Below are 56,467 nucleotides of genomic sequence, written 5' to 3' on the forward strand. Positions count from 1 at the left end.
CTCCCGCACCCCCGGACCCCCTCCCCGGGGAACGGGTTCGCGAGCACTCCTCAACGTCTTGTATTGTTTGCCGCGGAGGATTCGCCTAGTGGCCTAGGGCGCACGCTTGGAAAGCGTGTTGGGGGCAACCCCTCACGAGTTCGAATCTCGTATCCTCCGCCATTGCTCTCACCGGGCAATACGTCGAAGGCCCCCGCAGCTTGCTGCGGGGGCCTTCGACGTATGTGGTTGCAGTTCCAGCTGTCGCCCGTTGAGGACGGACCGGCACACGTTGCAGTACATGGCGGCGTTCAGCCCGTAGCGCCGCATCATCTGGCCGCAGCCGGCGCACAGCCCGAGCTCCCACGGCGGGCATCCCAGAGCGGCGGAGGCGGCGTGTTCCACGGTGATGCCGCACCAGCCGCACACTCGTGGCATTTCAAGGGCGCATGCCCGGCAGGGCTCACGCCGGCAGGGCGGCGTCGAGGTAGCGCTGCACCGGCTCGAACAGCCCGTACGGCACGTACTGAGGAATCTCACCGAGTGTGGCCCAGACCGTGTCGGCCACTTCACCAGCGCTCGCAATGGCCGCCTCGCCCCCGACGGGCCGACATGCGATGTAGTGAATCTCCCGACCCGTCAGAGGGTGCACTCTGCACCCCAGTGACTCTTGTGGGGCCACCCGTAGTCCGGTCTCTTCTTGGGTCTCACGTACGGCGGCTTCTTCGGGTGTTTCGCCGGGTTCGATCTTTCCTGCCGGGAACTGCCATGAGAGGGCGCCTTCCGTCACGCGTCGTTGTACGAGCAGAACGCGCGCGTCCCGAGCGACTATGGCAGCAGCGACCGCCACTTCTGCCCTACTGGTCACAAGGGTTCCCCCTCCAAGAGCCATCCCCTGACGCGCAACACCGTGGCCTCACCCCTTGATGGGCAGGTGCCGGGCCGCGTAGTACGCGTGCAGCGCCGCCTCGCTACCGGAGCCCAGGGCGGTCATGATCCGTTGGAAGCGGGTGGAGCGGAGGTCGCCGGCCACGAGGAGACGGGGCTGCTGGTCGGTGGGCGGGCAGTATCCGTCCGGGCCGCGGGTCAGGTCTCCGGGTGGGGCTGCGGGGGCGCTTCCCAGGCTGAGGAAGGCCGCGTCCGCCGTGATCGTCCGGTGAATACCGTCCTGTCCCACTGCCTCGGCCGACAGCTGGGCGCCTTCCCCGCCGTGCAGCGCCAGGTGATCGACGGGGAGGAGCGTGACCCGGGAGTCCTCACGGATCTCGTCGATCTTGTACGCGTCGGCCGCCGGGTACGCCACGAGGAGGCGCGTGTCCGTGGTCGGGTGTGCGCGCAGGAAAGTGCCAATCGGGCGGTCGCCGCCGAGGACGAGGAGGGTCCGGCCTTGGGCGTCGACGGCGTCGGCCTGCCAGAGCGCAGGCAGGGACAGGCCGGCGGGGGCGGTGATCCAGGGCGCGTCGCTGGGTTGGAGAGGGCCGACACCCGTGGCGACGACGGCGTGCGGGGCGGTGAGAGAAGCGCCCGTGTCCAATGTGGCGGTCACCTGGTCGTCGTCGGCGCGGAGCTCGGTGACGTACCGACCGAGTTCGAGGCGACACAGCTCCGTGCCCTTCAGCTCGGCGACGATGGAGTCCGCCAGCTCGGGGCCGCTGGTGTAGCCGCCGAGGACGTTGTTCAGGGCTGGGATCCGGTACAGGTTCCGGCACAGCCGGTCCGGCTCGACCAGAATCGAGCCCATGCCGACGCTGGCGGCCATACGTGCGGCAGCGCACCCGGCGGGTCCGCCGCCGATGATGATCAGGTCGGTGTCGTACAGCGTGTCGCCCATGCAGCTATTCCAGCACCGGGGCCCCGGCACACGCGGTGAGTTGGCCGACCACGTGGTCCGTGGTGACAAGCTGGCCGGTTCCGATCAGACGGCGGGCGACGACGAGTCCGGCGTCGTGTACGTCAGGACCGGCGTCGCTGGCGCAGGCGTCGGTGACGATCCAGGGTGCGTAGCCATGTTCGAAGGCGTCGGCCGCGGACTTCAGGACACAGCTCTCGGTGGCGATCCCGCAGAAGACGAGGTCGGTCCAGCCGCCCCCGCGGACCAGTTCGGCTGCCTGGGGGGTGAAGAGCGTGTAGCCGGTCTTGTCGACGACCGCGTGCGCGCGGGCTGCCGCCTCCGCGAGTTCGGGGACGATTTCGGTCTCAGGTGGTTCTTGGAGTCGGCGCCACTGGAAGAAGCGCTCGTACGGGCTGTCCGGATAGTTGAAGTACCGGGTGAAGATCACGGGTCGGCCGGCGCCGGTCCACTGGGCGACGAGATCGGAGACCGCAGGCACGGCGTGGCGGCTTCGCTCGTTCACGAAGCCGTTCTGCATGTCGATCACGACCAGCGCGGCGCTGCCGATGTCCATCCGTTGCTTCTCCTGCCCTGTGTTCTCACCCGACGCCCTCTCGCAGAGCGTCCTGCGCGGCGCGCAGCCGTTCGGCCAGCCCGCTGGTCTTCATGATGGCCTCCCGCATCAGAACGTGTTGAGCGGTCTCCTGGGCTCGGGCGGCGGTGAGCCGGGAGGAGGCGGCACGCAGGAAGCGCCAGCCGTACTGCTCGGGCATGAAGGGGTCCTGGCCGTCCTCGATCATTTGCTGCACCTGGCGGGTGAAACACCAGAGGGCTTGGACGGTCAGTTCGCAGGTGACCAACTCGTCGATCGTGAGGCTGCGCTCGCGGGAGTGGGACGCGTAGGCGACGCCGGACCAGCCCGCGTAGGCGGTGGACACACCCCGTACGCCGAAGGACACGATGTCGGGGTGGTCGAAGCCGGTGGCGAGGAGAGACTCCTCGACCGCACCGCCCAGAGGAGCGGGGCCGTCCGGGGCGCCGCGGTCGACCAGGACAGAGGGCGTGGACAACAGGCGCAGTGCGGTGTCGTGGGCGTCGCCGGACCAGGGGCCCGAGATGAGCCAGTAGAGGGAGAGGACGTACTCAGGGTTGGGAACGCCGGCGGGTTCCTCGTCCAGGAGGTCGCGGAGCTTGTCCCGCGCCCAGGGGAGGTCGGAGGCGTAGGAGCGGTACCGCCAGACCGCAAGGTCGGTGAGCGCGGCGGGCTGGTGCGGCTGAACGAGGTGGAAGACAGCCACCCCGCACGCGAAGGCGTGAAGGATGCACTCCTGTGCCTCGGGGTGGTCGACACGGGCCGAGGAGGACTCCAGCCACTCGTCGTGCGTACTCGGTCTCATGTGTGCGCGGAGGCGGCCGGCGCGCTCGACGCCGATGAAAACTGGCAGGAACTTGTGAGAGTCGACTTCGATGCGGCCTGTCGCGGGTGGCGCAGCACCGTTCGTTCCCAGCGCCGCCGCGAACCGCGTCTGCGCTTCGCCCGACGCATGGTCGAGCGCGGTGTCGAGCACAGCCTGGGACTCGGCACGCGGCTGGTAACCCGCACCGCCACCCTCCCAGTTCGACACGGTCCGGTCGCTGACTCCGAGGTAGGCGGCGAAGTCACGCAGGCTCATGCGAAGGGCTTCGCGCAGCAGCCGTGCTTCGCGGCCGGACCATCTCTGCACAGTCACCACCGTCGTACCCCCCGTCCGTCACTTGGTGAAACGCCGAAGCACCCTGCGCGAGCAGCCCTGTTCGGCATAACTGCGGCATTGCTGCAGCACCTGTGCGTCACACTCAGCGATCAGTTTGCACCATGCTGTATTCACGAACCGGGGAAAGTGGCCACAGCCAAAATGCGCCCCTCCGCCCGTTCTCTCCGGTTACACACCCAAGGAGCAAACGGCATGACCGACATCATCAAGCGCAACGCCCGCGCCATCCTTCTCGACGGCGACGAACTGGTCCTCATCAAGCGCACCAAGCCGGGCAGGGAGCCGTACTGGGTGTCGGTCGGCGGAGGCGTCGAGGAAGAGGACGCGACCATCGAGGCGGCGCTGCACCGGGAGGTGTTCGAGGAGCTGGGCGGCAAGCTGGAGCGCTCCGAGCTCGTGCACCTCATCACCGACGCGCTGGAGGGAGGCGTCGGAGTCCAGCACATCTTCGCTGCGCGCCTGGAGTCGATGGACCTGGCCGCACGGACGGGCACCGAGTTCGACAAGCCGGAGCGGGGCGAGTACGAGGTGGTCCGGGTGCCCTTCACCGCCCAGGCCGTCCGTGAGCTGAACCTGATGCCGCCTGAGTTGGCCGAGTTCATCGCCACGAACACTGCCGCGATCACCTCCGTCCTCGACACACCGATCCGCGAGGCATGAGCGATGGAGCGGTTACCGGACTTCGTCAGCCTCAACGGCCCTGACAACGTGGGCAAGACGACGCATCTCGATCGGCTGGCCGCGCGCCGACACGTCCTTCAGCCGCTGGGGGCTGTCCACGAGCACGATCCCGAGCCGTGGGCGCGGGTAGCGGCCGGCGACTACGCCCGGTGGTGGTTCGAGACGTCCACGACGGTCGAGCTGACGGAGATGCTCCTCGTCGGTCACGCCAAGCGGGCCGCCGCACGCGAGTCCGGTCGTACGGGGCTGCTGGACCGTGGCCTGCCCATGCTCCTCGCTGTGGCCACCGCGACATGCGTGGTCAAGGACGGGCTGACGGTGGGCGAGGCGTTCAAGACCGTAACGGATATCGCGGGTTCGCGCGCCACCGCATCGGAGACCTCGGTGCTGCTGCTCGCGTCCTTCGACGCCGAGCGCAGTTACGCCATCACCAGCGCCCGCGAGGGCCGCCCGTGGACCGGGATCTACCCGGCTTATCAGAAGACACTGCACGCTGTTCTGCTTCACCAGGCCGGCCACGGCACGTACGCCGCCGTCGTGGACTGCGAGAACCGCTCCCTGGACGACGTGCACAGCGCCGTACTCGATCACCTTGGCCTCACTCCACTCATCGACGGGAGTCCCCGATGACTCAGAACTCCCCGCCCCTGGTGCTGCCTCCGGGGCTCACCCGCGCCATGGCCACCCTCCAGGACAAGGACCGGCACCGCCTGGACGACACCGTCACCCGGCTCCACACCGTCAACGGGCGTCTGTGGGACACCGAGGACCGGGTGCGCAGCACCTTGCTCTCCGCCGCCCAGGTCGCCGACTGCAAGCGAGAGATCGACCAGCTCAACGCCGAACGCAATGCCCTCGCCGAACGGGCTGACGAAGTGCTCGGCTCGCTGGTGGACGCGGGCCGTGCCGATGTGCCGCTGCACACCGAGACGCTCGCCTCCGTCGTGGACCGCATGTCGGTGCTGACACTGCGGATCTGGCACAGCGAGCGTGCGGCGAGCCGCGACGAACTGGCCGCACGACGTGTCCCGGCCCTTCACGGGCAACGTGAGGAGCTCTGCGCCGCTCTCGACGCGCTGGTCTCCGATGTCGTCGCCGGCCGTCGTCGGCTCCCCGTGCCGGCCCGCTTCAAGCTGTACGGGCGGGAGGACGTCGCTCCGGCAGAGATCAAGCCGAGTCGGCATCTGCGCCAGGTACTCGCCTTCGGCGGGCTGAGTGAGTGCGGGAAGAGCACCAGCGCACAGTTCGTCCAGCGGACCTGCGGAGCCCAACGCCTCAAGATCGGCTTCCTGTTACGGCAGGCAGCCCACCGGGAAGGGCTCGCGGACCCGTACGCACTCTCGGCCCGTCGGCAGGCCGAACTGCTCCTCGGCGAGCTGAACCGCTTTGCGGACGCCCACGTCGACACGAAGCTGTTCACCATCGAGTCCGTCCACGACGATGCCTCGATCGCCGAGCTCAAGCAGCTCATGGGCGACACGCTCCAGATCGTCTACCTGGACGCCTCCTTCGCCGTACGCGTCGAGCGGTCGGGCACTCCGGCTCAGGCCGTCGCCGCGAAGGACGAGATCAAGATGAGCCGCGGCGCCCATCAGGTCGCCGCTCTGGCCGACCACGTCATCGACAACACCGGCAGCATCGCGGCCCTTCGCGCCCGCCTCCGGCGCATCGCCGCCCCGCCCTCCACGACTGCGCTGCGCGTGGCCACCCCGTACGGGCTCGGTCTTCCGGCAGCAGTCGCGTCGGCGACGGCCGACTTCACCGACACGGTGCGGGCGTACGGATCCGGCGTCCGGCTCGTCGCCCTGACCGGAAGCCTCGGAGAGGGAACCTGGATCGCCGGCTGGTCCGACCTGGACCTCATGGTGATCGCCGAGCACGAGGTCATCGGCGGGATTCATGAGGCCCTGGAGCAGTACCGGACGGCCCTCGGCAGTGCGGCCTCGCTCGGCCCCACCCTCGTCACGTCCGGAGAACTGACCGCCCGACGCATCACTCCGCGCCTGGCCTTCGTCCTTCACCAGCTCCAGCAGGGCAGCCCCGTCCTGCACGCGGCATCCGACCTCGAACTTCCGACGATCAGCCGGGACGAGCTCGCGTTCGCCGCCGTCCGCGAACTGCCCCAGGTCATGCTCACCATGCGCCGTCTGCGTACTGCGGAGGGAACGACCGCCCTGCGGCAGCTCTACAAGCACCTCGTGCTCGCCTGCCGCCTTCTCCTGCGCGAGCACAACCAGTGGGAGTCCGGCCCCGACCGGATCCTCGCCGCCGCCTCCCGCATGCCGGGCCTGACGGCCCTCGCGGTCCCTCCTCTGGCCGAGGTCGCGAACGCCTGGCGTACCGGTGACACCGAGCTCGTGCTCAAGCCCATCACCGCGGCGGTCGACCAGCTCCTCACCTGGTACGCGCTCCAGCTCGCCGCCTGAACCACGCGTCTCTCCTTCTCCCCTTTCCACCGACAGGAGCTTCGTCATGCCCGAAATCCTCACCGTGCCGCCCTTCTCCGCCCGAATCGTCGAGCGGCTCAGCGTCGGAGCCACGAGCCGCCGCGAGCGGGTCATCCACTCGTTGGACGGCCTGGAAAGCCCGGTACATCCCGACACCCTCGCCAGCACGGGGGCCGATCTGTGGCGTCTGGTCCAGGAGCAGTTGCCGGACGGCGCCGGCTCCGTGGACTTCCTCCTGGGCCTGGACGCGGGCGGCATCCTGCCCACCGTCTCCCTCGCCGACGCCGCCCGCCTCCCCTACAAGATCGCCTGGAAGCTGCATCTCCCCCTGGACGGCGCGGTCCGCTTCAGCGAGCCGCACGCCATGCGCACCGACGTCTTCGCCTACGGCATCGCTCCGGGACAGCGCATCGTCATCGTGGACGACGAGATCACCACCGGTCGGACCCTGGCCGACCTCACCCGCCGCCTCCGCGAGGCCGGCGCCGTCCCGCTGGCGGCGGCCTGCCTGGTGGAGGACACCACGCGCGGAGCCCGCGCCCTGCTCGACGAGCTCGAGCTGCCGCTGGTCGCGCTCACCACGATCGACGGTCCGGCGTGAGCTCGGTCGCGCCGCCAGGGGTCCGGTTCCACCACGGTTCCGTGGTCGTCCCCGCCGGGGCCGTCCACACCACCCCGCTGGGGTACGACCGTGGCAGCGTCCCCCTCGGCGCGCCGCTCCCGCTGACTGCCTCCGCCGAGCTCGTCCACCGCCTGAGCGGGTGCGGCGAGGTCGTGGTGGCCTTCGAGGGGAAGCTCGGAGACACCCTCCTCGCCCTGTCGGGGGTACGCGCGGTGCTCGACTGGCTGCGGCTGCGGTCTGTTCGTACGTCCGTCCGGGCGGTGGGGCCGTACGCAGGGCTGATCGCCCGGACCGGGCTGATCACTCAACCCCCAGTCACCACGCCCCACGGTCGACGCGCTGTGATCGGAGACCGCGCGGGGATCGAGGCGTACGGCTCCGAGGCAGTGGTGAGCCTTGTACTCGACCCAGCCGCCCCGCCCTGCTGGTCGAGCGACGGCCGCGCCCACCCGGACCTGCCGGCCCGCCACTACCTGGCGCTGGAACGCCGCCTCGGTATCCGCCTCCCCGGCACGGCTCCCTTCGCGCCGACGCTCGCGACCGGCCCGAACAATCTCGTGGAGGAGCTGCGATCGGTGGGCTGGCTGGGCGGTTTGACCATCGCCGCCATCACCGCCACCAGCTGGCCGGACCGGAAGGACTACACCGCCCAGCGGTACATCGCCCTCGCCGAGCAGATCGCCGAAGCCCAGCAAGCACAGGCCCGGCTGCTGCTCATCGGCGGCGCCCCGGAAGGCGGCTTTCGCGTCAGCGCAGAGGCCCCTCGACGCCACGTTCAGGTGCTCCACCTGAACGTGGTGCCGGCCGAACAGCTCGCCGATCTCTTCCCGCACTGCGACCTGATCGTCGGCAACGACACCGGCCTCACCCACCTCGCCGCGATGACGCGCACCGCAGAGGGGCCCGTCATCGGCCTGTACGCGCGCCACAGCCACAGCAAGTGGCGCACCGGGCTCCCCCACCACCACGCCATCGCCACCGACCTGTCCGACCGCATGCACCAGGGCGACCTCTGCCCCGTGCGAGACGCCATTCCCCCGGACGTCGACGTTCACATGGACGCCTTCCCGCCCGCCGAACTGGCCCGAGTGTGCCTCGAACTGCTCAACGGGGTGCGGCCATGACCCTCCGCAGCCCTCGGCGGCTCGGCCCGGTGCGGCGCTTCACCCGCAACCTGCTCTGTCCCGTCGACCTCCTCGGCCGCCCGTTGCTCCTGAAGTACACGCGCGACCCGGTGGAAAGCCGCGCCGAGGTTCGCGGGCACGCACGTCTGGCCCCGCACTACCGGGTGCCTACTCTCCACGCCCACCTGCGTGTGCCGGGCGGGCGGCTCCTCGCGTACGAGCGTCTGCCCGGCGGCACCGACCACGGGCTCCTGCTCGATCTCCTCAACGCCGACGAGCCGAGCAGCGACCTCCGCGCCTACATGGATCAGCTCACCGCCGCGTACCGCGAGGCCATCCTCGCGACGGCGACGCCCACCGACCCAACAAGCGTGGTCCGCAAGCTGTACTGGGACCGTGCGGCCCCCGGCGGCCGACTCGACGAGTACTACGGCGGTAGGGACTTCTTGATCGCCGACGGCCTCATCGACGTCCCGGTCTCCCGCCTCGACACCTACACCCTGAACATCAACGGCCGTCGGCACCACCTGGACTGGGTCGCCACCCTCCGCTGGCTCCGGGCCCACTTCGCCGCGACCCAACCGGTCTGGGCAGCGCTCACCCAGGGCGACCCCACCGACGTCAACCTCGCCCACCCGCTCGCCTGGTTCGACTACGACACCGCCGGCATGAACAGCATCCCCGGCGAGTTCGCCAACTTCCTTTGGTACGCCTCCACCCTCGGCGGCTGGCTCGTGCCCACGTACAACCCGGCGGCCTTCGCCGACCACCCCGCCACGTTCGCCCGCGTCCCGGACAACACCCCCGAGATCCGACGAGCGGACATCGAGCACACCACGAGCACCATCCGCATCGACTACGCCCCACGGCTCGCGGCTCCCCGGCGTGCCGCCGTGACCACGTACTGGAACCAGCTCGTACGACCGGTCGCCGACCGTCTCTGGCCCGGCGCCGACCTGGCGAATCTTCTCCGCCCCTACCTGGCCATGCGCATCCTCGGCGTCTACAACCTCGCCGACCTGGCCCCAGCGGACCGACTCGTCCTCCTCACCCGGCTCGCCGAAGCGATGAGCCCCGCCTTCGACCCCGCCACCTACTTCTGCCCCCTGGAGTCGTCATGCCCGGCCCCCTGAACGGCCGCACCGCCCTGGTCACCGGAGCCACCGGCGGCCTCGGCACGGCCATCGCCCGCCGCCTCGCAGCCGACGGCGCCACAATCGCGCTCGCCCACTTCGACGACGACCGAACGGCAGGAGAGCTCTCAGCCTCCCTCCCCTCTTGCATCTCCCTCTCGGCAGACCTTCGAGACGCCGAGGCCGTACGGTCCCTGTGCAGTCGAGCCCAAGAGGCCCTGGGCCCGGTGGAGATCCTGGCCAGCAACGCCGGCGCCTACCCGCGCCGATCGTGGCCGGAGACGACACCGACCCACTGGGAGGGCACTCTGGCCACCAACCTGACCAGCCACTATCTCCTCGCCCACGAACTCACCCCCGGCATGACGGCAGCCGGCTGGGGCCGGATCATCACGATCGGCTCCGTCCTCGCCGCTGCGGGCCGCCACGAGCTCGCCGGCTACATCAGTGCCAAGGCCGGCCTCGAAGGACTCACCCGCGCCCTCGCCCGCGAACTCGGCCCCGCCGGCGTCACCGCGAACTGCGTCGCTCCCGGCTCGATCCGCGTCCCCGCCGAAGACGCCGTCGTCGACGACCCGGAAGCCATGACCGTCCGCCAGCTCGCCCGCCAGTGCGTCCAACGCCGGGGCCGACCGGAAGACGTCGCCGCGGCCGTCGCCTTCCTCGCCACTGAGGACGCCGGCTTCATCACCGGCCAGACCCTGCGCGTCGACGGAGGCTGGATCCTTGGCTGACATCTGGCTCATGCGCCACGGCGCCTACGAAGGCCACCGCCCCGGCTACCACGCCCCACACGAGGCCGCTCTCACCATGGAGGGCCGCGACCAAGTGTGCCGCTCGCTTCCCCTCCCCGAAGGCATCACCGCGATCGTCACCAGCCCGATTCCCCGTGCCCGCCAGACCGCCACCCTCGTCTCGCACCTCACGGGCCTGCCGATCGTGGCCACCTCCGGCCTCCTCGCCGAGTGGCGCGCCCCGAGCGTCGTCGTCGGCCGCAGCGCCGAGACCTACCCGCCCGTCTATCGCGCCTGGCGGGCCCGGCGCCTCGCCAATCCGTCTCTACGCTGCGAAGACGGCGAAAGCCTCACCGACCTCCACACCCGCGCCCGCCACTGCGCCACGTTCCTTCACCACACCGCCCAACGCCACGGCCCTCTCCTGGCGGTCTCCCACACACTCTTCCTGGGCGTCCTCACGCACCTGCCAGAAGGCCCCGCCGCATTCGTCACCGCCGCGAAGGTCCCCTGGCGCTTCGCCGAGCATCGGCTTCTTCCCGCACCCCAACGAGCGGCGTCCGCCTCAAGCGGCCCGCCCAGTAGGACGGCCGGTCAGTCGTGGCGGTCCCCGAGAGACCCCTCCTAATCTTGCGTCTCCTTCCAGCGCACCCAATGTCTCCGGCCCTCTTGGCCAGGACCGTTCACAGCGCGGAGCTACAGCAGCAGCGGGGCCGGACGCTGCGCCCCTCCCACATCTGGTGCAGTTGTCATGGGAAGGAGTGGATCCAGGCACGGGCGGCCAATGGCAGTTCCGCCACCGTACGTGCGGAATCAGCCGCGCTCGGTACCGATGCTGGTTAGGGCAGTAGGGTTCCCAGTTGACTCTGGGAAGTGTTGCGGCTCGCGGCCAGGCGGGTCGCTTGCTATTAGGGAACGAGGCGCAGTGGCCACGACCACGACGGTGCACGACGTCATCAGGGCGATCCGTAACGGCGTCGACGGAAGCCGCGACCGCGGTACGCGCTTCGAGGAGCTCATGCTCCAGTACCTCAGCACCGATCCCCAGTGGACCGAACAGTTCACTCGCGTGTGGATGTGGGCCGACTGGCCGGGCACCGAGCACGACAAGCGGGACACGGGCATCGACCTGGTTGCGCAGGACCGGGAGACCGGCGGCTTCTGCGCGATCCAGTGCAAGTTCTACGACCCCAGCCACACACTCCAGAAGGAGGACATTGACTCCTTCTTCACTGCCTCTGGCAAGGGCGGCTTCACCCGTCGCATGATCATCTCCACGACGGAGAAGTGGAGCGTGCACGCCGAGGCCGCGCTGGCTGATCAGCAGATCCCTGTTACCCGGCTCGGCATGTCCGACATCGCGAACAGCCCGGTCGAGTGGTACATGCCTGCGGCCAACGAGCCCTTCGAGCTGAGCCTCCAGACGAAGAAGAGCCCGCGCAAGCACCAGCGCGAGGCCATCGACGCCGTCTTCGCCGGGTTCGCGGAGAACAATCGCGGCAAACTGATCATGGCGTGCGGCACGGGCAAGACGTTCACGGGCCTGAAGATCGTCGAGCGGCTCCAGAAAGAGCGAGCGGCGGCTGGGGAAGGCGACCACACCGCCGTCCTCTTCTTGGTCCCGTCTATCGCCCTGCTGTCCCAGACGCTGCGCGAGTGGTCCTTCGAGACCGAGCTGACGCTGCGCCCCTTCGCAGTGTGCTCCGACGTCAAGGTCGGCAGGGGGCAGTCCCAAACCGACGACCAGGACATGGCCACCCACGACCTGGCCCTGCCCGCCACCACCGACCCTGACCGCCTGATCAAGCAGATGGCCAGCGTGGAGGCCGGCCCCGGCCTGACGGTCGTGTTCTCCACCTACCAGTCGATCGCCACGATCGCCGAGGCGCAGAAAAAGGGCCTGGGCAGCTTCGACCTCATCCTGTGCGATGAAGCCCACCGGACCACCGGTGTCACACTCTCCGGCCATGACGAGTCCGCTTTCGTCCGCGTCCACGACAACGACTACCTCGCTGGTGACCGCCGCCTCTACATGACGGCCACCCCTCGCATCTACAACGAGGACACCAAGGCCGACGCGAAGAACGCCGACGCGGTCCTGGCCTCGATGGACGACGAGTCGACGTTCGGTCCGGAGTTCCACCGCCTCGGGTTCGGCCAGGCTGTGGAGCAGGGCCTGCTCACTGACTACAAGGTCCTCATCCTCACTATCGACGAGGGCGTCGTCGCCAAGACCCTGCAGCAGGGCATGGCTGGCGGATCGTCCGAGCTTGGCCTCGATGACGCCGCAAAGATCATCGGCTGCTGGAACGCCCTCGCAAAGCGAACCGGCACCTTCGCCGACGGCTCCGGCTTCGCCGAGGACGAGGCTCCCATGAAGCGGGCCGTCGCCTTCGCCCGGTCGATCGCGGACTCCAAGTCCATCGCAGAACGCTTCAACGAAGTCGTCGACGCGTACGACGACGCCGACGACGATGTGCTGCACTGCGAGGTCGACCACGTCGACGGGACCTTCAACACCCTGAAGCGGAACCGCCTGCTCGACTGGCTCAAGCAGGATCCCGGCCAGAACCAGGCCCGCATCCTGTCCAACGCGCGCTGCCTCTCCGAGGGCGTCGACGTCCCCAGCCTGGACGCCGTCCTCTTCCTCCACCCCCGCAACTCCGTCGTCGACGTCGTCCAATCCGTCGGCCGCGTGATGCGCCTGGCCCCCGGCAAGAACTACGGCTACATCATCCTGCCCGTCGCCGTGCCGGCCGGCATGCCGCCGGAGAAGGCCCTCGCCGACAACCAGCGCTTCAAGACCGTCTGGCAGGTCCTCCAAGCCCTGCGCGCCCACGATGACCGCTTCAACGCCACCGTCAACCAGATCGAGCTCAACAAGCACAAGCCCGACAACAAGATCGGCATCGGGGCCATCGGGCCCAATGACGAGACCGTCGGTGACCAGGACGGTTCCAGCACCGCGGACAGCGCCCAGGAGGCCAAGGCCAAGGAGGCTCAGGCCGCCCAGCACGTCCAGGACGCCCTGTTCTCCATCAGCGACTGGCGTGACGCCATCTATGCCCGCATCGTCGACAAGGTCGGCGAGCGCCACTACTGGGAGGACTGGGCCAAGGACATCGCGCAGATCGCCGACCGTCATGTGACCCGGATCAAGGCCGCCTTGGAGATCCCGGAGAAGCAGGCAGCCTTCAAGGAGTTCGTCGCCGAGCTGCGGGCCACCATAAACCCCGGCGTCACCGACGACAGTGCGATCGACATGCTGGCCCAGCACATCGTCACGAAGCCGGTCTTCGACGCACTGTTCAAGGACTACGCCTTCGCCGAGCACAATCCGGTCTCGAAGGCCATGCAGAGCATGCTCGACATCCTCGACGACCAGGGCCTGGATGCCGAGGCCAAGACCCTGGAGAGCTTCTACCAGTCCGTGCGCGTCCGAGCCGAAGGCATCGACAACCACGAAGGCCGCCAGCGCGTCATCGTCGAGCTGTACGACAAGTTCTTCAAGACCGCCCTGCCCAAGACCGCCGACGCCCTCGGCATCGTCTACACCCCGCTCGAAGTTGTCGACTTCATCCTGCGAGCCACCGAGCAGGCCCTGAACAAGCACCTTGGCCGCTCTCTCTCCGATGCAGGCGTCCAGATCATTGACCCCTTCGTCGGTACTGGCACCTTCCCCGTCCGTCTCCTGCAGTCCGGCCTCGTCAACCCCGAGGACCTGCTCCGCAAGTACACGAGCGAGCTGCACGCCAACGAGATCGTGCTTCTCGCCTACTACATCGCTGCCATCAACATCGAAGCCGCCTTCCATGACCTCGCTGGCGACGACTACCAGCCCTTCGAAGGCATCGTCCTCACCGACACCTTTCAGTTGGCGGAAGGCACCGCAAAGCTCGATGGCATGGACGTGCTTGAAGGCAACAGCGACCGCGCGAAAAGGCAGCAAAAGCAGCGCATCACAGTCGTAATTGGCAATCCGCCCTACTCAACGGGGCAGGACAGCATGAACGACAACAATCAGAACCTGAAGTATGAAGCACTGGATGGACGAATCGCGGAGACCTACGTCGCGAGGTCGAAAGCAACTCTGAAGAACTCGCTATATGACTCCTACATCAGGGCGATCCGCTGGGCGTCGGACCGGATCAAGGATGAGGGGGTAGTCGCCTTTGTATCCAACGGCGGCTACATCGACGGAACCAGCGCGGATGGCCTGCGCAGGTGCCTAGCCGACGAGTTTGACGCCATCTACTGCTATAACCTGCGCGGAAACCAGCGAACCGCAGGCGAGCAGTCCCGGAAGGAAGGAGGAAAGATCTTCGGGTCGGGAAGCCGAAACACCGTTGCTATCCTCATCCTTATCAAGGGAGCTAAGGATTCACCCTCGGCCGGGAACCTCCGCCTTTACTACCGCGATATCGGCGACTGCCTCAGCCGCGAGGAAAAGCTGGCAATCCTGAGCGGGCAGAACTTGAACACTGTCCCCTGGCAGCTGATCACCCCGAACTCCGATGGAGATTGGATCAACCAGCGCAACGACCGCTTTGCAGCCTTCCAAGCTATCGGCGAAAGGGATAAGACCAATCGGGCTCGCCCGATCTTCGCCGCCTACTCGAACGGCGTCGACACCTCCCGTGACCCATGGGCGTACAACTTCTCCGCCGATAAGGTGGGGGAGAACATGGACTCAATGATCGAGTTCTACAACGAGCAGGTCGACAACTTCAGGCAGCACGCCACGGAAACCGGCCTTGTCTCCCCTGGAATTAGGGAAGTCGAAGCCTGGATCGACACCGACCCGAAGCGGATCAGCTGGAATCATGCCGACAAGACCAGGATCCCTAAGGGCAAGAAGTACACATTCTCCCCGGAGATGGTCACCACTTCCACTTACCGCGTCTTCTCGAAGCAATACCTCTACTTCGACTCGCTACTGAACAATTCAACCTACCAACTTCCGGCGTTCTTTCCCGCGGGGGCGCACCAAAACTTCGGCTTCTATGTCGTCGGTAACGGATCAGCCGTGCCATTCTCCGCTCTCATGCTCGACCATGTTCCGAATCGTCACGTAACTGGCGCAGGAAGTGGCGGCTCATTCTTCCCACGATACAGCTATCGTGAGCTCGGAAAGGGTGACGACCTCTTCGCCGCCGCCGAAGACGAGACCGGCTACGAGCAGGTCGACAACATTACGGACGCGGCCCTCCGCGACTTCCGGGCGAGCTACAACGACGACGCGATCACAAAGGACGACGTCTTCTATTGCACCTATGCTTTGCTGCACTCGCCGGAGTATCGAACCCAATTTGCTGCCGACCTGAAGAAGTCCCTGCCTCGCATCCCCAAGGCGCGAGACTTCCACGGCTTTTCTCAGGCGGGGCGCAAGCTGGCCCACCTCCACGTCAACTACGAGGAGGTGGAGCCGTACGGCGGCATCAAGGAACAGGTCTCTGGCGACACGTCGGCCACTCCAGCAAGCGAGCTGTACCGGGTCACCAAGATGAAGATTCCGAAGGTGAAGGGGCAGCCGGACCGCTCGAGGATCGTCTACAACCACCGGGTGACTCTCACCAACATCCCGGAAGAGGCATACCGCTACCAGCTCGGGGCCCGGTCCGGTATCGAGTGGATCATCGACCGCTACCAGGTCAAGGTCGACAAGGCGTCGGAGATCACCAACGACCCCAATGACTGGTCCGACGACCCGCGGTACATCATCGACCTCCTCAAGCGGATCGTGACCGTCAGCCTGGAGACGATGAAGATCGTGGACGCGCTGCCGGCCCTCGACATCGTCGACTAGGAGTCCGCCCGAGAGTCGCCAGAGCGGCGGCCTGGTTGCAGTTCTGGTTGCGTTCACCCCCGTCCTGGCCCGTCCGGACGGGGTCACCCCGAACGCTCCGCCGCAGGTCAGGACGCCCACGACCCCCGCCGGACCCCCGTACGAACATTTGGAAAGCGTGTTGGGGGCAACCCCTCACGAGTTCGAATCTCGTATCCTCCGCCATTGCTCTCACCGGGCAATACGTCGAAGGCCCCCGCAGCTTGCTGCGGGGGCCTTCGACGCGTTCGGGTTCAGGCGCGTTGGCCCGGTCAGCCGTTGGTGATGCGGAGGATGCCGGTGATGGTGCCCTGGTAGATCACGCCGCCGGGGGCGATGGAGCCGACCATCTGCAGGGTGTCGTAGAGGGCGCTGGTGCCGAGGTAGTGGGTGCGGACCGTTCTGCCGGTGGCGGGGTCGATCGTGGCGTAGAGGAACGAGTCGAGGATGGACGTGGTGTGGGTGAAGGGGATGGCGGGCGTCCGGATGATGGTGTGGATGAGGCCGTCGGCGGTGGAGAGGCGGGGTACGGCCGACGAGCGGACCGTGGTGTCCCACTTCAGGTCGCAGCCGGACCCGTCCGCGCGGACGTCGACGCGGCTGAGGCCGCCCTCGAAGTCGGCGGCGGCAGGGGTGGAGGGGCCGGCGTCGTCCGGGAGCGCGGGGTAGGGGTACCCGTAGGTGCTGGCGACGAAGACGGAGTTGCCGGCGCCGATCGGGGAGTTCTCGCTTCCGCTGCCACCGGCCTGGAGGACGGGGACGGAGCACACCTGGGCGCCGGTGTCGGCCCGGTAGACGAGCAGGTTCTCGGTGGGGGCGGCGTTGTCCACGACGGTGAGGTAGTCGGTGCCGGTGCGGGGGCCGAAGAACGTCGGGGTCGAGCCGGTGCCCCGGCTGAGCTGGCCGGGCTTGCGCGCGGGCCCTCGGTCGTACGGCTGCCGCCAGGCGACGGCGGGGGTGCCGTCGTCCGCCGCGGTGAGCAGGTATGTGGCGTGGGTGGTGGCGACGGCGGTACCGGCGGGCGCCGTCGAGATGGAGTTGTCTACGCGTTCGCCCGCGGGGAGGGTCAGGGCGTGGACGGCGCCCGTGCGGTCGTCGGCGGTGCCCACGACCCCGCCGCCGGTGGCGAACCAGACCCGGCCCTTCCAGTCCGGTGAGACCCCGGTGACCGCGTCCCCCTCCGGCACGGCCGACGCCAGCGACAGCGAACTGGCGACGTACAGTTCCCAGCCGCCGGACGCGGTCCGGCGGTGGGCGATACGCAGCAGGGCCCGGTCGCCGTCCACCGCCACCAGCCGGTCCTGGTCGTCGAGATAGGCGTAGACCCCGCCGAGCAGTGAGCCCTTGGCGATACGCAGTTCCGCCAGCGAGTTCCCCGTGGCGGGGTCGAGCAGGTGCACGGTGGGCACCTGACCGAGGATCGGCGTGCAGAGCGCCACCGGGTAACCGTCGGAGCCGACCAGGACGGTCGGGCAGGCCGACTGCAGGGCGACGCGCCTGGAGGTCAGCGACCCGGCTCCCGGCCCGGCCAGCGGGGTGGCGTCCGAGGAGCCGGTGTCACCGTGCATGGTCGCGGTGCCCTGCGGCCCGGCGTACGGATTGTGCGGTGGCAACGGGTCGAAGCCCGTGGCGGCTTGGGCCGGGAACGCGGACCCCAGCGCGAGCAGGGCGGCGGCACCGAGCACAGCGGCGCGCGGGAACAACGAGGAACGCGGCATGGCAATGTCCAATCGGGCGAGTAACGCACGGACCGGCCGGGAAGAGGCCGGGCGGGCGGCCTGCGGGGCCGGAGAGCGGTGCCTCTGCCGCCGGGACGTCGCTCCTCCCGTACGGGGATCCACGACGGGATCCAGTACGGGATCCCGTGCTGGAAGGACCCTGCACCGCAGGGCCCCAGTACGGGAAGGCACGACAGGCCCCGGTCCGCGCACTACGGACCGGAGGCGGTCAGCGGCGAGAGGGCGGCGGCAGGGGCCGCAGGGGGAAGCGGAGAGGCTTCGGAGGCCGCGCCTTCGGGCGCCGGCCGGTTACGTCAGCGACACAGCGCGCTGGACTGCCGACAGCAGTCGACGTGGCGACGGATCACCAGCAGGACGGATGCGTATGCGCTGCCCGTCCCCTCCGCCCCGTGTGTCATGAGCATGGATCCTAGTGTCCAACTCCCCCTGGACAAGCACCGTTCCATATCGCGGACGCCGCGTCCGCCCGCGAAAACCGGGCCCGGTCGTAGAGCCCTCTCGCGTAGCGTGGATGCCGTCGATCGGGGCTGATCCGCGCTGACAACGGCGGCAGGGCATGGGGCCGAGCACGTCATGGGGGTCGTGGGCGGGGTCGCGGTCGTCGGCGCCGTCGTGGCCGTGGTGCTGATCCTGCGCAGCGGGTCCATCGTGGCGCCCGTGGTCCTCCATCCGCTGTGCGCCTCGTGCGGGCACGAGCAGCCCAAGCACGACGAGGCGAAGGGCCGTTGCCGTCACGAGTACGGACACCACAGCTGGAACAACGACAGCTACGGCAACAGCCAGCGGGCGACCGGGGACATGTGCGACTGCACCGGGTTCCGTGGGCGGGAGCAGCCGGACAGACCGTGAGGCCTGTCCGGCTGGGGAAGTAGCCCCCCTGAGGCCCTGTTACGCCTCCGGCGTCCCGTCCGCCGCGATCCGGCGGAAGCCGAGGTACGGGACCAGCACCTCCGGCAGCACCAGCGAGCCGTCCTCCTGCTGGCACTGTTCGAGGAGGGCGGCCAGAGTGCGGCCGATGGGGAGGCCGGAACCGTTGAGGGTGGCGACGAGCTTGGGCTTGCCGTTCTCGTCGCGGGTGCGGATGTTCGCGCGACGGGCCTGGAACGTACCGAAGTCGGAGACCGAGGAGATCTCGCGGTACGTGTTCTGGCTCGGGATCCAGACCTCGATGTCGTACGTGAGCTGGGCCGAGAAGCCCGTGTCGCCGGCGGCGAGCATGACGACGCGGTAGGCGAGACCCAGCTCCTTCAGGCACGCCTCGGCGTGACCGACCATCTGCTCCAGCTCGGCGCGGGCCTCCGCCGGGTCGACGATGCGGACCATCTCCACCTTGGAGAACTGGTGCTGGCGGATCAGGCCCCGGGTGTCGCGCCCGTACGAACCCGCCTCGGACCGGAAGCACGGCGTCTGCGCGGTCAAGGCGAGGGGAAGCTCGGCGGGCGGGACGATCTCGTCCGCGTACAGGTTGGTCAGCGGGACCTCGGCCGTCGGGATGAGGAACAGTTCGCGGTCCGCGACGCCGGTCTTGAACAGGTCCTCCTCGAACTTCGGGAGCTGTCCGGTGCCGGTCATCGTCCTACGGGTGACGAGGTAGGGGACCGCGTGCTCGACGTACCCGTGGCGGCGGGTGTGGAGGTCGAGGAAGAGGGTCGCCAGGGCGCGCTCCAGGGCCGCGCCCGCACCGCGCGTGACCGCGAAGCGGGGGCCCGAGAGCTTGGTCGCGCGGGCGAAGTCGAGGATGCCCGTCGCCTCGCCGAGGTCGACGTGGTCCTTCGGCTCGAAGGAGAACGCGGGCGGCGTGCCCACGCGCCTGACCTCGACCGCGTCCGCGTCGCTGTCGCCGTCCGGGGCCTCGTCGGCCGGCAGGTTCGGGATGCTGAGCAACAGGTCGCGCAGCTCCTCCTGGACCTGCTCCTGACCGGCCTCGATCTCCCGGATCTCGTCCTTCAGCTCGCGGGCCCGCTCCTTCAGCTTGCTGATGTCACCGCCGGCCTTCGCCGTCTGCTGGACCTCGCTCGCCACCCGCTTGGACTCCGCCCGCAGCTCGTCGGCCGAGCGGATGTTCTGGTTCCGCCGGGACTGGAGGTTCTCCAGTGCGGCCAGGTCCAGCGTGTATCCGCGACGAGCGAGCCGACGTACCGCTTCGGCACCCATGTCGATCAGGGCGCGGGCATCATGCATGAGGAAGGTCCGTCCTTCTGGTCCGGCTGGTGGGGTCGGTGCGTTGTGGGACCGACGGTAGCAATCACAGCAACCCGTGCGATCCGGATTATCGACGGGGCCGCCCCGGCTGTTCGGTGCCACCCACATCCGGACTTCACAGTTCCTTCACGTGTAGTCCATATGGGCGATACGGTTCTCCCGTGTGCGGCGAGTTGCGCTGTGTCACGGATCAACATGCTGCCGTTGCCAGGGCGGGACCCGACGCGGCCGCGCGTCTGGGGGACTGCATGCGGGAGATGACCAAGGGCGCCAACGTCGGGCTGGCGGACCTCAGCGAGGACGCGGGTTCGGTCATCGCGAGCCTGAGCTGGAGCAGCAGCGCCGGGGACGGGGACGCGGATGTGTCCGTGCTCCTGCTGGACGGCGGCGGCAAGGTCCGTGGCGACGCCGACTTCTTCTACTACAACAACCCCGCCGCGGCCGACGGCAGCGTGCAGTTGCTGGGCAAGACGCCGACGGACGGCGGCAGCGAGGACCGCATCAGCCTCGACCTGACAGCAGTCCCCGAGGACGTCGAGCGCCTGGTCGTCGCCGCGAGCCGGTACGGCGGTTCCCGCTTCGGCGAGCTGGACGACCTGCGGATGACCCTCGCCGACCGGTCCGGCGAGGTGCTGCTCGGGTTCTCGATCACCGACGCATCCGTGGAGAGCGCCTTCATCTTCGGCGAGCTGTACCGGCGCGGTACGGAGTGGAAGTACCGGGCCATCGGCCAGGGGTACGAGACCGGGCTCGCCGGCCTCGCGACGGACTTCGGTATCGATGTCGACGACGAGGGTGAGAACGACGGCGACGGGGAAGGCGCCGCGGCCGGTGAGGCGATCGCCGACGGCGGTCGGGCGGGCGCCCCCGTCACGGAGCGGCCGAACGTCGAGCAGCCGCCCGCGCAGCCGCTCTACGCGGACCGGGCGGCGGGCTCCGCGCCCGATGTGGCACCCCGGCCGGCCCCCGCCGCCGTACCCGGCCAGCAGTCCAAAGAAACCGTGACCGCCGCACCGGTGGCGGCCCCACCCGCGCCCAAACCGGCCCGTGCCCGTACGGCGAAGAAGAAGGTGACCCTGCCGGCCGTCGCCGCGAAGTCGTTGGCCGACAACGACTCCTGGCGGGTCGCGCGGCTGTTCCCCGCCTCGAACCTCAAGAGCGACAAGGAGCGCGAGGTCCGGGCGACCTCCGTGCTGCTGTCGGTGATGGCGCAGGTCCCGGAGTTCGGCCGCCGGCTGACCGCCGCCTTCGGTGCCCCGGCCGGACGGATGCAGACCTTCACCGAGGTCTCGCTCCCGCACGGCGACACCCCGAAGCGCCCGGACGGGGTGATCCGGGTGGAGCGGGCCGGGAAGCTGTGGACCGCGCTCGTCGAGACGAAGACGAACGGGAACGCGCTGAAGTCGGAGCAGGTCCAGAACTACATGGATATCGCGTCCCGCCGCGCCTACGAGGCGGTGATCACCCTCTCCAACGACGTGGCGCTGGAGGGCAGCCCGCTCGTCGCGGTCAAGACCGACGGGCGGCGCAAGCACAAGGTCGCCCTGTGGCACCTCTCCTGGGCGGAGGTGGCGCACCAGGCCCAGATGCTGATCCGGCACGAGGGGGTGGGCAACGCCGCCCACGCCTGGCTGCTCCAGGAACTCCTCCACTACCTCCAGCACGAGAACTCCGGCTGCCACGGCTTCCAGAACATGGGGCCCTCCTGGGTGCCCGTGCGCAACGGCATCGACGAGGAGACGCTCAGCCAGGGCGACCCGCGCGCCATCGAGGTCGTGGAGAGCTGGGAGCGGCTCATCCGCCAGGTCTGCCTGCGGCTCGGCGGTGAGCTGGGGCAGAAGGCCCTGCCCGTCCAGCGCACCCAGCGCGGCACCACCGCGCTCTCGCGGCGCGCGGCGCACGCCGACCGGCTGTGCGAGGAGGGCCGGCTCGCCGCCGAACTGCGCGTGGACGGTTCGCCCGGCGCCATCTCGATCGTCGCCGACCTGCGCACCGGGAAGCTGCGCACCTCGGTGGAGATCCCGGTGCCGGAGGGCGCCTACCCGCTGAGCTCCGCCAAGCGCCTGATGCGGCAGCTCGCGGACGCCCCCGCCGATCTGCACGTCGAGACGCTGGTCGAGGGCCAGAGCGGCCCTCGCGGCACGCTGGAACGCCTCCGTCCGGAGCCGGGCGACGTGCTCCCCCGTGACGGCAGCCCGATCACGGGCTTCCGGCTCTCCCTCTTCAAGAGCATGGGCGCCACCCGGGGCAACGCGGAGACCGGGTTCATCCGCAGCGTCGACAACGCCGTGGACCGCTTTCACTCGCACGTGATCGCCCCTCTCGCGCAGGCGGACCGCCGCACCGCCCGCCGCGCGCCGGCCCAGGCGCCCGCGACCCCGGATCCGGAGCACAGCACCGCCCCGGCCCCGGCGCCCGTGGGGGCCTGAGCGCGCGCCGGGTGACCGGCAAACGGCTGCAAACCGGTCCGTCGGCGGTGGTTGTGCTGGCCGTCGCCTCCGGTGCTCGCCATGATTCGGCCCATGACCAAGAGCGAAGGCCGAGACATCACCCTCCGGATCGCCCAGGAGCCGGCGGCGGACGAGCTTCTCGCCCGCAGTCCGCTCGCCGCCCTGGTGGGCATGCTGCTGGACCAGCAGGTGCCCATGGAGTGGGCCTTCTCCGGCCCGTACGCCCTCGCGCAGCGCATGGGCAAGGACGATCTGGACGCCCATGAGATCGCTGTGTACGACCCGGAGGCCTTCACCGAACTGTTCACCGCCAAACCCGCGCTGCACCGCTATCCGGGCTCGATGGCCAAGCGAGTGCAGCAGCTGTGCCAGTTCCTGGTGGCGCAGTACGACGGCGAGGCGGCCGCCGTCTGGGAGGACGCCGCGACCGGGGCCGACCTGCGCCGGCGGCTCAACGCGCTGCCCGGGTTCGGCACGCAGAAGGCGCAGATCTTCCTGGCACTCCTCGGCAAGCAGTTCGGGGTCCGGCCGCCGGGCTGGCGGGAGGCGGCCGGACCCTACGGGGAGGCCGGTTCGCACCGGTCCGTCGCCGACATCACCGGGCCCGAGTCGCTCGCCGAAGTACGCGCGTACAAACAGGAGGCCAAGCAGGCGGCGAAGGCCGCGAAAGCCGCGGCGAAGGGCAAGTGAGGCTTCCCGCCCGCGGCGTGGTGGGGTTCCTGGCTGCGCCCGGTGGCTCCTGACCGGTAGGCTTTCCGTGTGATCTTCAAGCGCATCGGAAATGGGAAGCCTTATCCCGACCACGGCCGGGAATCCACCCGGCAGTGGGCGGATGTCGCGCCGCGCCCGGTCCGCCTCGACCAGCTCGTGACCACCAAGGGCCAGCTGGACCTCGAAACGCTGCTCGCCGAGGACTCCACGTTCTACGGCGACCTCTTCGCGCACGTCGTGAAGTGGCAGGGCGACCTCTACCTGGAGGACGGCCTGCACCGCGCGGTCCGTGCCGCGCTCCAGCAGCGCCAGGTGCTGCACGCCCGCGTCCTCGAACTGGGTTAGGACAGGGCCCGCACCGGGTTCGTTCGGGTGTTTTCCCACCCGGACGGGTGCGATCCATTGATCATTTAGTAGGCATCATCACCGGGTCGCACTACGCTGCGCCCATGAGCATGCTCACTCCCCCCGGCATGGGCGGAAAGTACCGCATCACGGGAGACAAGTACCCCCGCATGCGACGCCCCCGCCGCCGCAGCAAAGTGATCCTCGCGTCCATCGCCTCCGTGGTCGCCCTCGGGCTGGCCGGATGGGGCACGCTGCAGCTCATCGATGTCTTCACGGGCGGCGACAAGACGGCCAGCGCCGCCGACCGCACCGAGCGCTGCGCCTCCCCGAAGCCGTCCGCGCCCGCCAAGGTGCTGCCGAAGCCCGCGAAGATCACGGTCAACGTCTACAACGCGACCACGCGCAGCGGTCTCGCCAAGGCGGCCGCCGATGAGCTGAAGAAGCGCGGGTTCAAGATCGGCGAGGTGGGGAACGCCACCGCCGCGTACGACAAGAAGGTGCCGGGTACGGGCCTGCTGCTCGGCGCCCCGGCCGCCGTCGACGGCTCGTTCCCCGTACTGGGCACACAGCTCCCCGGGGCCGCGACGAAGACCGACGCCCGCAAGAACGCGGAGGTCGATCTGATCATCGGCAAGAAGTTCACCGCGTTCAGCAAGCCGCAGGTGGCCGCGTCCGCGCTGACCGCGCTGGCGAAGCCCGCCCCGGCGCCGTCCTCCTGCTGAGGACGCCGCCGGGCGGGGCCGCCGGACGAGTGCCTAGTCGACGGTGCCGTACATGCGGTCGCCCGCGTCGCCGAGGCCCGGCACGATGTAGCCGTTCTCGTTGAGCCGCTCGTCGACCGAGGCGGTGACCACGGTGACCGGGGTCCCGGCCAGCTCGCGCTCCATCACCTCGACGCCTTCCGGGGCGGCGAGGAGCACGACCGCGGTCACATCGTCCGCGCCACGCCTGATCAGCTCCTGGATGGCCGCGACGAGCGTGCCGCCCGTGGCCAGCATCGGGTCCAGGACGTAGACCTGGCGGCCCGAGAGGTCGTCCGGCATCCGGCTCGCGTACGTGGACGCCTTCAGCGTCTCCTCGTCCCGGATCATGCCCAGGAAGCCCACCTCGGCGGTCGGCAGCAGCCGGACCATGCCATCCAGCATGCCCAGGCCGGCCCGCAGGATCGGGACGACCAGGGGGCGGGGGTGCGACAGCTTCACGCCGGTGGTGGGTGTCACCGGGGTCTCGATGTCGACCTGTTCGGTGCGCACATCGCGGGTGGCCTCGTACGCGAGCAGGGTCACCAGCTCGTCGGCGAGGCGCCGGAAGGTCGGGGAGTCGGTGCGCTTGTCGCGCAGGGTGGTGAGTTTGTGCGCGACCAGCGGGTGGTCGACGACGTGGATCCGCATGACTCCCACAGTAGCCGCGGCCTCCCGCACCCGTGCGCTGGCATCATCCACACGTTCGGGGGGAAGGTGGTGGCATACGGACCCAGCGACGGAGCCAGCCTTGGGGGTGATGAGCCGATGGCCGACGGGGCACAGCGCGCCGATGACCCCGGGAACGCACGGAACCCCGGGCACCCGGCGGACCCCCTCAGCACACCGGACGACCCCGAGGCGCCGGAGACCGACGCCCAGCGCCGGCGGCGCCGCGCCCAGTTCCTCCGCGAACTCCACGAGGCGAAGGAACTGCGCGACCGCGTCCAGCCGCGGCGGGTCAAAGCCGCCCGAATGCGCCAGGCCATGCGGATGCGAACGTTCCGCTGGTAGCCCTCCGGCCTGCGGAAAGCTGCCCGCCGGTGGTGACCGGGAGAACTGATGGCCGACTCAACGGCCGAACTGCTCTCGCGGAGCCCTGGTTTCTGCCACGATTCCGAAAGGGCGGGACACAGGGCAGCCGGACCACCGACTGCCTCCCGCCCGGACCGGCCCTTGGCCCCGAGACCAGTGGGAGAGTCACGGTGTACTTCGCCGCACTGCTCGCGCGCACCGAAGACGGGTGGGAAGCGAGCGACACGGAGCTCGACGATGTGGAGACCCTGTCCGACCTGACGGATCTGGCCCGTGAGGCCTCGGTTGACGAGGACACGGTGCTCGTATTCATCGAGCAGGAGGACGCCTGGTTCGGCGTCGTCCGGGTGGACGGTGAGGAGGACCCCCGTATCTACATCTCGGACGCCTCCGCCGCCGCCCGCTCCTCGTACGGGGAGATCCTGCTCACCGATGAACTGCTCGGCCGCGAACCAGGGGCCGAGGACACGATCGCCGCCCTGGAGGAGCTCGTCGGCCTCGACGGTACGGAGGACGGCGAGCCGAACACTGCCGACAACAACAACGATGACGACGAGGACGACGACGGGCCCGCCGCGGGCGTCGTCCCGGCCGGCCCGATCGGTGACACCGGGGTCCTGTCCGACCTCGGGCTCCCCGAGGCCGAGCTGCTGATGCTGCGGACGGACGCCCTGGCGGAGATCGCGGACGCGCTGGGGGCGGCCGAGGTCCTGGAGACCGTCCGTTAAGGCCTTTCCTTTGGGTCAGCCCGCGAGCCCGGCATGATCCAAAGGAAAGGCGCTAGGGTCCGCGGGTGACTGAAGCAGCACCCCACCCGGACCTGCCCGATCCCGTACGGGACCCGTGGCGGGCGTCCATGCGCCGCGCCCTGGCCGAGGCCGACCGTGCGGCGGCGACCGGTGACGTACCGGTCGGCGCCGTCGTCCTCGGCCCGGACGGGGCGCTGCTCGCCACGGGCCACAACGAACGCGAGGCGACCGGCGACCCGACCGCGCACGCCGAGGTCCTGGCGCTGCGCCGGGCCGCCGCCGCGCTCGGTGAGTGGCGGCTGTCCGGCTGCACCCTGGTGGTCACCCTGGAGCCCTGCACGATGTGCGCGGGCGCCCTGGTGCTGGCCCGGGTGGGCCGGGTGGTCTACGGCGCCCGGGACGAGAAGGCCGGTGCCGCCGGCTCGCTCTGGGACGTGGTGCGCGACCGGCGTCTCAACCACCGCCCCGAGGTGATCCCCGGGGTCCTGGAGGCCGACTGCGCGGACCGGCTGACGGCCTTCTTCCGCGACCGCTGACCGGCGACGACCGGGGTGCGAGGCGCCGTCCGGAATCGGATTTCGGCGTACGGCCGACATGGTCTAAGCTCTCTCTCGGTAGCGTGTCCGAGCGGCCGAAGGAGCTCGCCTCGAAAGCGAGTGTGGGGAAACTCACCGTGGGTTCAAATCCCACCGCTACCGCCAGCCAGAACCGCCCCCGAACCGTGTGAACGGTTCGGGGGCGGTTCTGCGTGTTGCCCCGCCGGTTGGTCAAGGGGACCTTCGCTGGGGGATCATGCGGGGGCGGCGGGACGTCCTCGGGGACCGGCCACCGCCGACCGGGTAGCCAAGAGAAGAAAGCACTGGCCGTGATGCAGATCGTGCGAGGCAAGAAGCTCGAAAAGGCCGCCGAGGGAGAATTCGAGCAGCTGGTCCGGGAAAGCACCCGGGTCGTCGTCGACGTCGGTACGGGCGATGCCAGGGCTTCCTATCGCATCGCCAAGGAGAATCCGGACTGGCTGGTCGTGGGCGTGGACCCGGCCTGGCAGCGGATGACGCAGACGAGTATTCGCAGCCGGCGCAAGCCCGCCAAGGGCGGCGTACCGAATCTGCTGCTCGTGAACGCGGCGATCGAGAACGCCCCGCAGGAGCTGCTGGGGGCCGCCGATGAACTGCTGGTCCTGATGCCGTGGGGGAAATTGCTCCACGGTCTCGTGCGCGGCGACGGGGACATCTGGAGCGGACTGCGGGCGGTCGCCAAGCCGAATGCGCCCCTCACCGCGACGGTCGGCACCAGTATTTGGCGGGAGCCGGTGCCCCGGGACATCCAGGGGATTCCGGAGCTGACCCATCCGTACGTCGAAGAGGTGCTCACCGAAAAGGCCCTCGCCGCCGGATGGACGATCACCGGATTCCAGCTGACCAAGGCCCAGGACGCCGCCGCCGTCTCGTCGTCGTGGGCGCGCAGGCTGGACTCGGACAGCACCGAGGTCGTCGCCACGCTGACGGCGGTCACCGCCGAGCCCGGGGAGTAGACCGGGCGGGGATCAGCCCGTCGGGAACTGCCGGCAGTACTCGTACATCGCCATGGCGCCCGCGGTGGCGACGTTGTAGCTGTGCGGGGAGCCCCAGACCGGGATCTCCACGCATTCGTCGACGCACGCGAGTTCGTCCTCCTTCAGACCGGTCCGCTCGTTCCCGAGGACGATGACCGACTTACGGGGGAAACTGATCTCGTGCAGGCTCTTGGAATTCGTGGCCTGTTCGAGCGCGATAATGGTGTAGCCGTCCTCGCGCATCTTCTTCAGCACCGGCGGAAGACTCCGGCGCATTTCGATCTCGACGTTCTCGGCACCGTCCCGCGCGATCTTCGGGTCGAGTTTCACATTGCCGCAGGCGATGATCCGCTCGACTCCGCAGCACCCCGCCGTACGCACCACGCTCGACAGATTCACGCGGCTGCGAAACGCCGAGCACGCGATGACGAGCTCACGATTACGGAGCAGAGGGGTGCCCGGCTTATGGCGGAGGTGTTCGAACATGCCGGGAAGTCTACTGGGCCTCCGTCGGCCGGCTCCGCGTACGGGACGGCGGACTACGATGGCCGGTCGGGACAACGCACCTAGGGCCTGGAGAAGGCAATGAAGATCCACGCCAGAGGCCACGAGAACGTCCGCGCGACCCACGCCAAGACCCTGGAGATCACCGGCGAGCGGGACATCACGGCGCGGGCGACCTGCGTCGTCGGGGTGGGCGCCGCCTTCGACGAGCAGGGGCTCGCCCTCCTGCGCGGCCCGGTCGCCGTCCGTCTCTCCGCCGGACCGCACCTCGCGACCGGCACCGCCGTGGTCAACCCGCACCACGAGGTGACCGACCGGCTGGTGCTCCGGCGCAGCGACCACGCCTCGCCGGACACCTTCGCGTTCCGCAGCACCCTGGTGGCGAGCGACCTCGACCCGGACTTCGTCACCGCGCTGGGCGATCCGGCGAACGAGGTGACCCTGACCCTCACCGAGACGGGACCGCGCCGGCCTCTCGTGCTGGTGCACCGCCGGGACCTGCCGGAACCGCAGGGGCGCCCGGGACTGCTGTGGCGTACGGCCGACGCCTCGGTCGACCTGGACGCGGCGCGCGTCCCCGACGAGGCACGTACGGCTCTCGCGGACGGCGGTGTGATCGCCGCGTCCGTCTCCGGCCCGCTGGAAGGCGTATCGCAGGCGGCCGGCGCGTGGCTGGCCGAGGCGGCCGGACAGGGCGCCCGGTTCGAGGTGCCGGCCGACGCGACCGGGACCGTACCTGCGCTGCTCGCGGCGGGCCTGCCGCTCGCACCGGCGGTCCACCTCGGCCGGACCGGCCGCCGGGCGCTCGCCGCCCCGCCGCACGCCGAGCTGCTGCGTACGGCGCCGGTCCCCGTGGTGTTCAGGGCGCCCGCCGCCGACCTCGGCGTGCTCGCGGAGGTGCTGGCCGGGTCCTTCGAGGACCGCCGCATCGCCGTACCGGACGGACACGCGGATCTCGGGCACGGCGTCAGGTGGCTGCCGCTGCCCGAGGCGGTCGCGGCCGTCGCGGGCGGGCAAGGGGCCGAGGAGGAGGGCGTGTTCGTGCTGGCGCCCCCGGAGCGCGGCGCCTGGAACGTGGACCTGCGCCCGCTGCTTCCGCTGCTGGTGGAGCAGGGGGTCACGGCCCGGACGCTGAGCACGGTGCTGCGCCCGTTCGGGATCAGCAGGCGCGACCTCTATGACGCGCTGGGCGATGCGCAGGGCTCGCAGAACAAGGGGCGCAAGGAGAAGAAGTAGAGGAGGGGGAAGCGGCATCGGGGGGATGTGCCGCTTCCCCCGGGTGCGGGGGCTGCCGCTCCTTGCCGCGGTCGGGGGAGGCCACGGCACGGGTCCCCGGCAGGGGTCCCGCTCCCGCCCCCCGGAGTCCGGGGGGCTCACCTTCCATGGTGCCTCGCCGGGGCTCGCATGCGGATGGTCCAAGGACCCCGATCCGCGGGCCGTTGGTCCTTGGCGCGGCGGGCCGCCGACACGGCATGTGATCGGAAACAGCCGACGGATACGAGCATGCGTGTGGATAGACTCGCCCGACCGCACAGGGGATCGAAACCTCAGGGGATCGAAGGGGAGTCAGGGGCTGATGGTGCAAGCGAAGAAGATAGCTCTCTACGTGATAGTCGTCTTCGTGCTCTACACGATCATCAACTCTCCCGCACGGGCCGCGGACCTGGTGCAAGTAGGGTTCGAGGGCATAGCGAGCGCCGCGCAGGGCGTCGGCGACTTCATGTCCGAGCTGGTCAACTAGGGAGCGTCCCGCCGGTCACGGCCGGGGCGTCCGGCCCCTGACCGACACGAGATCCCCAGGAGCAACCCGTGATCCGCCATCTGGTCCTGTTCAAGCTGAACGACGGCGTCGAGCGGGACGACCCGCGGGTCGTCGCGGGCGCCGAGGCCTTCCGGGCGCTGGAGGGGACGATCCCAGAGCTGGAGTTCTGGGAGTGCGCCTGGAACATCACCGACCGGCCGATCGCGTACGACTTCGCCATCAACTCCGCGGTCGCCGACGAGGCCGCGCTGAAGCGTTACATCGAGCACCCCGACCACCAGGCGGCCGCCGGTCAGTGGCGTGCGTTCGCCACCTGGGTGATCGCCGACTACCCGTTCTGACGCCTTCGGCCCTGCGAGCCCCTCACCGGCACGGTGAGGGGCTTTTCTTTGTTCCAGGGCCCGGCGGGACGCCCGGCGGCCGGTTTAAACCCGGCGAAGGTCAACACGGCGCTATGGGGTGCTTGCACAGAGTGGTCATGTCTTGTGATGCTATGACCGCTTTTGATGGATGGATTGACCGAAGTTGACCGCGAACCGAAGTTGACCGCGAAGGGGTGGCGTCATCGTGCCGGCCAGTACAGCGCCTCAAGTGCCTCCCCAGGCCCACCAGGCGGCACCGGCCGCCCCGCCGGCCGGGTCCGCCCCGGCGCCGGGCCAGGTGCAGACGATCCACGAGACCCCCGACGAGACGGTCACGCCCGCCCGGACCCGGGCCGCCGACACCAGGGCGCTCACCCAGGTCCTGTTCGGGCAGCTCAAGAACCTGGAGCCGGGCACCGCGGAGCACGACCGGGTCCGCACCGCGCTGATCGAGGCGAACCTGCCGCTCGTGCGGTACGCCGCCGCGCGCTTCCGCAGCCGCAACGAGCCGATGGAGGACGTCGTCCAGGTCGGCACCATCGGCCTGATCAACGCGATCGACCGCTTCGACCCCGAACGCGGCGTCCAGTTCCCGACGTTCGCGATGCCCACCGTCGTCGGCGAGATCAAGCGGTACTTCCGCGACAACGTGCGCACCGTCCACGTACCCCGCCGGCTGCACGAGCTCTGGGTCCAGGTCACCGGCGCCACCGAGGACCTGACGACCGCGCACGGCCGCTCCCCCACCACCGCGGAGATCGCCGAGCGGCTGAAGATCTCCGAGGACGAGGTGCTGGCCTGCATCGAGGCCGGCCGCTCGTACCACGCCACCTCGCTGGAGGCGGCCCAGGAGGGCGACGGACTGCCCGGACTCCTCGACCGGCTCGGTTACGAGGACCCCGCCCTCGCGGGCGTCGAGCACCGGGACCTGGTCCGGCATCTGCTCGTACAGCTGCCCGAACGCGAGCAGCGCATCCTGCTCCTGCGGTACTACAGCAATCTGACGCAGTCCCAGATCAGTGCCGAGCTGGGGGTCTCGCAGATGCATGTGTCAAGACTCCTGGCCCGTAGTTTCGCCCGACTGCGATCCGCAAACAGGATCGAGGCGTAACCGAAACGGGTAGACCGTTCCGGGGGCGTTTCTCCGGGGCCAAAAGCCTCACACCCCTTGTTAACTGCGCAGACTCCCCCTGGACTTGTCGACAAGTCACTACAGCGTGTTGCCGACATGTGACATTCTGCGGGAAGTGAGTTTGCCGCAGTCCTCGCTCCGGTATTCAGGTGGAGGCTGCGTTCCTCCGATGGTCGTGGCCACCGCGACCGTCCGCGACCTCAAGGGGGTGGCATGTCCGTAGAACAGGGCAGCTCGAAGGTGCTCACGCTCACCAAGAGCGAACCCGCACCCGTTGCGCTCACCAGCTCGCCGGAAGCCATCGACACCCGCACGCTCTCCCGCTCCCTGTTCCTGCGGCTCGCCGCGCTGGGGCCCGCACCGGGGCCGGGCGGCACCGACAGCCCGGAGCGCGCCTATGTGCGGGACACGCTCATCGAGCTCAACCTGCCGCTCGTGCGGTACGCCGCGGCGCGGTTCCGCAGCCGCAACGAGCCGATGGAGGACATCGTCCAGGTCGGCACGATCGGCCTGATCAAGGCGATCGACCGCTTCGACTGCGAACGCGGCGTGGAGTTCCCGACCTTCGCGATGCCCACCGTCGTCGGCGAGATCAAGCGGTTCTTCCGCGACACCTCGTGGTCGGTACGGGTGCCGCGCCGGCTCCAGGAGCTGCGGCTCGCCCTGACGCGGACCAGCGACGAGCTCGCGCAGAAGCTCGACCGCTCGCCGACGGTGCCGGAGCTGGCCAAGGCGCTCGGGGTCTCCGAGGAGGAGGTCGTCGACGGCCTGGCCGTGGGCAACGCCTACACCGCCTCCTCGCTGGACTCGCCGGCCCCCGAGGACGACGGCGGCGAGGGCTCGCTGGCCGACCGGCTGGGTTACGAGGACACGGCGCTGGAGGGCGTCGAGTACCGCGAGTCCCTCAAGCCGCTGCTGGCCAAACTGCCGCCGCGCGAGCGCCAGATCATCATGCTGCGGTTCTTCGCCAACATGACCCAGTCCCAGATCGGCGAGGAGGTCGGCATCTCGCAGATGCACGTCTCCCGCCTGCTGACCCGCACCCTCGCCCAGCTCCGGGAAGGGCTCATCGCGGACTGAGACCCCGCCTCTCCCCCGGCCGCCGAGGCCCGTACCGGTCACCTCGGCGGCCGTGCCGCGTTCCGGGGCGGGGCCGCTCGCGCGGACGGGCCCGGAACCGACGGCGCCGCCGCTCGCGCGGGTCGGCGCGGGCGGCGGCGCATGAGGGGTGGGCGCGGCCCGGAACGGGACGCGGGGCGGAAGGTCAGCCGAGCGCGAGCCAGGCGACGGCGCCGAGCACGACGACGACCGCGATGATTCCGACGATCAGGCCGGTCCTCGGCCCGGAGGAGACGGCCGCGGGCTGCTGCGCTCGCTGCGGTTCGCCCTCGTCGACGAAGGCCCGGAACATCTGGGTGCTGCCGGCCGGGTCGTAGGAGCCCTCGGGACCCTGCGGTGCGTGGGGATTGTGTGCCATGTCGCAGGACCCTAGCGAACTCGGGCGAACGGCCCAACCCCCGGGCGCCGCCTCGCGATCCACCACCGGTGTGGCACGAACCACACCGGGCCCTCCTCTACCGCAGACCCTGCGGGTTTGACCAGCACCCTACGCAGCCTTTTGCGTTCCTTTACTCCCGCAAGCCCCTTTTCGTTTGCCTGCAGCAACCAACGGCTTCTATGGTTGCCCTAAGCAACAAGATGACCGGTGAGATGTCTGGGGGTCCCGTGGCCGCACGGAGTCAGTACGAAGAACTGGCCCGGCAGCTGAGTGCCATCGGGGCCGTCAAGAGAGGTCTCGCCCGCATCCTGCCCGCCGAGTGCCCCGGCGGCTCCGCCGCCGTGCTGACTCTGCTGAGCCGGCACGGGGAGATGCGGATCAGCCGGCTGGCCGAGCTGCTGGCGGTCGACATGTCGGTGACCAGCCGGCACGTCGCCCACGTGGCGGAGCGGGGCTGGATCGAGCGGTTCCCGGACCCGGCGGACAAGCGGTCCCGCATCCTGCGGCTGACCCCCGCGGGGGAAGGGGTGCTCGACGACCTCTACAGCCGGTCGACCGAGATGTTCGCCTGCCATCTGCAGGACTGGTCCGACGACGAGGTCGGACAGCTCAACACGTTGCTGGCCCGGCTGCGCGACAGCTTCTCCTGTCGCGGCACCGGAGGGTGCGCTTCCGGAAAGCACAGCGGCGAGTGCCGCTCCCGGCAGGCCGACACCCACCACGACTCGTACACCCGTACACCCGTGTAACAGAAGCAAGGACAAGGACTTAAATGGCTACGACCACACCAGCCGGTGTGCGGGGCGGCCACGCCAAGCACGGAGGGCACGACGCCTCCGACGGCGCGCCGATGACACACCGTCAGATCATGGAAGCGCTCACCGGGCTGCTTCTCGGCATGTTCGTCGCGATCCTGTCGTCCACCGTCGTCTCCAACGCCCTGCCGGAGATCATCTCCGACCTCGGCGGTGGCCAGAGCGCCTACACCTGGGTCGTCACCGCCTCGCTGCTCGCGATGACGGCGACCACCCCGCTGTGGGGCAAGCTCGCCGACCTCTTCAGCAAGAAGCTGCTGGTCCAGATAGCCCTGGTCATCTACGTCGGCGGCTCCGTCGTCGCCGGGCTGTCGAACAGCGCCGGCATGCTGATCGTCTGCCGTGTGGTGCAGGGCATCGGCGTCGGCGGTCTCTCCGCCCTCGCCCAGATCGTCATGGCCGCCATGATCGCCCCGCGCGAGCGCGGCCGTTACAGCGGTTACCTCGGCGCGGTCTTCGCCGTCGCCACCGTCGGCGGCCCGCTGCTCGGCGGCGTCATCACCGACACCAGCTGGATGGGCTGGCGCTGGTGCTTCTACGTGGGTGTGCCGTTCGCGGTCATCGCCCTGATCGTGCTCCAGAAGACCCTGAAGCTCCCGGTCGTCAAGCGCGAGGTCAAGGTCGACTGGACCGGCGCCTTCTTCATCAGCGCCGCCGTCTCGCTGCTGCTCCTGTGGGTGACGTTCGCGGGCGACAAGTACGACTGGATGTCCTGGCAGACCGGCGTGATGCTCGCGGGCTCCGTGGTCCTCGCGCTGCTCTTCGTCTTCACCGAGTCCCGCGCCAGCGAGCCGATCATCCCGCTGCGGCTCTTCCGCAACCGGACCATCACGCTCGCCTCGCTCGCCTCGCTGTTCGTCGGCATCGCGATGTTCGCCGGCACCGTCTTCTTCAGCCAGTACTTCCAGCTGGCGCGCGGCAAGTCGCCGACGATGTCCGGCGTCATGACGATCCCGATGATCGGCGGGCTGTTCCTCTCCTCGACGATCTCCGGCCAGATCATCACCAAGACCGGCCGCTGGAAGGCCTGGCTCGTCAGCGGTGGCTTCCTGCTCACCGCCGGTCTCGGGATGCTCGGCACGATCCGCTACGACACGACGTACTGGCACATCGCCGTCTTCATGTTCGTGATGGGTCTCGGCATCGGCATGATGATGCAGAACCTGGTGCTCGCCACGCAGAACCAGGTGGACCCGTCCGACCTCGGTTCGGCCAGCTCCGTCGTCACCTTCTTCCGTTCCCTCGGTGGTGCGATCGGCGTCTCCGCGCTGGGCGCCGTCATGGCGAACCGCGTCACCCACTACGTCAAGGACGGCTTGGCGGACCTCGGTCCGCAGGGCGCGGCCCTGGGCCACGGCGGCACCGGCGGCGGGGGCATCCCCGACCTGGACAAGCTGCCCGCCCCGTTCCGTACGGTCGTCGAGTCCGCCTACGGACACGGCGTCGGTGACGTCTTCCTGTACGCCGCTCCGGCCGCGCTGCTCGCCTTCGTGATCACGCTGTTCATCAAGGAGGTCGCGCTGAGGACGCGGGCCGGCAACGACGCGCAGGCTCCGGCCGAGGCGCCCGCCGAGGTTCCCGCCGGCACGGCCGAGGCCGTCGCCGAGGGCGCCGCCGGGGTCACCGCGGTCGACACCGCCGAGGCCGCACCCGCCGCCGAGGCCCCTGTGGACTTCGGCAAGGGCGGCACCCCCGTCCGCGGCGTCGTCCGCGGCGCCGAGGGCGCACCCGTCGCCCGTGCCGCCGTCACGCTGATCTCGCTCGGCGGCCGGCAGCTGGGCATCGCCGCCGCACAGGCCGACGGCGGGTACGCGCTGGACGCCCCGGGCGCCGGTTCGTACGTGCTGATCGCGTCCGCCGACGGCTTCCAGCCGCAGGCGTCCACCGTGGTCGTCGGCGACGAGCCGCTGGCGTACGACATCCTGCTCTCCGGTACGAGCGGCCTGGCCGGTACCGTGCGCGCCGCCGAGAGCGGTACGCCGGTCGCGGACGCCATGGTCATCGTGACCGATGTGCGCGGCGACGTCCTGGCCACCGGCAAGTCCGGCGAGACGGGCGACTTCACCTTCGGTGAGCTGGTCCCCGGAGCGGTGACCGTCGCGGTCAACGCGGGCGGCTTCCGTCCGCTGGCCCTCCCGGTGGAGGTCGGCGGCCAGGGCGTCACCCGGGTCGAGGTCGCGCTCCGGGCCGGTGCGCTGGTCCAGGGCGTCGTGCGGGCCGGTGCGAGCCGGCGCCCGCTGCCGGACGCCCGGGTCACCCTGGTCGACGCGGCCGGCAACGTGATCGCCAACTCGACGACCGGGGAGGACGGGGCGTACGCCTTCGCCGACCTGGACGCGGGCGAGTACACGGTCATCGCGACCGGCTACCCGCCGGTGGCCGGTGCCCTTACGGTGGCCGGTCACGGGGTCGACGGCCACGACATCGAGCTCGTCCACCCGGGCGAGTAACCCGAGCGGTCCGGGGTATGTCCCGGACCCCTACAAGACCCCTGGCGGGGGCGGCGCTTTTCGAGCGGAGGCGCCGCACCGGCCGGTGGAAATGGGCCCCGGCGGCGGGGACGGCAGGCAGGGGACGGCCTGCCGCCCCCGCCCCGGGGCCCGACTCATTGATGACCCGGTCCGGTGAGCGGGCGGGTCATGAGCAAGGAGAGAGAACGGGATGGGACTTCGCGCACAGGTACGGACGCGGGACGGCTGGGCCGTCCAGCACGCGGTCGTGACGGTCACCGACATGACCGGCACGCAGGTGCTGCGGGCCGCCGCCGACGAGGCCGGGGCGGTACGGGCCGACACCCCGCTGTCCGCGGGCGCGTACACGGTGATCGTGACGGCCGTCGGGTACGCCCCCGCCGCGTCCACCGCCCTCGTCACGGCGAGCGGCACGGTCGAGGCGGGCACGGTGGTGCTGAACCGCCAGGGCGGCGTGGAGCTGCCGCCGCCGGGCGCCTGGTCGCTGGACCCGGCGCACTCCTCGGTGGGCGCGGTCGCGCAGCACCTGGGGATCTCCAGCGTGCACGGCCGGTTCACCGACTTCGGCGGGCGCATCGAGATCTCCGAGGACCTCCAGAACTCCCGGGTCGAGGCGGTCATCGACGCCGCGAGCATCGACACCGGCAACGGCATGCGGGACAAGCACCTGCGCTCCCCCGACTTCCTGGACACCGACCGGTTCCCCGAGATCACCTACCGCTCCGGCGGGCTGACCCCGGCCGGGCCCGACCGCTGGACCGTGCACGGCGAGCTGACCATGCGCGGGGTGACACGGCCCGTGGACCTGGACCTGAGCTACCTCGGCACCGGCCCCGACCCGTGGGGCGGGGTGCGCGCGGCGTTCAACGCGACGGCCGAACTGCGCCGCGAGGACTTCGCCATGAACTACAACCAGGTCGTCCAGGCGGGCATCGCAGCGATCGGCACCACGCTCCGCGTCGAGCTGGACATCCAGGCCGTGCAGGGCGATTCCCTGCCCGCCGTCTGACGCCTCCCGGTCGTAGGGTCGGTTCCATGGCACCCAATATCGCGACCAACACCGCCGTGGAACTCGACGCCCTGCTGGACTTCGTACGGCCCCGGCACCGGGCGATCCTGCTGACCACCCGGGCCGACGGCCGCCCCCAGGGCTCCCCGCTCACCTGTGGCGTCGACGACGCGGGCCGGATCGTCGTCTCCACGTACCCCGAGCGCGCCAAGACCCGTAACGCGAAGCGTGACGAGCGGGTCAGCGTGATCGTGCTGTCCGACGAGTGGAACGGGCCCTGGGTACAGATCGACGGATCGGCCGAGGTCATCGACGCGCCGGACTCGGTCGAACCGCTCGTCGAGTACTTCCGGAACATCTCCGGCGAGCACCCCGACTGGGACGAGTACCGGGCGGCGATGCTGAAGCAGGGGAAGTCCATCATCCGGATCACCCCGGAGCGCTGGGGCCCCATCGCCACCGGCGGCTTCCCCGCCCACCTCGCCCCGTGATCTCCCCCGCCCTGCTCGGCCGGGCCCGGATCACCGCCGGGCCCGAGGTCGGCGAGGCCGCCGTGCGCGGTCTCGCGGCGGCCACCGGGCGCCCCGTCGAACGCGGCCCCGTCGAGGGCCCCTTCGTGTACGTGGGTGCCTCGCTGCCCGACGCGGTGCGCGGGGCGGACCTGGTCTGGTTCCACAGCGTCAACGCGGGCACGGACGCCCTGTTGCGCTCCGGACCCTGGCCGGACGGCGTGCCGCTGACCCGGACCGTGGGCCGCATGGGCGAGCGGATCGCGCAGTACGTGCTGGGCTGGGTGCTCGCGGAGTGCCAGTCGGTACCGGAGTTCGCCGCCCAGCACGCCCGCGCCGAGTGGCGCCGCATCGACTCCGAACTCGTCGCCGGGCAGACCGCCGTGGTGCACGGCATCGGCCGGATCGGCTCCGCCGTCGCCGCGCTGCTGCGGGCCTGTGGCATCCGGACCGTGGCCGCCGCCCGCACCCCGCGCCCGGTGCCGCCAGGCTTCGACGCGGTGGCCGTGGGCGACGAGCCCGTCGCCGCCCGCTGGGTGATCGCCGCGCTGCCGCTGACCGGGGCGACCGCCGGGTACTTCGGGGCGGACCGGTTCGCCGCGCTGGGCGGGGCGACCTTCCTCAACGTGGGACGGGGCGCGACCGTGGACCTGGGGGCGCTGGACGCGGCGCTGCGCTCCGGGGCCGTGGGGCGGGCGGTGCTCGACGTGCTGGCCGACGAGCCGGCCGCGCCCGGCAATCCTTGCTGGCGGCTCCCCCGTACGGTGGTCACCTCGCACTCCGCGGGCATCACGGCGGACGAGGACATCGTCGCCGACTTCACCGTGTGCCTGCGGGAGCTGACGGCGGGACGGGTCCCGGTGCTCACCGTGGACACGGCACGGGGCTACTGAGCGCGCTCCCGCATCGCGTCGATGCCCGCGATCAGCAGGTCGAGGGCGAAGGCGAAGTCCCGGTCGCGCATCTCCTCGATGGTCGCGTCGCCGCGCGCGGCCATCAGGTCCCGCGAGTCCTCCACGAACTCGTCGAGGTCCGGCTGCTCCTGGATCGCCGACATGGCCTGCCGGAAGTACTGGTCCTGGGTCAGCCCCGCCTCCGCGCTGCGCTGCGCGAACTGGCCCTCCACCGTGCCGAATCCGTACACGAACTGGAAGACCGCCGAGAGCGCGCCGCTGCGGCCCTCGACGGGGAGGCCGGTCGCCCGGATCACGTCCTGGATGGTGTGGGTCACCAGGAGCGAGTGCGGGCCCAGGTTCAGGAACTTGCCCGCGAGCGGGGAGACCCAGGGGTGCCGGACGAGCAGCCCCCGGTACGCGGCGGCCACCGCGCGCAGCCGGTCCTGCCAGGGCGCGTCGGCGGGCGGCGCGTCGAACCCGCTGTAGACCGCGTCGAGGGCCAGTTCCAGCAGGTCGTCCTTGGTGTCCACGTACCAGTACAGGGACATCGCGGTGACGTTCAGCTCGGCGGCGAGCCGGCGCATGGAGAACTTCGCCAGTCCCTCGGCGTCCAGCAGCCGGACCGAGGCGGCGGTGATCCGCTCCCGGTCGAGCCCGGCCGGCTGGTCCGCCCGGCGGGAGCGGACGGGCGGCCGGGTGTTCAGCCACACGCTGGTCCGGACAGGGTTCTTCACGCGGTCGGCCGCGGACACCATGGCGCACTCCCTCGTCTCGCCGGCGGGACGGACGGACCGGCTCCGTACCGCGTACCCAGAAAAACGGAGCAGCACGGTCCGGTAGGTCCCGCCTGATGCTATGCCGCTGTCGCGGCCGGATCAGCCTGTGGTGATTGTCCTCGCTCGGCACGGCGCAGGAGTACCGCTGCCAGGAGTCCGCCGGCGAGTACGGCCACCGCGCCGCCCAGCATGCTGGTCTCCAGGCCGGAGGAGAAGGCGTCCGTGATCTTCGTCCGCTCCTCGGCCCCGTGCGCGGCGGACAGGGCGGCGGGCAGCGAGGTGGCGCCGACGGCCGACGGGACGAGGGCGGCGAAGCGGGAGTTGAGGACCGCGCCGAGGACGGCGACCCCGAGGCCGTTGCCGCACTCGGCGAGCGTGCCGTTCACCCCGGCGCCGACGCCCGCCTTCTCCGGCGGGATGGCGCTCATGATCGCGTTGGCCATCGCGGGCATGGCGAGCGCGATGCCGACGCCCATGACCAGCAGCCCGAGCAGCGTGCCCCCGTAGCCGTGGCGGCCCAGCAGCGCGATGGCGGCCAGACCCGCCGCGAGCAGGCCCATGCCCGTCGCGATGGTGACCGGCGTGCCCAGCTTGGGGACCAGCCGGGCGCCGAGGCCGGTGAGGTTCAGCGCGACCACGCTCAGGGCGAGCGGCGCCGTCCGCAGACCGGCCTCCAGTGGCCCGTAACCGAGGACGAACTGGAGCTGCTGGGTGAGCAGGAACAGCGAGCCGCCCATCCCGAACGCGACCAGCACGGCGCCCGCGACGGCCCCGACGAACCGCTGGTCGCGGAAGAAGTGCATGTCCAGCATCGGGTACGGGATGTGCAGCTCCCACAGGGCGAAGCCGGTGAGGACGGCGACCCCGGTGAACGCGGTCAGCAACACCCTGCCCGACGTCCAGCCGTGCTCCGGGCCGGAGATGATCGCGTACACCACCGCGGCCATGCCGACCGTGGAGAGCAGCGCGCCCAGCAGGTCGGGGCGGTCGCCGCTCGGGTTCTTCGACTCGGGGACCAGCCGCGCCACGGCGACCAGGCCGACGGCGGCGACCGGGATGTTGATCAGGAAGATCGCGCCCCACCAGAAGTGGTCGAGCATGACCCCGCCGATCAGCGGGCCGACCGCGAAGCCCAGCGAGCTGACGGTCGACCAGATGCCGATCGCCCTGACCCGCTCGTCCTCGTCGAAGATCTGCATGACGACGGCGAGCGTGGTGGTCATCAGGAGGGCTCCGCCGACGCCCATGCCCGCCCGCGCGGCGATCAACTGGACGGAGGACTGGGCTAGTCCGGCGACCAGGGAGCCGATGCCGAACAGGGCGAGCCCGGCGATCAGCATCTTCTTGCGCCCGTAGCGGTCGGCGGAGCTCCCGGCCGTGAGCAGCAGCCCGGACTGGACGAGCGAGTAGGCGTTGATCATCCACTGCACATCGGCGGTGGAGGCGTCCAGCTCCCGGGTGAGGGACGGGATCGCCACGTTGAGGACGGTGTTGTCGAGCAGCACGGTGAGCTGGGCGAGGCAGATGACGCCGAGGATCAGCCAGCGCTGCGGATGGACGAGCGGATGGTTCTGCGCGGCGCCGGTTGCCGTCATAGGTACTCCCCGGTGGTTGTGGCGCGGCTTCCCATACGGTGTACAGGAGATGAGTTGTACACCGTATAGGGAGTCGTTGGGGCGTACAAGCGACTTTTCGTGGGTACGGTGCCGGTCGCCCAGCCCATGCCGACCCGGATCCCGGAAGCAGGATTGACATGTCACTGCGTCGTCGAACGGTGGAAGTACTGGTGGCCGCAGGTCTGTTGGGGGCGGCGCTCGCGCCTCCCGCGACGGCCGCGGACCACGGCCGGGGGCCGTCGGTGCCCCTGCGGGTCGCCACGTACAACATCCATGCCGGGGCCGGCATGGACAACGTCTTCGACCTCGACCGGCAGGTGGCCGCCCTCCGGTCCCTGGACGCGGACGTGATCGGGCTCCAGGAGGTCGACGTCCACTGGGGCGACCGCAGCCAGTGGCGCGACCTGGCGGGCGAGCTGGGCCGGCGGCTGCGGATGCATGTCTCCTTCGCGCCGATCTACAGTCTCGACCCGGTGGAGGAGGGCGGACCCCGGCGGGAGTTCGGGGTCGCCGTGCTCTCCCGGTACAAGATCCTGAGCGCCGAGAACCACGACCTCACCCGGCTCTCCACGCAGGACCCGAACCCGGTCCCGGCGCCCGCACCCGGCTTCGGCGAGGTGGTCCTGAAGGTGCGCGGACTGCCCGTCCACGTCTACGCCACGCACCTCGACTACCGGGGCGACCCGTCCGTCCGTACCGTCCAGGTCGCGGACACGCGGCGGATCATGGCGGAGGACCGGGAGCAGGAGCGGCGGCCGGTGCGGCAGATCCTGCTCGGCGACTTCAACGCGGCGCCCACCGCGCCGGAACTGGCCCCGCTGTGGCAGGAGCTGACCGACATCGAGCCGGGCGGGCCGACCTACCCGGCACAGGACCCGGTGCAGCGGATCGACTACGTGGCCGTCTCCAAGGACACCGTCCGGGTACGCGACGCGGCGGTGGCCGAGACGCTTGCCTCGGACCACCGCCCCGTCGTCGCCGACCTGTTGCTCCGGCGCTGACTCTTCGAACCTGCCTCAGCTGTCCGTCTTCGGCCGGGTCAGGTCGTAGAAGGTGGCGCTGCCCGCCGTCACCTCCTTGAAGTTCTTCTCCACCCAGGAGGAGATCTGCGAGGCGGTGCCGCTTCCGCTGCCGCCCATGCCGCCACCCATTCCGCCGCCCGAGACGAAGTAGTGGATGCGGCCGTCCTCGACGTACTTCTTGAACTGCGCGAGCGTCGGGGACGGGTCGCTTCCGTTGAAGCCGCCGATCGCCATGACGGGCTTCTCGGTGGCGAGTTGGTAGCTCGCCGCGTTCTGCGAACCGATGGCCGCGGCGGCCCAGGTGTAGTCGTCGGCGTTCTTCTCCAGGAGCGTCCTGGCCTGCGAGCCGACGGACGCGCCGTTGAGCAGGCCGCCCATGCCGCCAGCTCCGCCGCGTTCGCCCATGCCGGGGAAGGTGCCGCGCTGACGGCCGGTCTGGCCGTTGCCGCCGGTCTGGGTGGGGGGCCGGCCCTGGGTCTGGTTCTGGCCCTGGGTCTGGCCCTGGTTCTGGCCCGTTCCCTGGCCGGGCGGAGTGCCGGTGGGGGGCCGGCCCATGCCGTTGCCCTGCTGGTTCGTGCCCTGCTGGTTGGTGCCCTGGCCCGGGGGCTGCATGCCGCCGGGGCCGCCGCCGCCCGGACCGCCGCCCCGGCCACCGCCACCGCCGCCCGGTCCGCCCATGCCGCCCGAGGACGGGCCCGCCGTGACGATCGAGCCCTGGTGGCCCGTGTTCAGCGTGCTCACGGTGTACGCGGCCGGCCCGGCGAGCGACGCGGCGAAGCCCAGGACGACCGCGACCAGCGCCAGCCGACGCCCGAGGCGCGCCGCGAGCAGCAGCCCCACCGCCGCCACGAGGCCGGTGACGAGCACGGCCGTCCGCAGCCACGGCAGGTAGTCCGGGGTGCGGCCCAGCAGGACGTACGCCCAGTACGCCGTCACCGCGACGGTCGCGCCGAGCGTGGCACCCGCCCACCAGCGGGACCGCTCCTCCCACAGGACCGTGACGCCCATGCCGATGAGCGCGGCCAGGTAGGGGGCCAGGGCCACCGTGTAGTACTGGTGGAAGATGCCGGCCATGAAGCTGAACACGGCCGCCGTCATCAGCAGCGAGCTTCCCCAGGCCAGGAACGCCGCCCGCGCGGTGTCCGTCCTCTTCGCGCGCCAGGTCAGCCAGATGCCCGCGACGAGCAGGATCAGGGCGGCCGGCAGCAGCCAGGAGATCTGCGCGCCGATCTCGGAGTTGAACATCCGGCCGATGCCGGTCTCGCCCCACTGACCGCCGCCGCMCCGGCCGCCGCCTCCGCCGCCGACGCTGCCGGTCTCCTCGCCGTTGATCCGGCCGAGGCCGTTGTAGCCGAAGGTCAGCTCCAGGAACGAGTTGTTCTGCGAGCCGCCGATGTACGGGCGCGAGGAGGCGGGCCACAGCTCGACGACCGCCACCCACCAGCCGCCCGCGAAGACCATGGCGAGCGCGGCCAGGCCCAGCTGCCCGAACCTCTTGCGTACGGAGACCGGCGCGAACACCGCGTACAGCACCGCCAGCGGCGGCAGGATCAGGAACGCCTGGAGGGTCTTGGACAGGAACGCGAGTCCGACCGCGATCCCCGCCCAGACCAGCCACTTCGTGCGGCCGTGCTCCATCGCGCGCAGCACGCAGTAGACCGTGACCGTCATCAGCAGGGCGAGCAGCGCGTCCGGGTTGTTGAAGCGGAACATCAGCGCGGCGACCGGCGTCAGCGCGAACACCGCCATGGTGATCAGCCCGGCGGCGGCGCTGAACCGGCGGCGCACGGACGCGTACAGCACCCCGGCCGTCGCCGTGCCCATCAGCACCTGCGGGGCGAGGATCGCCCAGGAGCTGAGCCCGAAGATCCGCACCGACAGGGCCATGGGCCACAGGGTGGCCGGGGGCTTGTCGACGGTGATGGCGTTGGCCGCGTCCAGCGAGCCGAAGAAGAACGCCTTCCAGCTCTGGCTGCCGGCCTGTACGGCCGCGGAGTAGAAGGAGTTGGCGTAGCCGGAGGCGCTGAGGTTCCAGAGGTACGCCAGCGTGATGACCAGCAGCAGGGCCAGGAAGGCGGGGCGTACCCAGGGCGCGTCCTCGGACCGGCCGCGCCAGAGGCGGCGGGGCAGGGAGGTGCCGGCCCGAGCGTGCCCCGGGGGGGTGTCCGGCCGGGCCGGCGCGTAGGCGGGGTCGAGCGTGGTCATCGGGCGTTCCTCAGGTCGTGGGTGGTTTCGGCGACGGGGGGTGCGGGAACGACGGCGCGGGCCGCGGGGGTTACCGGAGCGGCCGCCGGGGACACGCCCGGGTTTCCCCGGTCGCGGTCCGGGAAGACCCAGGCGCGGAACAGCAGGAACCGCAGGACCGTAGCGGCGAGGTTGGCCGCGATCAGCACGGCGAGTTCGGTGGTGTGCGAGGGCGAGCCGGACGCGGCGCCCAGGGCCGCCAGCGAACCGGCGGTCAGAGCGAGGCCGATGGCGAAGACCACGAGGCCCTGCGCCTGGTGACGGACGGCGCCGCCCCGGCCGCGTACGCCGAAGGTGAGCCTCCGGTTCGCCGCCGTATTGGCGACGGCCGAGACGAGCAGCGCGGCCCCGTTGGCGAGCTGCGGCCCGGCGCCGAGCCGGAAGAGGGAGTACAGCGCCAGGTAGAACAGCGTGGACAGGGCGCCCACCACACAGAATCCGACCAGCTGCCGGGCCAGTCCGCCCGGCACCCCGCCGATCCCCCGGTCGCGCGGGTCGTCCCCGAAGGGCCGCGCCAGCCGGTCCAGCGGCAGCGCGCCGACGGCCAGCGCCCTCCCCACCCGCCACACGCCCTTCAGGTCCTCGGTGGCGGTGCGCACGATGTGCACCGTGGAGTCGGGGTCGTCGACCCAGTCGACCGGCACCTCGTGGATGCGCAGCCCGGCCCGCTCGGCGAGCACCAGCATCTCGGTGTCGAAGAACCAGCCGGTGTCCTCGACCATCGGCAGCAGCCGCTGCGCGACCTCGCGGCGGATGGCCTTGAACCCGCACTGCGCGTCACTGAACCGCGCGGCCAGCGACGAGCGCAGGATGATGTTGTACGCCCGCGAGATGAACTCCCGCTTCGTCCCCCGCACCACCCGCGAACTGCGCGCGAGCCGGGAGCCGATGGCGAGGTCCGAGTGCCCCGAGATCAGCGGTGCGACCAGCGGCAGCAGCGCGTTGAGGTCGGTGGACAGGTCCACGTCCATGTACGCGAGCACCGGCGCGTCCGAGTGCGTCCAGACGGTACGCAGCGCCCGCCCGCGCCCCTTCTCCTCCAGCCGGAACGACCGCACCCCCGGCAGCGAGCGCGCCAGCCGCTGCGCCACCTCGGGCGTACGGTCGGTGCTCGCGTTGTCCGCGACGGTGATCCGGAAGGCGTACGGGAAGGTGCGCGCCAGGTGATCGTGGAGCCGCAGCACACACGGTTCGAGGTCCTTCTCCTCGTTGTAGACGGGTACCACCACGTCGAGTACGGGAGCGCCCGCCGCACCGCCCACCCCGGCCAGGAGGTGGTCCCGGGCCGGCAGGGTGCTCCAAGGAGTCTCTGTTCGCATGCCATCGACAGTCGCCAACCGCGCTGTCACGGGTGTGTGGTGAGCCTGTGACCCGTCTGTGAGTGCTCCGGAACGCCGGCCCTCAGCGCTCGGCGTCGCCCCACTCCGTGACGGCCACCTCGTCGCCGGCCGACAGCTTCCCCGGCGTGATCACGGAGAACTTGGCGCCGAACACGACGCCCCCGCTCACCGCCCGCCGGTAGCCGGCCAGCGTACGCAAGGGCTCCGGGCCCCGCCGCACCCCGGCCTCCTGCGTGACCAGGGTGACGGCACAGCGCACCGCGAGTTTGGCGTACCCCAGCTCGGCGCCGCCAATGGTGAGGCGGCGCGCACGGTCCTCGGCGTGCGGTACGGCCGCCCAGTCGTCGTCCTCGTGGCCGTCGACGACGATGTTCGGGCGGAAGCGGTTCATCGGCAGGGGCGGGGCGCCCCGCTCGGCCATCCGCCGGTTGAGGAGGTCCAGGGAGGCGACGGACAGCAGGTGCACCGCGCTGCTGTCGGCGTATCCGGACGGGCCGGGGACCAGGCCGTCGGCGATCCGGTCGTGCTCCGGCGGCACCCGGACGAGCCGGCTGCGCGTGCCGAGGACCTCCGAGAGCCAGGCGGCGACGTCGTCGCCCTGGTCGATGCCCTGGTACGTGTCACCGAACAGATCGACGTCACGGCGCGGGGCGGACGTCGTCACATCGAGGCGCACCGCACCGTGCCCGTCCGCGTCGTCGGCCGTACCGAGCGTGAGCCGGCTCCCGTCGGCGCTGACGGCGGGCCGGATCAGGGCGAGGCGGGGATCCCGGCGCTGCGTGCGGAAGACCCCGTCCTCGCTGATGACCATGAAACCGCGGTCGTGCGCGAGGCCCGCCGGTGTCAGGACCGCGTCGCTCACCGACGTACCGGCGCAGCCCTTGAGGGGGTAACAGATCAGATCCGTGACGCGCGCCATGCGGTGCCCCCTTCGCTCCACGACCACTATCGGCGACCGCCGGTCCCCCCGCTCCACCGCCCCGGCGGCCCGTGCCGGACGGGCCCAATCCGGTTGACCGGCCCCCTCGCACGGTGCTGGAGTCGGCGCGTGGACAGCATCCCCGCCAACCGGCGGCTCTGGAACAGGATCAGCGGCGACTACCAGCGCAGGCACGACCGGCAGATCGGTGCCGCGCCCCGGCTGTGGGGCATGTACTCCGTGCCCGACGCGCGGCTGGGCGCCCTGGGCGACGTCACCGGCAAGCGCGTCCTCGAACTGGGCTGCGGCGCCGGTCAGTGGTCCAGGGCGCTCGCCGCAGAGGGTGCCGACGTGGTCGGGATCGACCTGTCCGAGGCCCAGCTCGGCGCGGCGGCCGGGGCGATGGGGGCGGCCCGCTACGCGCTGGTGCAGGGGGCCGCCGAACAGCTCCCGTTCGCCGACGCCGCCTTCGACCTGGTGTTCTGCGACTTCGGCGGCCTCAGCTGGGCGCCCCCGCACCTGGCCGTCCCGGAGGCCGCGCGCGTCCTGCGCCGGGGCGGGCGGCTGGTGTTCAACGTCGCGAGCCCCTGGTTCGAGGCCTGCTACGACGAAGCCGCCGCCCGCGTGACCACGACGCTCCAGCAGGACTACTTCGGGCTGGACCACATCGCCGAGGGCGACGGCGCGACGAGCTACCAGCTCACCTACGGCGACTGGGTCAGGGTCCTGCGCGGCGCGGACCTCGTCATCGACGACCTGGTCGAGCCCCGCCCCGAACGCGGAACGCCCAACGGCTACAACGAGACCGACCCGCCCGACTGGGGCCACCGCTGGCCGGCGGAACTGCTCTGGGTGACCCACAAGCCGTAGGTCCCACCGCCCGCTGTCACCCGGCGGCAACGGCCGGCGCCGCCACGGAGGACGGGACCCGCTCCGCGGGCAGATGCACCGCGAACACCGTCTCGCCCGGGACCGAGCGCACCTCCACCGCGCCGCCGTGGGCCGTCACCACCGCCTGGACGATCGCGAGACCGAGGCCCGTGGAGCCGGCGTGGCGGGAGCGGGAGGCGTCGCCCCGGGCGAAGCGTTCGAAGACGTGGGGCAGGAGGGCGGGCGGGATGCCGGGGCCGTCGTCCTGGATCTCCAGGGTGACCCAGGGGTGGCCGGGGGCCGCCAGGACGCGGGCGGTGACCGTGGTGCCCGGTGGGGTGTGGGTGCGAGCGTTGGCCAGGAGGTTGACCAGGACCTGGTGGATCCGGGTGGGGTCGGCGTGGACCGTCGCCGGGATGTCGGGGAGGTCCAGGCGCCAGTGCCGGGGCGGTTCGGTGGCGGTGCGGCCCGCCGCACGGGCATCGCTCACCGCGTCCACGACGAGCGGCGAGAGATCGGTGCTCTCGTACGAGAGCGGGCGGCCCGCGTCCAGGCGGGCGAGCAGGAGCAGGTCCTCCACCATGCCCGTCATGCGCTGCGCCTCGGACTCGATGCGGCCGAGCGCGTGCCGGGTGTCGGGGCCGGGATCCTCGCGGCCGCGCCGGGTGAGTTCGGCGTAGCCGCGTATCGAGGCCAGCGGCGTGCGCAGTTCGTGGCTGGCGTCCGCGACGAACTGGCGCACCCGCGTCTCGCTGCGCTGCCGTGCGTCCAGGGCCGAACCGACATGGCCCAGCATCCGGTTGAGCGCCGCGCCGACCTGGCCGACCTCCGTGCGCGGGTCCGCCTCGGTGTCCGGGACGCGTTCGAAGAGGGCCACCTCGCCGCTGTGCAGCGGGAGTTCGGAGACCCGGGTCGCCGTGGCGGCCACCCGGCGCAGCGGGCGCAGGGCGACACCGACCATGGCCGCGCCTGCGATCCCGGCAGCGACGAGCCCCGCGCCGGTCACGCAGACCTCGACCAGGATCAGGGTGTTCAGCGCACGGCTCACCTCGGCCGTGGGGATGCCGACCAGGACGGACCCGCCGTCGCTCGCGGGGACCGCCCGCACCCGGTAGCCGCCGAGGCCGGGCAGCTCGACGTCGTGCGCGCTGTCGTCCGCCGTCACACCGGCCGCCGTGAGGGCGTCCCGCTGGGCGGTGCTCAGCGGTTCGGTGTTCTCCGCGGCGTCGAACCCGCCGTCCTTCACCACGGCCGAGTCGGTGACCTCACCGTGCTCGATCAGCGCGCCGAACGTCTCCAGGGGCTGGCCGCCCATGCCGATGAAACCGAGCGGATCGCGGTCCTTCGGACCCCCCGGGACGGGCGCCCCGCCCGGCACCCGTTCGGCGCGTACCGCGATGTCCCGCAGCTGGTCGTCCAGCTTCCCGTACATGTAGCTGTGGAAGGCGATAGCCGTGACCGAGCCGATCACGGCGGCGACCACCGCGATCAGCGTGACCGCCGAGACCACCAGCCGGGTGCGCAGGGTCCACGGCCGGCCCGTGCGCCGAGAGCGTCGCGTGCGGACCGGGCCGGGCTCGCGGGGCATGACGCTACTCACCGGGCTTGATCAGATATCCCGCGCCGCGCCGGGTGTGGATCATGGGCGTGCGGCCCGCGTCGATCTTCTTGCGCAGGTAGGAGATGTACAGCTCGACCACGTTGGCCTGGCCGCCGAAGTCGTAGTTCCAGACCCGGTCCAGGATCTGGGCCTTGCTGAGCACCCGGCGCGGGTTGCGCATCAGGAACCGCAGCAGCTCGAACTCGGTCGCCGTCAGGTGGATGTTCGTCCCGCCCCGGCTCACCTCGTGGCTGTCCTCGTCCAGCATCAGGTCGCCCACGACGAGCTGCGACTCGCTGCGCGCCGTCGCCGTGCCCGAGCGCCGGATCAGCCCGCGCAGCCGCGCCACGACCTCCTCCAGGCTGAACGGCTTGGTGACGTAGTCGTCGCCGCCCGCCGTGAGCCCGGCGATCCGGTCCTCCACGGAGTCCCGCGCGGTCAGGAACAGCACCGGCACGTCGGACAGCTCCCGGCGCAGCCTGCCGAGGACGGCGAGCCCGTCCATGTCCGGCAGCATCACGTCCAGGATCACCGCGTCCGGCCGGAAGTCGCGGGCCGCCCGCACGGCGCCGGCCCCGTCCCCGGCGCTGCGCACCTCCCAGCCCTCGTACCGGAGCGCCATCGACAGCAGCTCCGTGAGCGAGGCCTCGTCGTCCACGACCAGCACGCGGACGGGGGTGCGGTCCGGCCTGAGCAGTTCGGTGCGCCCCTGGGGCGAGGTCGTCGTCATGCCTCAACCGTCCGGGACGGCCCTGAGAGAGTTCTTTTCCGTTTCTGTGAATTGCCTGAGAAAGCGAGCGGCGCTCTCAGACGCCGAACAGCGCCTTCGCGTTGTCGTGGCAGACCGCCCGCAGCCAGTCGTCGCCGAGTCCCAGTCGTTCCAGGGCGTGCAGCTGGTGGGCGTACGGGTACGGGATGTTCGGGAAGTCCGTGCCCAGCAGGATGCGGTCGCCGAGGTCCGTGAGCCGGCCGTGCTCCGCCTTCGGGAACGGCGTGAACGCCTCCGTGAAGTCGGTGAACGCCATCGTCGTGTCGAGCCGGACCTCGGGGTACGTCTCCGCGAGCGTCAGGAACTCCGCGTACTCCGGCATCCCCATGTGGGCCACGACCAGCGGCAGCCGGGGGTGCCGGGCCAGGACGCGGGCGATGGGGTCCGGGCCGGTGTACGCGCCGGGCGCCGGGCCCGAGCCGCAGTGCGTCACGACCGGGATGCCCGCCTCCGCGAGCAGCCCCCAGACCGGGTCGAGCAGCGGGTCGCCGGGGTCGTACGCGCCGACCTGGAGGTGTGCCTTGAAGACCCGGGCGCCGGCCTCCACGGCCTCCCGGACGTAGCGCCCGGCCTCCGGTTCGGGGAAGAAGGTCGCGGTGTGCAGGCAGTCGGGGGTGCGGGCGGCGAAGTCCGCGGCCCAGGCGTTGAGCCAGGCGGCCATGGACGGCTTGTGCGGGTAGAGCATCGACGTGAAGCGCAGAACGCCGAACGAGCGGAGCAGGGCGAGCCGTTCGTCCTCCTCGTGCCGGTAGGTGATCGGCCACTCCAGGCCGGTCAGCGGACCCGCCGCGTCGAAGTACGCCCAGACCTTGCGCAGCACCCGCTCCGGCATGAAGTGCGTGTGGACGTCGATGAGTCCGGGCAGCCCGAGCCGCTGCCGGAACCGCACCACGTCGTCGTGATCGTCACCCATGCGGCCGACCCTCTCAGAACAGCCCGTCCTGCGCCGCCGCGCCCCCCACCGCGACGGTCGGCACGCTCACCCCGGCGGCACCCGCACCGGCCGCCGCCAGCGACCAGCCGGTCATCAGCCGGGTGTCGACGACGACGATCCCCTGCGCGCCCGTGTCCAGATGCAGATCCGGGCCGGCCGCCGCGACCAGCCGTCCCGCGACCGTGCCGCCGTCGGCCAGACCGGTCACCGCGCGGACCGGCCCCGGCCCGGACGCCGCCTCCAGCCCGAAGATCCCCGCGTGGTCCACCGCCGCGAACGGCAGCCGCTCCAGCACCGCCGGCCCGCCGCCGCCCTCCAGCACCGCCGCCTTCCCGTACAGCTCGGCCAGCTCGGCGGCCCGCTCCGCCGGCTCCGGGAGGTCCGCCCGCACCGCCCGCTTGCGCGCGTACGCGATGCGGTCCGGGACCCCGAGCGCCGCCCGCAGCACCTCCTCGGCCTGGCGCGCCGCCATCAGCGGGCCGCGCCCCAGCCAGCTGAAGACCACCGCCCCCTGCTCCCGCAGCCGCGCCTCGCCCCGCTCCTCCGCGGTGATCCCGACCTTCACCATGCCGGGCCCGAACCACGCCAGGTACACCCGGTACGTACGCGGGTCGTCCGGGATCGTGTCGGCGGCCACCGAGTGCGCCCGGTCGAGCCGCCCGCACTCGGGGCAGCGCCCGCCCGTGCTCGACGCGGGGACCACGGCGGCCACCGGGCAGGCGTTGTCCCGGGCCCCGGAGCAGCGCCGCTCACCGGCCGCCCGGAAGCCGAACTCCGTCCCGTACGCCAGCGCGCTCGCCCGTGTCCGCCGCCCCTTGCGCCAGCCGAGCGCGGGGCCGCCGGAGTCCTCGGGCCAGCGGAGGTCGGTGCACTGCCAGTCCATGCGCGGACTCCCTGGTTCTGGGTACGGACGATTGCGAACCCGGCAACGGTCCCACACCTGGGAACATGATGTGATCTGCGTCACACTGGAAGGAGTGGGTCCGCTCCCAGGATCCCTCAGAGGTGTTCCACCATGACCACCATCGACACCACCGCCCTCGACGGGCTGCGCACGGCCCTGCGGGGGACGGTCACCACCGCGGCGGACGCGGACTACGACGAGAGCCGCAGCCTGTACAACGCCATGATCGACCGCCGCCCCGCCGCCGTCGCCCGGTGCGCCGACGTGGCGGACGTACGGACGGTCCTCGCCTTCGCCCAGGACGCGGGGCTCGGACTCGCCGTCCGCGGCGGCGGACACAGCGGGCCGGGCCTGTGCCTGATCGAGGGCGGTCTGACCCTCGACCTCTCGCCGATGCGCTCGGTGCGCGTCGACCCCGAAGCACGGACGGCCCAGGTGGGCGGAGGCGCCCGGCTCGGCGACCTGGACCACGCCACCCACACCTTCGGCCTGGGCGTCCCGGCCGGGATCATGTCGACCACCGGCGTGGGCGGCCTCACACTGGGCGGCGGCCACGGCTATCTGACCCGGGCGTACGGCCTCACGATCGACAGCCTGGTCTCCGCGGACGTCGTCCTGGCCGACGGCACCTTCGTCACTGCCTCCGCGACGGACCACCCCGACCTGTTCTGGGCGCTGCGGGGCGGCGGCGGCAACTTCGGCGTGGTGACCTCGTTCACCTACCGGCTGCACCCGGTGGACACGGTCGGCGTCGGGGTGACCGTCTGGCCGGTCGAGCGCACGGCCGAAGTGCTGCGCTGGTACCGCGAGTTCCTGCCCGCGTCGGCGGACGACCTCTACGGGTTCTTCGCCCTGCTGACCATTCCGCCGGCCCCTCCGTTCCCGGAGGAGATCCACGGGCGGAAGATGTGCGGCGTCGTCTGGTGCGGCACGGGCGGCCTCGCGGCGGACGGCCGGCTGGGCGAGGCCCTCTCGGCCGTCGAGGAGCCGGCGCCGCCGGCCTTCCACTTCACCGCCCCGATGCCCTACCCCGCGCTCCAGTCCATGTTCGACGGCCTGATCCCCAAGGGGCTCCAGTGGTACTGGCGCGGCGATTTCTTCGACGCGGTCTCCGACGCGGCGGTCGAGGTGCACGAGAAGTACGGCCGCTCCCTCCCCACCGGCCTGTCGACCATGCACCTGTACCCCGTGGACGGCGCCGCCCACCGGGTCCCCGCCGACGCGACACCGTGGGCCTACCGGGACGCCCTGTGGTCCGGCGTCATCGCGGGCATCGACCCCGACCCGGCCAACGCCGAAGCGATCCGCCGGTGGTGCGTCGACTACTGGACCGAGCTGCACCCCCACTCCATGGGCGGCGCCTACGTCAACTTCCTCGGCGAGGCCGAGGACGCCGGCCGCGTGCGCTCCACCTACCGCACCACCTACGAGCGCCTGGCAGCCGTCAAGCGCTCCTACGACCCGGAGAACTTCTTCCGGGCCAACCAGAACATCGCGCCCGCCACCGCGTGAGACCACGGGCCCCGCACCACCGGACCGTCCCCGCCACCGGGCGTTAAAATCCGGGGCATGAACCCGACCGTGCAGGACGTGGACCGGTTCGAGGCGGCCAGGCCCCGGCTGGAGGCCATCGCCTACCGGCTCCTGGGCTCCGCGAGCGAGGCCGAGGACGCCGTGCAGGACACGTATCTGCGCTGGCAGGCCGCCGACATCCGGCGGATCGAGGTTCCCGAGGCCTGGCTGACCAAGGTCCTCACCAACCTCTGCCTCAACCAGCTCACCTCCGCCCGCGCCCGCCGCGAGACGTACGTGGGCGCGTGGCTGCCCGAGCCCCTGCTCGGCGGGGACGCCATGCTCGGCCCCGCCGACACGGCCGAGCAGCGGGAGTCGGTCTCGTACGCCGTGCTCACGCTCATGGAGCGGCTGACGCCGAACGAACGGGCCGTCTACGTGCTGCGCGAGGCGTTCGGCCATCCGCACCGGGAGATCGCGGAGATCCTGGACATCGGCGAGGCCGCCGCCCAGCAGATCTACCACCGGGCGAGGAAGCACATCGCCGACGGCAGGACGCGCGCCCAGGTGGACGAGGCCGCCGCCCGCCGGGTCATCGAGGAGTTCCTGCTCGCCGCCGCCGGCGGCCGTACCGAACCGCTGGTGGAGCTGCTGACCGCGGACGCGATCTCCATCGGGGACGGCGGCGGCAAGGTGCCGGCCCGTGCCAAGGCGTTCGAGGGCGCGAAGGCCGTCGCGACGTTCATGCGCGGCCTGCTCAAGCCCGGCAAGGCGAAGACGGCGATGACCGGCGGTTCCGTCGACCTGTACCTCACGACCGCCAACGGCTCCCACGCCGTCGTGGCGGCCGTCGGCGGCCAGGTCATCGGCGTCATGTGCGTGGAGGTCACCCCCGAGGGCATCGCCTCCTTCCGTAACCAGGTCAACCCGGACAAGCTGGAGCGGGCGACCCGGCAGTGGGCGGCCATGGACCACGGAAAGCCGCTGCTCACGGCCTTCTGAGCACCCTCCGCACGCCATGTGACCCAGGTCACATATGTCTTCTGTCAGGAAAACGCGGGCTGCCCGGTTCAAGGGGCGAGAAACCACCCCGCAGGGGCGAACCCGCCCGAGACAGGAGCAGGCACCATGCAGCAGCACCGCATCATCGTCCTCGGAGCCGGATACGCCGGAGCCATCGCCGCGGGCCGCGTCGCCAAGCGGCTGCGCCGCGAGGACGTCAGCGTCACCCTCGTCAACGCGGAGCCCGACTTCGTCGAGCGCGTCCGCATGCACCAGCTCGCGGCCGGCCAGGAGCTCAAGCCCCGCCCCTTCGCGGAGATGTTCGCCGGCACCGGTGTGGAGCTGAAGGTCGGCCGGGTCACCGCCGTGGACGCCGACCGCAGGGCCGTCACCGTCCAGGACGCTGACGGCCAGCAGGAGTTGGCGTACGACAGCCTTGTCTACGCCCTCGGCAGCACCTGGAACACCCACGGCGTCCCCGGCACCGCCGAGCACGCCCACGAGATCGCGAGCCGCCCCGGTGCGCTCCGGCTGCGCGACCGGCTGGCCGCCCTCGCACCCGGACAGTCCGTGCTCGTCGTCGGCGGCGGGCTGACCGGGCTGGAGGCGGCGACCGAGTTCGCGGAGGCCCGCCCGGACCTCGACATCGCCCTCGCCGCACGCGGTGAACTCGGCGACTGGCTCTCGCCCGCGGGCCGCGCGCACGTCCGCAAGGTCTGCGACCGGCTCTCCCTCACCGTCCACGAGCACACCGCCGTCACCGAGGTCGGCGACGGCCACGTCACCACCGCCGACGGCACCTCGATCCCGGCGGCGGTCACCGTGTGGACGGCGGGCTTCGCGGTCCACCCGCTCGCGGCGGCCAGCACGCTGGAGACGGCCGACAACGGTCAGATCGTGGTCGACGCGACCATGCGCTCGGTGTCGCACCCCGACGTGTACGCCATCGGCGACGCCGCCCTCGTCGCGGGACCCGGTGACAAGCCGCTGCGGATGTCCTGCGCCTCGGGCGTCCCCACCGCCTGGCAGGCCGCCGACGCCATCGCCGCCCGCCTCACCGGCACCAAGGTCCCCGCCACACCGCTGCGTTACTTCAACCAGTGTGTCTCGCTGGGCCGCAAGGACGGCCTGATCCAGTACGTCACCGCCGACGACCGCGCGGTCCGGGCGACGCTGAGGGGACGGGCCGCCGCGCTCTACAAGGAGCTGATCTGCAAGGGGGCGGCGTGGGGCGTCGCCAACCCGACCGCGGGCATGCCGGTCCGCCGCCGGCCGGTGGCCGCGCCGGAGCCCGCGACGGTGGCGGTGGTGGCCGAGCAGCGGTGAGCGGGGGTCACGCGTCGGGGCAGCCCCGGGCGAACGGTACATCGGGGAGGTAGGTGCGCCAGGCCGCCTCGGGGAGGTGGCCGTTCGCCCGGCGGCAGACCGTGGCCGCCGCCGTACCCGGATCGGTCCGGTACGTCGCGAGGTCCACATGGCGTCCCGCGACGCGCAGGGTCGTCCCGTCCGCCCCGAAGCCCAGCGCCATGGCGGGCTCGCCGCCCGTGGCCAGCGGCGGACCCAGCGGTGTGCGCGAGGCCATGTCCCACACCTCCACGGACCCGTTGCCGCCGACGGCCAGCAGGCGGGAGTCCGGCGAGAAGGCCAGCGAGACGACCGTCCCGGGAGCCTCGGGGCCCCTGTCCTTCAGCTCGCCCAGACGGCGTCCCGCCCGCCCGTCCCACAGCACGACGCGGCCGGCCCCGTCCCCGGCGGCCAGCAGCGATCCATCGGGGCTGAAGGCCACGGCATGAGCCTCGTCGATGCGCCGGACGGCGCCCGGCCCGGCGCCCCGCAGCTCGCCGACCTGTCCGTCGGAGGTGACGAACCGGCTGCCGTCCGGGGCCGTGGCCACCGTGTGCCCCTGGGCGCCCGGCCATGAACCGGCCGTCTCGCGGCGGCGCGGGTCCCAGAGGTACGTCGTGCCGATGGCGGGGGGCTGGACCAGGAGCAGCGACCGGCCGTCGGGGGTGTAGGCGACGGTACCCAGCCCCGCCTGGCCCGCCTTCCCGGGCAGGACGAGGTCCTGTCTCCCGGTGACGCGGCGCCGGGCGATGTCCCAGAAGACCACGCGGGGCGGTGCTGTGGAGCTGCCTCCGGCCGAGGCCGTGTCCGTCCCGTACACCAGCGTGCGGCTGTCGGGGCTGAACGCCAGGAACGCCTGGCAGCCGTACTCCCACCCCTTCACCGCCGGGCACGGCAGAGAGGGCAGTTCGCTCCAGCCGCCGCCGGGGCGCAGATCCCGGATCCGGAAGCCGGCCCGGTCCCCCTGCCCACGGGCGACGGCCAGGAACGTCCCGGACGGGC

The 56,467-nt window shown here is 71.0% G+C and carries 52 protein-coding genes and 2 tRNA genes (1 of these 54 only partly in view); 35 read left to right on the top strand and 19 right to left on the bottom strand.

What is annotated here, in order from left to right:
• Positions 1-74: 74 nt before the first annotated feature.
• A tRNA-Ser gene (locus tag EAO73_RS32750) sits at positions 75-162 on the top strand.
• 280 nt (positions 163-442) lie between these two features.
• Here the strand turns inward: EAO73_RS32750 and EAO73_RS32760 are convergent.
• From EAO73_RS32760 to EAO73_RS32775, 4 genes are read right to left on the bottom strand one after another with little or no spacing between them, the layout of a single operon-like run.
• The gene (locus tag EAO73_RS32760; protein ID WP_147975096.1) at positions 443-871 is read right to left on the bottom strand and encodes an NUDIX hydrolase; all 429 of its coding nucleotides are present in this window, start codon (positions 869-871) and stop codon (positions 443-445) included.
• 24 nt (positions 872-895) lie between these two features.
• Positions 896-1,810 carry an FAD-dependent oxidoreductase gene (locus EAO73_RS32765; RefSeq protein ID WP_147975097.1) on the bottom strand — a complete coding sequence of 305 codons (915 nt, stop codon included), beginning with the start codon at positions 1,808-1,810 and terminating at the stop codon, positions 896-898.
• Between the two features lie 4 nt (positions 1,811-1,814).
• Complete coding sequence (locus tag EAO73_RS32770) at positions 1,815-2,384, bottom strand: isochorismatase family cysteine hydrolase (RefSeq protein ID WP_147975098.1); 570 nt, start codon at positions 2,382-2,384, stop codon at positions 1,815-1,817.
• Positions 2,385-2,409: 25 nt separating this feature from the next.
• Positions 2,410-3,543 (bottom strand): helix-turn-helix domain-containing protein, encoded by a 1,134-nt coding sequence (locus EAO73_RS32775; RefSeq protein WP_412075781.1) that lies wholly within the window; start codon positions 3,541-3,543, stop codon positions 2,410-2,412.
• A 213-nt stretch (positions 3,544-3,756) separates the two neighbouring features.
• Here EAO73_RS32775 and EAO73_RS32780 point away from each other — a divergent pair, with 213 nt between their 5' ends.
• The 9 genes from EAO73_RS32780 (at position 3,757) to EAO73_RS32820 (ending at position 16,111) form a co-directional block, all read left to right on the top strand.
• Positions 3,757-4,224, top strand: coding sequence for an NUDIX hydrolase (locus EAO73_RS32780; protein ID WP_147975100.1), 468 nt, complete (start codon positions 3,757-3,759; stop codon positions 4,222-4,224).
• Positions 4,225-4,227: 3 nt separating this feature from the next.
• Positions 4,228-4,875, top strand: coding sequence for a hypothetical protein (locus EAO73_RS32785; protein WP_147975101.1), 648 nt, complete (start codon positions 4,228-4,230; stop codon positions 4,873-4,875).
• Positions 4,872-6,671 carry a DUF4254 domain-containing protein gene (locus tag EAO73_RS32790; RefSeq protein WP_147975102.1) on the top strand — a complete coding sequence of 600 codons (1,800 nt, stop codon included), beginning with the start codon at positions 4,872-4,874 and terminating at the stop codon, positions 6,669-6,671. The genes EAO73_RS32785 and EAO73_RS32790 overlap by 4 nt, the downstream gene beginning before the upstream one ends.
• Before the next feature lie 46 nt (positions 6,672-6,717).
• Positions 6,718-7,293, top strand: coding sequence for a phosphoribosyltransferase family protein (locus EAO73_RS32795; protein ID WP_147975103.1), 576 nt, complete (start codon positions 6,718-6,720; stop codon positions 7,291-7,293).
• On the top strand, positions 7,290-8,438 hold the full coding sequence (locus EAO73_RS32800) for a glycosyltransferase family 9 protein (protein WP_147975104.1): 1,149 nt from the start codon (positions 7,290-7,292) through the stop codon (positions 8,436-8,438). Before EAO73_RS32795 ends, EAO73_RS32800 begins: the two co-directional genes overlap by 4 nt.
• The gene (locus EAO73_RS32805; RefSeq protein ID WP_147975105.1) at positions 8,435-9,571 is read left to right on the top strand and encodes a hypothetical protein; all 1,137 of its coding nucleotides are present in this window, start codon (positions 8,435-8,437) and stop codon (positions 9,569-9,571) included. The genes EAO73_RS32800 and EAO73_RS32805 overlap by 4 nt, the downstream gene beginning before the upstream one ends.
• Complete coding sequence (locus EAO73_RS32810) at positions 9,556-10,305, top strand: SDR family NAD(P)-dependent oxidoreductase (protein WP_147975106.1); 750 nt, start codon at positions 9,556-9,558, stop codon at positions 10,303-10,305. Before EAO73_RS32805 ends, EAO73_RS32810 begins: the two co-directional genes overlap by 16 nt.
• Positions 10,298-10,933 (top strand): histidine phosphatase family protein, encoded by a 636-nt coding sequence (locus tag EAO73_RS32815; protein WP_147975107.1) that lies wholly within the window; start codon positions 10,298-10,300, stop codon positions 10,931-10,933. The genes EAO73_RS32810 and EAO73_RS32815 overlap by 8 nt, the downstream gene beginning before the upstream one ends.
• Positions 10,934-11,230: 297 nt before the next feature.
• Positions 11,231-16,111: a DEAD/DEAH box helicase gene (locus EAO73_RS32820; RefSeq protein WP_224756543.1), complete on the top strand. Its 4,881-nt coding sequence runs from the start codon at positions 11,231-11,233 to the stop codon at positions 16,109-16,111.
• A gap of 290 nt (positions 16,112-16,401) precedes the next feature.
• On the opposite strand, the gene EAO73_RS32825 is transcribed toward EAO73_RS32820, so the two are convergent.
• A complete protein-coding gene (locus EAO73_RS32825; protein WP_147975108.1) occupies positions 16,402-17,847 on the bottom strand; it encodes a hypothetical protein in 1,446 nt (481 codons plus the stop codon).
• A 594-nt stretch (positions 17,848-18,441) separates the two neighbouring features.
• On the opposite strand from EAO73_RS32825, the gene EAO73_RS32830 reads away from it, so the two are divergent.
• The gene (locus EAO73_RS32830) at positions 18,442-18,717 is read left to right on the top strand and encodes a hypothetical protein (RefSeq protein WP_147975109.1); all 276 of its coding nucleotides are present in this window, start codon (positions 18,442-18,444) and stop codon (positions 18,715-18,717) included.
• A gap of 39 nt (positions 18,718-18,756) precedes the next feature.
• On the opposite strand, the gene serS is transcribed toward EAO73_RS32830, so the two are convergent.
• Complete coding sequence (gene serS / locus EAO73_RS32835) at positions 18,757-20,049, bottom strand: serine--tRNA ligase (RefSeq protein WP_147975110.1); 1,293 nt, start codon at positions 20,047-20,049, stop codon at positions 18,757-18,759.
• 278 nt (positions 20,050-20,327) lie between these two features.
• On the opposite strand from serS, the gene EAO73_RS32840 reads away from it, so the two are divergent.
• From EAO73_RS32840 to EAO73_RS32855, 4 genes are all read left to right on the top strand, one after another.
• Positions 20,328-22,499 carry a TerD family protein gene (locus tag EAO73_RS32840; RefSeq protein WP_147975438.1) on the top strand — a complete coding sequence of 724 codons (2,172 nt, stop codon included), beginning with the start codon at positions 20,328-20,330 and terminating at the stop codon, positions 22,497-22,499.
• 93 nt (positions 22,500-22,592) lie between these two features.
• Positions 22,593-23,210 (top strand): HhH-GPD-type base excision DNA repair protein, encoded by a 618-nt coding sequence (locus EAO73_RS32845; RefSeq protein WP_147975111.1) that lies wholly within the window; start codon positions 22,593-22,595, stop codon positions 23,208-23,210.
• A gap of 69 nt (positions 23,211-23,279) precedes the next feature.
• Entirely contained in the window at positions 23,280-23,576 is a 297-nt protein-coding gene (locus tag EAO73_RS32850) for a type II toxin-antitoxin system VapB family antitoxin (protein ID WP_018101777.1), read from the top strand.
• Between the two features lie 128 nt (positions 23,577-23,704).
• Complete coding sequence (locus EAO73_RS32855; protein WP_147975439.1) at positions 23,705-24,301, top strand: LytR C-terminal domain-containing protein; 597 nt, start codon at positions 23,705-23,707, stop codon at positions 24,299-24,301.
• Between the two features lie 33 nt (positions 24,302-24,334).
• Here EAO73_RS32855 and upp read toward each other — a convergent pair whose 3' ends face one another.
• Entirely contained in the window at positions 24,335-24,970 is a 636-nt protein-coding gene (gene upp, locus EAO73_RS32860; RefSeq protein ID WP_018521931.1) for a uracil phosphoribosyltransferase, read from the bottom strand.
• A 117-nt stretch (positions 24,971-25,087) separates the two neighbouring features.
• On the opposite strand from upp, the gene EAO73_RS32865 reads away from it, so the two are divergent.
• The 5 genes from EAO73_RS32865 (at position 25,088) to EAO73_RS32885 (ending at position 27,634) form a co-directional block, all read left to right on the top strand.
• On the top strand, positions 25,088-25,333 hold the full coding sequence (locus tag EAO73_RS32865; protein ID WP_147975112.1) for a hypothetical protein: 246 nt from the start codon (positions 25,088-25,090) through the stop codon (positions 25,331-25,333).
• A 191-nt stretch (positions 25,334-25,524) separates the two neighbouring features.
• Positions 25,525-26,082, top strand: a complete 558-nt coding sequence (locus tag EAO73_RS32870; protein ID WP_147975113.1) for a hypothetical protein — start codon at positions 25,525-25,527, stop codon at positions 26,080-26,082.
• 65 nt (positions 26,083-26,147) lie between these two features.
• A complete protein-coding gene (tadA, locus tag EAO73_RS32875) occupies positions 26,148-26,639 on the top strand; it encodes a tRNA adenosine(34) deaminase TadA (RefSeq protein WP_191134306.1) in 492 nt (163 codons plus the stop codon).
• A gap of 77 nt (positions 26,640-26,716) precedes the next feature.
• A tRNA-Ser gene (locus EAO73_RS32880) sits at positions 26,717-26,804 on the top strand.
• 167 nt (positions 26,805-26,971) lie between these two features.
• On the top strand, positions 26,972-27,634 hold the full coding sequence (locus EAO73_RS32885; RefSeq protein WP_147975114.1) for a class I SAM-dependent methyltransferase: 663 nt from the start codon (positions 26,972-26,974) through the stop codon (positions 27,632-27,634).
• A gap of 12 nt (positions 27,635-27,646) precedes the next feature.
• On the opposite strand, the gene EAO73_RS32890 is transcribed toward EAO73_RS32885, so the two are convergent.
• The gene (locus tag EAO73_RS32890) at positions 27,647-28,141 is read right to left on the bottom strand and encodes a TrmH family RNA methyltransferase (RefSeq protein WP_018101784.1); all 495 of its coding nucleotides are present in this window, start codon (positions 28,139-28,141) and stop codon (positions 27,647-27,649) included.
• 99 nt (positions 28,142-28,240) lie between these two features.
• Here EAO73_RS32890 and EAO73_RS32895 point away from each other — a divergent pair, with 99 nt between their 5' ends.
• The 5 genes from EAO73_RS32895 to EAO73_RS32910 all read left to right on the top strand — a co-directional run bounded on the left by EAO73_RS32895 (position 28,241) and on the right by EAO73_RS32910 (position 32,495).
• Positions 28,241-29,395, top strand: a complete 1,155-nt coding sequence (locus EAO73_RS32895; RefSeq protein ID WP_147975115.1) for a DUF371 domain-containing protein — start codon at positions 28,241-28,243, stop codon at positions 29,393-29,395.
• Positions 29,396-29,735: 340 nt separating this feature from the next.
• The gene (locus EAO73_RS36210; protein ID WP_191134307.1) at positions 29,736-29,900 is read left to right on the top strand and encodes a hypothetical protein; all 165 of its coding nucleotides are present in this window, start codon (positions 29,736-29,738) and stop codon (positions 29,898-29,900) included.
• Between the two features lie 68 nt (positions 29,901-29,968).
• Positions 29,969-30,262, top strand: coding sequence for a Dabb family protein (locus tag EAO73_RS32900; RefSeq protein WP_147975116.1), 294 nt, complete (start codon positions 29,969-29,971; stop codon positions 30,260-30,262).
• Positions 30,263-30,488: 226 nt separating this feature from the next.
• Positions 30,489-31,394, top strand: coding sequence for an RNA polymerase sigma factor SigF (locus EAO73_RS32905; RefSeq protein ID WP_412075789.1), 906 nt, complete (start codon positions 30,489-30,491; stop codon positions 31,392-31,394).
• A gap of 234 nt (positions 31,395-31,628) precedes the next feature.
• Positions 31,629-32,495 (top strand): RNA polymerase sigma factor SigF, encoded by an 867-nt coding sequence (locus EAO73_RS32910; protein WP_018521941.1) that lies wholly within the window; start codon positions 31,629-31,631, stop codon positions 32,493-32,495.
• 184 nt (positions 32,496-32,679) lie between these two features.
• Here EAO73_RS32910 and EAO73_RS32915 read toward each other — a convergent pair whose 3' ends face one another.
• Entirely contained in the window at positions 32,680-32,892 is a 213-nt protein-coding gene (locus tag EAO73_RS32915) for a hypothetical protein (RefSeq protein ID WP_147975118.1), read from the bottom strand.
• A gap of 248 nt (positions 32,893-33,140) precedes the next feature.
• Between EAO73_RS32915 and EAO73_RS32920 the strand changes: the two genes are divergently transcribed.
• The 5 genes from EAO73_RS32920 to EAO73_RS32940 all read left to right on the top strand — a co-directional run bounded on the left by EAO73_RS32920 (position 33,141) and on the right by EAO73_RS32940 (position 38,610).
• Positions 33,141-33,662, top strand: a complete 522-nt coding sequence (locus EAO73_RS32920) for a MarR family winged helix-turn-helix transcriptional regulator (RefSeq protein ID WP_147975119.1) — start codon at positions 33,141-33,143, stop codon at positions 33,660-33,662.
• 23 nt (positions 33,663-33,685) lie between these two features.
• A complete protein-coding gene (locus EAO73_RS32925; RefSeq protein WP_147975120.1) occupies positions 33,686-36,178 on the top strand; it encodes an MFS transporter in 2,493 nt (830 codons plus the stop codon).
• Between the two features lie 211 nt (positions 36,179-36,389).
• The gene (locus EAO73_RS32930; RefSeq protein WP_147975121.1) at positions 36,390-37,208 is read left to right on the top strand and encodes a YceI family protein; all 819 of its coding nucleotides are present in this window, start codon (positions 36,390-36,392) and stop codon (positions 37,206-37,208) included.
• Positions 37,209-37,234: 26 nt separating this feature from the next.
• The gene (locus EAO73_RS32935; protein ID WP_147975122.1) at positions 37,235-37,699 is read left to right on the top strand and encodes a PPOX class F420-dependent oxidoreductase; all 465 of its coding nucleotides are present in this window, start codon (positions 37,235-37,237) and stop codon (positions 37,697-37,699) included.
• Positions 37,696-38,610: an NAD(P)-dependent oxidoreductase gene (locus EAO73_RS32940; protein ID WP_147975123.1), complete on the top strand. Its 915-nt coding sequence runs from the start codon at positions 37,696-37,698 to the stop codon at positions 38,608-38,610. The genes EAO73_RS32935 and EAO73_RS32940 overlap by 4 nt, the downstream gene beginning before the upstream one ends.
• On the opposite strand, the gene EAO73_RS32945 is transcribed toward EAO73_RS32940, so the two are convergent.
• Together EAO73_RS32945 and EAO73_RS32950 are read right to left on the bottom strand one after the other, a co-directional pair.
• Complete coding sequence (locus tag EAO73_RS32945) at positions 38,604-39,368, bottom strand: TetR/AcrR family transcriptional regulator (protein ID WP_147975124.1); 765 nt, start codon at positions 39,366-39,368, stop codon at positions 38,604-38,606. The genes EAO73_RS32940 and EAO73_RS32945 overlap by 7 nt on opposite strands.
• Before the next feature lie 98 nt (positions 39,369-39,466).
• Positions 39,467-40,984 carry an MFS transporter gene (locus tag EAO73_RS32950; protein WP_147975125.1) on the bottom strand — a complete coding sequence of 506 codons (1,518 nt, stop codon included), beginning with the start codon at positions 40,982-40,984 and terminating at the stop codon, positions 39,467-39,469.
• A 158-nt stretch (positions 40,985-41,142) separates the two neighbouring features.
• Here EAO73_RS32950 and EAO73_RS32955 point away from each other — a divergent pair, with 158 nt between their 5' ends.
• The gene (locus EAO73_RS32955; protein ID WP_147975126.1) at positions 41,143-42,006 is read left to right on the top strand and encodes an endonuclease/exonuclease/phosphatase family protein; all 864 of its coding nucleotides are present in this window, start codon (positions 41,143-41,145) and stop codon (positions 42,004-42,006) included.
• A 15-nt stretch (positions 42,007-42,021) separates the two neighbouring features.
• On the opposite strand, the gene EAO73_RS32960 is transcribed toward EAO73_RS32955, so the two are convergent.
• The 3 genes from EAO73_RS32960 to EAO73_RS32970 all read right to left on the bottom strand — a co-directional run bounded on the left by EAO73_RS32960 (position 42,022) and on the right by EAO73_RS32970 (position 46,530).
• Positions 42,022-44,232, bottom strand: coding sequence for a glycosyltransferase family 39 protein (locus EAO73_RS32960; RefSeq protein ID WP_147975127.1), 2,211 nt, complete (start codon positions 44,230-44,232; stop codon positions 42,022-42,024).
• Positions 44,229-45,590: a bifunctional glycosyltransferase family 2/GtrA family protein gene (locus EAO73_RS32965; protein WP_224756544.1), complete on the bottom strand. Its 1,362-nt coding sequence runs from the start codon at positions 45,588-45,590 to the stop codon at positions 44,229-44,231. Before EAO73_RS32965 ends, EAO73_RS32960 begins: the two co-directional genes overlap by 4 nt.
• Before the next feature lie 82 nt (positions 45,591-45,672).
• Positions 45,673-46,530 carry an MOSC domain-containing protein gene (locus tag EAO73_RS32970; protein WP_147975128.1) on the bottom strand — a complete coding sequence of 286 codons (858 nt, stop codon included), beginning with the start codon at positions 46,528-46,530 and terminating at the stop codon, positions 45,673-45,675.
• A 129-nt stretch (positions 46,531-46,659) separates the two neighbouring features.
• Between EAO73_RS32970 and EAO73_RS32975 the strand changes: the two genes are divergently transcribed.
• Positions 46,660-47,400, top strand: coding sequence for a class I SAM-dependent methyltransferase (locus tag EAO73_RS32975; RefSeq protein ID WP_147975129.1), 741 nt, complete (start codon positions 46,660-46,662; stop codon positions 47,398-47,400).
• 16 nt (positions 47,401-47,416) lie between these two features.
• On the opposite strand, the gene EAO73_RS32980 is transcribed toward EAO73_RS32975, so the two are convergent.
• The 4 genes from EAO73_RS32980 to EAO73_RS32995 all read right to left on the bottom strand — a co-directional run bounded on the left by EAO73_RS32980 (position 47,417) and on the right by EAO73_RS32995 (position 51,586).
• Positions 47,417-48,988, bottom strand: coding sequence for a sensor histidine kinase (locus EAO73_RS32980; RefSeq protein WP_147975130.1), 1,572 nt, complete (start codon positions 48,986-48,988; stop codon positions 47,417-47,419).
• A 4-nt stretch (positions 48,989-48,992) separates the two neighbouring features.
• Entirely contained in the window at positions 48,993-49,730 is a 738-nt protein-coding gene (locus EAO73_RS32985) for a response regulator transcription factor (protein WP_147975131.1), read from the bottom strand.
• A gap of 76 nt (positions 49,731-49,806) precedes the next feature.
• Positions 49,807-50,682, bottom strand: coding sequence for an amidohydrolase family protein (locus EAO73_RS32990; RefSeq protein WP_147975132.1), 876 nt, complete (start codon positions 50,680-50,682; stop codon positions 49,807-49,809).
• A gap of 13 nt (positions 50,683-50,695) precedes the next feature.
• The gene (locus tag EAO73_RS32995; protein WP_147975133.1) at positions 50,696-51,586 is read right to left on the bottom strand and encodes a DUF2797 domain-containing protein; all 891 of its coding nucleotides are present in this window, start codon (positions 51,584-51,586) and stop codon (positions 50,696-50,698) included.
• A gap of 132 nt (positions 51,587-51,718) precedes the next feature.
• On the opposite strand from EAO73_RS32995, the gene EAO73_RS33000 reads away from it, so the two are divergent.
• From EAO73_RS33000 to EAO73_RS33010, 3 genes are all read left to right on the top strand, one after another.
• Positions 51,719-53,119, top strand: a complete 1,401-nt coding sequence (locus tag EAO73_RS33000; RefSeq protein ID WP_191134308.1) for an FAD-binding oxidoreductase — start codon at positions 51,719-51,721, stop codon at positions 53,117-53,119.
• Between the two features lie 57 nt (positions 53,120-53,176).
• On the top strand, positions 53,177-54,121 hold the full coding sequence (sigJ, locus tag EAO73_RS33005; RefSeq protein ID WP_147975134.1) for an RNA polymerase sigma factor SigJ: 945 nt from the start codon (positions 53,177-53,179) through the stop codon (positions 54,119-54,121).
• 126 nt (positions 54,122-54,247) lie between these two features.
• On the top strand, positions 54,248-55,447 hold the full coding sequence (locus EAO73_RS33010) for an NAD(P)/FAD-dependent oxidoreductase (RefSeq protein ID WP_147975135.1): 1,200 nt from the start codon (positions 54,248-54,250) through the stop codon (positions 55,445-55,447).
• Between the two features lie 7 nt (positions 55,448-55,454).
• Here the strand turns inward: EAO73_RS33010 and EAO73_RS33015 are convergent, their stop codons facing one another.
• A protein-coding gene (locus EAO73_RS33015) for a hypothetical protein (protein ID WP_147975136.1) crosses the window boundary here: on the bottom strand, positions 55,455-56,467 show its end. 2,872 nt of this gene lie beyond the right edge of the window; 1,013 of the gene's 3,885 nt are visible here — the last part of the coding sequence; its start codon lies beyond the right edge, outside the window — the gene reads right to left on this strand; its stop codon occupies positions 55,455-55,457.

It is taken from the genome of Streptomyces sp. col6 (genome assembly GCF_008042035.1).
GTDB lineage: Bacteria > Actinomycetota > Actinomycetes > Streptomycetales > Streptomycetaceae > Streptomyces.

Excerpts from the sequence above, each read along its gene's own strand:
- EAO73_RS32915 (WP_147975118.1), bottom strand. The coding sequence starts at position 32,892 with ATGGCACACAATCCCCACGCACCGCAGGGTCCCGAGGGCTCCTACGAC.
- EAO73_RS32825 (WP_147975108.1), bottom strand. The coding sequence starts at position 17,847 with ATGCCGCGTTCCTCGTTGTTCCCGCGCGCCGCTGTGCTCGGTGCCGCC.
- EAO73_RS33000 (WP_191134308.1), top strand. The coding sequence starts at position 51,719 with ATGACCACCATCGACACCACCGCCCTCGACGGGCTGCGCACGGCCCTG.
- EAO73_RS32970 (WP_147975128.1), bottom strand. The coding sequence starts at position 46,530 with ATGGCGCGCGTCACGGATCTGATCTGTTACCCCCTCAAGGGCTGCGCC.
- EAO73_RS32780 (WP_147975100.1), top strand. The coding sequence starts at position 3,757 with ATGACCGACATCATCAAGCGCAACGCCCGCGCCATCCTTCTCGACGGC.
- EAO73_RS32980 (WP_147975130.1), bottom strand. The coding sequence starts at position 48,988 with ATGCCCCGCGAGCCCGGCCCGGTCCGCACGCGACGCTCTCGGCGCACG.
- EAO73_RS32855 (WP_147975439.1), top strand. The coding sequence starts at position 23,705 with ATGGGCGGAAAGTACCGCATCACGGGAGACAAGTACCCCCGCATGCGA.
- EAO73_RS32845 (WP_147975111.1), top strand. The coding sequence starts at position 22,593 with ATGACCAAGAGCGAAGGCCGAGACATCACCCTCCGGATCGCCCAGGAG.
- EAO73_RS32910 (WP_018521941.1), top strand. The coding sequence starts at position 31,629 with ATGTCCGTAGAACAGGGCAGCTCGAAGGTGCTCACGCTCACCAAGAGC.
- EAO73_RS32985 (WP_147975131.1), bottom strand. The coding sequence starts at position 49,730 with ATGACGACGACCTCGCCCCAGGGGCGCACCGAACTGCTCAGGCCGGAC.
- EAO73_RS32830 (WP_147975109.1), top strand. The coding sequence starts at position 18,442 with ATGGGGGTCGTGGGCGGGGTCGCGGTCGTCGGCGCCGTCGTGGCCGTG.
- EAO73_RS32925 (WP_147975120.1), top strand. The coding sequence starts at position 33,686 with ATGGCTACGACCACACCAGCCGGTGTGCGGGGCGGCCACGCCAAGCAC.
- EAO73_RS32890 (WP_018101784.1), bottom strand. The coding sequence starts at position 28,141 with ATGTTCGAACACCTCCGCCATAAGCCGGGCACCCCTCTGCTCCGTAAT.
- EAO73_RS32955 (WP_147975126.1), top strand. The coding sequence starts at position 41,143 with ATGTCACTGCGTCGTCGAACGGTGGAAGTACTGGTGGCCGCAGGTCTG.
- EAO73_RS33010 (WP_147975135.1), top strand. The coding sequence starts at position 54,248 with ATGCAGCAGCACCGCATCATCGTCCTCGGAGCCGGATACGCCGGAGCC.
- EAO73_RS32885 (WP_147975114.1), top strand. The coding sequence starts at position 26,972 with ATGCAGATCGTGCGAGGCAAGAAGCTCGAAAAGGCCGCCGAGGGAGAA.
- serS (WP_147975110.1), bottom strand. The coding sequence starts at position 20,049 with ATGCATGATGCCCGCGCCCTGATCGACATGGGTGCCGAAGCGGTACGT.
- EAO73_RS32965 (WP_224756544.1), bottom strand. The coding sequence starts at position 45,590 with ATGCGAACAGAGACTCCTTGGAGCACCCTGCCGGCCCGGGACCACCTC.
- upp (WP_018521931.1), bottom strand. The coding sequence starts at position 24,970 with ATGCGGATCCACGTCGTCGACCACCCGCTGGTCGCGCACAAACTCACC.
- EAO73_RS32995 (WP_147975133.1), bottom strand. The coding sequence starts at position 51,586 with ATGGACTGGCAGTGCACCGACCTCCGCTGGCCCGAGGACTCCGGCGGC.
- EAO73_RS32935 (WP_147975122.1), top strand. The coding sequence starts at position 37,235 with ATGGCACCCAATATCGCGACCAACACCGCCGTGGAACTCGACGCCCTG.
- sigJ (WP_147975134.1), top strand. The coding sequence starts at position 53,177 with ATGAACCCGACCGTGCAGGACGTGGACCGGTTCGAGGCGGCCAGGCCC.
- EAO73_RS32770 (WP_147975098.1), bottom strand. The coding sequence starts at position 2,384 with ATGGACATCGGCAGCGCCGCGCTGGTCGTGATCGACATGCAGAACGGC.
- EAO73_RS32810 (WP_147975106.1), top strand. The coding sequence starts at position 9,556 with ATGCCCGGCCCCCTGAACGGCCGCACCGCCCTGGTCACCGGAGCCACC.
- EAO73_RS32765 (WP_147975097.1), bottom strand. The coding sequence starts at position 1,810 with ATGGGCGACACGCTGTACGACACCGACCTGATCATCATCGGCGGCGGA.
- EAO73_RS32990 (WP_147975132.1), bottom strand. The coding sequence starts at position 50,682 with ATGGGTGACGATCACGACGACGTGGTGCGGTTCCGGCAGCGGCTCGGG.
- EAO73_RS32840 (WP_147975438.1), top strand. The coding sequence starts at position 20,328 with ATGACCAAGGGCGCCAACGTCGGGCTGGCGGACCTCAGCGAGGACGCG.
- EAO73_RS32795 (WP_147975103.1), top strand. The coding sequence starts at position 6,718 with ATGCCCGAAATCCTCACCGTGCCGCCCTTCTCCGCCCGAATCGTCGAG.
- EAO73_RS36210 (WP_191134307.1), top strand. The coding sequence starts at position 29,736 with ATGGTGCAAGCGAAGAAGATAGCTCTCTACGTGATAGTCGTCTTCGTG.
- EAO73_RS32760 (WP_147975096.1), bottom strand. The coding sequence starts at position 871 with ATGGCTCTTGGAGGGGGAACCCTTGTGACCAGTAGGGCAGAAGTGGCG.
- EAO73_RS32930 (WP_147975121.1), top strand. The coding sequence starts at position 36,390 with ATGGGACTTCGCGCACAGGTACGGACGCGGGACGGCTGGGCCGTCCAG.
- EAO73_RS32945 (WP_147975124.1), bottom strand. The coding sequence starts at position 39,368 with ATGGTGTCCGCGGCCGACCGCGTGAAGAACCCTGTCCGGACCAGCGTG.
- EAO73_RS32950 (WP_147975125.1), bottom strand. The coding sequence starts at position 40,984 with ATGACGGCAACCGGCGCCGCGCAGAACCATCCGCTCGTCCATCCGCAG.
- EAO73_RS32895 (WP_147975115.1), top strand. The coding sequence starts at position 28,241 with ATGAAGATCCACGCCAGAGGCCACGAGAACGTCCGCGCGACCCACGCC.
- EAO73_RS32785 (WP_147975101.1), top strand. The coding sequence starts at position 4,228 with ATGGAGCGGTTACCGGACTTCGTCAGCCTCAACGGCCCTGACAACGTG.
- EAO73_RS32790 (WP_147975102.1), top strand. The coding sequence starts at position 4,872 with ATGACTCAGAACTCCCCGCCCCTGGTGCTGCCTCCGGGGCTCACCCGC.
- EAO73_RS32865 (WP_147975112.1), top strand. The coding sequence starts at position 25,088 with ATGGCCGACGGGGCACAGCGCGCCGATGACCCCGGGAACGCACGGAAC.
- EAO73_RS32805 (WP_147975105.1), top strand. The coding sequence starts at position 8,435 with ATGACCCTCCGCAGCCCTCGGCGGCTCGGCCCGGTGCGGCGCTTCACC.